Here is a 56797-nt window from a genome sequence, read left to right on the forward strand (position 1 = left end):
TCGGAGTGCTTGCTTCCCATGGCGACCTCCGTCAAGTCGTAGTGTCCGATCTCACACCCGTTGGCGGCGCAGGACAAGCCCGGAAACCCATCTGGTCGCCAACTGGCGTTCACGCCACTTCTGGGTGACGGGCGTCACGACCTGCGTTGATCGTGAAGTGGCATTCCGAAATGTGGCCCCAGTGGCTTGGGAGAGGGGGCCACAGCGGTCGTACCGTGAGTTCACCAGAACTTCCCCTCGCGAAAGGTTGCCCCGGTGAGCACTGATCAGGTCACGGGCACTGCCCGCGTCAAGCGCGGCATGGCCGAGATGCTCAAGGGCGGCGTGATCATGGACGTGGTCGACGCCACCCAGGCGAAGATCGCGGAGGACGCGGGCGCCGTCGCCGTCATGGCTCTCGAGCGCGTGCCCGCCGACATCCGCGCCCAGGGCGGCGTCGCCCGGATGAGCGACCCCGACCTGATCGACGGGATCATCAACGCCGTCTCGATCCCGGTGATGGCGAAGGCCCGCATCGGCCACTTCGTCGAGGCGCAGGTCCTCGCGTCGCTCGGCGTCGACTACATCGACGAGTCCGAGGTGCTCACCCCGGCCGACTACGCGAACCACATCGACAAGTGGGCCTTCACGGTCCCCTTCGTCTGCGGTGCGACGAACCTCGGCGAGGCCCTGCGCCGCATCACCGAGGGCGCGGCCATGATCCGCTCCAAGGGCGAGGCCGGCACCGGTGACGTCTCCAACGCCACCACGCACATGCGCAAGATCCGCCAGGAGATCCGCCGCCTGCAGAACCTCCCCGAGGACGAGCTCTACGTGGCCGCCAAGGAGCTCCAGGCGCCGTACGAGCTGGTCAAGGAGGTCGCGCAGAACGGCAAGCTCCCCGTGGTGCTGTTCACCGCGGGCGGCATCGCGACCCCGGCCGACGCCGCGATGATGATGCAGCTCGGCGCCGAGGGCGTGTTCGTCGGTTCCGGCATCTTCAAGTCCGGCAACCCGGCCCAGCGCGCCGAGGCCATCGTGAAGGCCACCACCTTCCACGACGACCCCGACGTCATCGCCAAGGTCTCGCGCGGCCTGGGTGAGGCCATGGTCGGCATCAACGTCGAGGACGTGCCGGAGCCGCACCGCCTGGCCGAGCGCGGCTGGTAGGTCAGCTCCCGCCGAGGGCGCACCGCTTCCGGCGGTGCGCCCTCAGGCGTTCTCAGCCCGTCCGGGTGAAGCAGTACGTCGTCTTGATGTCCGGGTACGCGAGCGCGGGGGACGATCCGCACGCCGTCTTGTCCGCGGTGTTCGTGAGCACCTTCACCCGCAGCACCTCGAGCCCGGCGCACGGGGGTGTCTCGACCTCGCCGCTGAGCGAGAACGTCGTGAACCGGTAGCACCGGCCGTCGGCGAAGGCCGGGATCAGGCAGATGTTCACGCTCTTGCGGCCCGAGTAAGCGTGGTACTTCATGTACGAGCCAGGGGCTTCGCCGCACTTCTCGCTCTGCGAGCCCAGCACCTTGCTCACGGTGTAGTCGTGGGTTCCCGTGCCGCACGGCACCTGCTCGTACTTCACGTTGAACGACGCGCCCCCGAGCTTCACGCAGTCACCGGCGGTCGCGGACGGCAGGACCGACGTCGTGATGACGGTCGGGCTGGTGTTCATGGTGCTGCCCGAAGCGGGACCACCGCCGTTCGGGAGCAGGTGGACGGCGGTCGGCACCGTCGCGATCAGCAGGAAGCCGAGCACGGACCCGATGACCAGGCCGGCACGGGACGACCGCTTCGGCGGCGTGCCGTGGGGCGGGAGAGCGGCCGCCGGGTGGGGTGGCCCGGTCCGGTGCCGCCCACACGTTCGGGCGCTCCCCGGCGGGGTCGCCGGACTCTTCCGGCGTGGCGGGCGGGATGGGCGGAGTCGTCATGGAAAGCCCCCTCGGCGCGGACGTGGATGTGATCGTCTGGCCGACGCGAGCAGTCCCCCCGGACCTCCGCCCACCCTGGGACCGGGCGCCTCCGCCCGGTCCCGCTCAACGGGTCAGGTGCGCACCGTCTCGGCCAGGCCGGACAGAGCCGCCGGCAGCGGCGAGTGGTGCAGCACGCCGAGCCGTTGCGTGGCGCGGGTCAGCGCCACGTACAGCTCCGCCGCGCCACGCGGTCCGTCCGCCAGGATCCGTTCCGGCTCCACGACGAGCACCGAGTCGTACTCGAGGCCCTTGGTCTCCGACGCGGGAACGGTGCCGGGCACGCCGGGCGGGCCGATCACGACGCTGGTGCCCTCGAGAGCGGCCTCGGCCGCGACGAACTCCTCGATGGCGCCGGGCAGCTCGTCGGCGGTGACCTGGCGCGCCCACGGCTGGATCCCGTTGGCGCGCACCGACTCCGGCGCCTGGACGTCCGGGGCGAACTCGGCCAGCACCCGCGCGGCGACGGCCATGATCTCCGCGGGCGTGCGGTAGTTGACCGTCAGCGAGCGGTACTCCCAGCGGCCCGGCACGTAGGGCTCCAGCATCTCGCCCCACGACGTGGCACCGGCCGGGGCCCGGCGCTGCGCCAGGTCGCCGACCACCGTGAAGGAACGGCCGGGGCAGCGGCGCATCAGCACTCTCCAGTCCATTTCGGACAGTTCCTGGGCCTCGTCGACCACGACGTGCCGGTAGGTCCAGCTCCGGTCCGCGAGGGCGCGTTCCGCCAGCGTGCGCTGGTCGTGCTGCTCGAAGCGCACGGCCAGGTCCTCGGCGTCCAGCATGTCCGAGGCGAAGAGGTGGTCCTCGTCGTCCATGTGGTCGACGCGGTTGACCATGCTCTCCAGCACCTCGGACGCGTACCGGGCCTCGGCCGCGCGTTCGGCCGCCGCGGCCTGGTCGGCTGCCTGCTCGGTGCCGTCCTTGCCCAGCAGGTCGTGCAGCTCGTCGAGCAACGGCACGTCCGAGACCGTCCACGCCTCGCCGTCCACGCGGTGCAGCGACGGGTCGGCGCCCGCCGCCGCGAGTGCCTCCGGCGAGGTGTACAGCGACGAGAGGAGCTCGAACGGCGTCATGATCGGCCACAGCAGGTCCAGCGCCGCGAGGAAGCCGTCGTCGTCGGCGAGGTCCTTGACCAGGCCCGAGCGCATGTCCTCCCAGGCCTCCTTGTCCGAGCGGGACATCCAGTTCTTGCCGATCCGGCCGATCGCGCGCTCGGTGAGGACGTACGTGATGATCTCGCGGAACACCGCGCGGGCCTCGTTGTGCGGCAGACCGCTGTCGCGCGCCTCCTGCCGCGCCCACTCGGCCACGTCCGGTCCGATGGGGACGACGACGTCCTTCATGCCGATCGGGATCGGCTCCTCCGGGATCCGCTGCCGCGCCGAGACCGCCGCCCTCAGCACGTCGACCATCTTGCGGGAACCCTTGAGCCGCGCCACCTCCGGCGTGTCCTCGGCCGTCGCGAGCAGGCCGGGCAGCAGGCTGCCGGCCGTCGAGAAGACCACGTCGGACTCGCCGAGCGAGGGCAGCACCCGGCTGATGTGGTTGAGGAACGCCGGGTTCGGGCCGACGACGAGAACGCCGTGCCGTTCCATGCGCTCTCGTTGCGTGTACATCAGATAGGCGACGCGGTGCAGCGCCACGACGGTCTTGCCGGTGCCGGGACCACCTTCGATCACCAGCACGCCGGGGTGGTCGAGCCGGATGATCGCGTCCTGCTCGGCCTGGATCGTCGCGACGATGTCGCGCATGCCCTCGCCGCGCGGTGCGTTCAGCGCCTCCAGCAGGGCGACGTCGTTCTGGTCCTCGCCGAGCCTGCCGAACACCTCGTCGGTGAACGCGGCCACCTCGCGGCGCCGGGTGAGGAACTGGCGGCGCCGGCGCATGCCCTCGGGGTTCGCGCCGGTCGCGGTGTAGAACGGCCGCGCCGCCGGTGCCCGCCAGTCGAGCAGCAGCGGCTCGAAGTCGTCGAACTCGTCGAACAGGCCGATCCTGCCGATGTAGGAAACGTCCCCGTCGACGCTGTCGAGCCGGCCGAAGCACAGCCCGTAGTCGGCCACGTTCAGGCGCTTCATCTCACGGTGCCGGGCACGCACCTCGTTGTCACGGTCCATCGCGGTCTCGCCGGTGCCACCCAGCGCGGACTGGTACGCCGCCTTCACGCGCGCACGCTCGTTGTCCAGCCGTGCGTAGAGCCCGGCCACGTAGTCGCGTTCGGACTGCAGTTCTTCTTCGTACCCCACGTGCTCCCCAGTGCGCCTGTGTTGTGGCATGAGGCGTCGAGTGTGAACGATGAACGGGGCCTTGTGGCAAGGCCCCCCTTCTGCTATACGGTTAAGTGGGAGAAATCGCACCACGGCGTGACGTGCGCGTGTGGGCCCCGCGTAGTTCTTCGCCTCCGGATGCCTCGCTCGTCGTCATGGCGGGTGATCGCGCCGTTCCGCCCGGCAGCGGGCCGGAAGGCGCGGACCACACCTCGCCCGGCCGCTGCTCTTCTTCTGGAACCGGGCGCATGGCAGTGGGCAAAACGTCATCAGCAGGCGTCGCCACAGCAGTGAAAGCCGTTGTGTCGACGACACACGATTCGACCGCATTGAGGGCGCAGCCCTCATGCCCGCTCGGTCATTTCGCCGGGAAACCGGGCGTCCCTCATCCCGCGGTATTGACAGCTGCTCCGGCGATGGGAGAGGTTCACGGCCGTAACCGACGACCATGCCAGTAGGAGCGGAAATCGATGCCTACCACCGAACGGGCGTTGACGGCCAGCGAGACGGCTTTCATCCTCGCTGGGTTCGGCCCAGTCGTGGTCCGCACGGCCTTCGCCGGAACGTTCGACCCAGTGCTGCTCGAAGACGCGTGGCAGCGGCTCGGTCACGAGTACCCGCTGTTGCGCTGCAGGATCATCGGGGGTCAGGACGGTTTCGAGTTCGCCTTGCAAGACAGCACGTCAAAGGTGACCGCCGGTGCAGAAAGCTTCGAGCAAGACATTTCCCGGCGGATCGAAGACGGCATGGTCAGTCAATTGTCGCTGCATCAGACGGCTGACACCGCGGCATTGACGCTCGCCGTCGACCACGCCGTTTCGGACGCTCGGCTGGTGCTGGTCCTGTCGCGGGCTCTGCTCCGCATCTACGCCACTCTTCTGCACGGCGAATTCCAGCCCTCGGCGCCTCGCCCGGTGTTCGAGGCCGGGCTGGAAGAACTCTTCTCCGGAAAATACGCGCCAGGCCGGCCGGAAACGCCCGAAGTGGTGGAAGAGCCCGCGGTCCTGTCAGGGGGCCCCGGCGTGCCACCGTCCGGCTTCGGCGTGCAGCACCTCGAACTCGACCAGGGGACGACGACCGAGGTCACCGAGTTCGCCCGCGCGAGCGGGATCTCGGTGACGAGCTTGCTGTGCGGAGCGGTTTCCGGCGCGGTACGAGCCCGGGCACCCGAAGCCGGCGGTCCGCTGCCGGTCACCCTGTGCATCCCGGTGGATTTTCGCGAACGACTCGCCCCACCGATCGATCCGGACGCCCAACTGTGCGGTGCTCTTCCGTGCCTGGTCACCGTCCCGGTCGCTGCCGACGACGAACCGGCCGAGGTCGGAGTGCGCGTCGCCGCGGGTCTGCGTGCGGCTCTGGAGCGGGCCGAACCGCAGCGGACCCTGCTGGCCCAGTGCCTCTCACCGGCGCCCCCGCCGACCATGACGTTCATGGTGTCGAACATCGGTGTCGTGGAGGATCCCGCGCTGCCCGATGGCCCGCGTGTCACCGGTAGCCGCTTCGCCGCGACGTTGCAGGGTCCGGTACCCGCGATGTTCGTGGGGACGGTGGGCGGACGGCTGACCCTCGACGTGGTCTACGACCGCGCGTTCCACAACGACGAGGAGATCGGTGAAGTCATGGCTTCGGTCGAGGCCGCACTGCACGTCTAGACGGTGTGCTCCATGACCATCACCGCGGTCGTCCCCGGCTCCAGCGCCTTGCAGATGTGCGGCAGGTCACCCGGGTAGACGATGTAGTCACCGGGCCCGAGCTCGATCGGGTCGTCCGCGAGCCCGGCGAGGCACCGCCCCGAGGCCACGATCATGTGCTCGACGCTGCCGGGAACGTGCGGGAGCGACTCGCGGGCGCCACCCGGTTCGAGGGCCAGCCAGTAGAGGTCGTGCTTGGTGCCCGGACGGCACGCGGCCAGCAGCGTTGCGGAGTAGTGCGCGCGCTCGGAGTGGATGACGGGGCCTTCGCCGGCGCGGATGACCTGCACGCGGGGGACGGCGGGTTCGACGAGCCGGCTGAACGGGACGCCGAGGGCCACGCCGAGTGCCCACAGGGTCTCGACGCTGGGGTTTCCGGCGCCGGACTCCAGCTGGGAGAGCGTCGACTTCGCGATGCCCGCCTTCTTGGCCACCTCCGAGAGCGACATGCCGGTGCGATCGCGCTCGCGCCGGAGGTTGGCCGCGATCAGGTCGAGTGGTGCGTTCGACACAGAAGTCCATCCGTTCGTCTTGACGAACACCTAGCCCAGGTGTTCATCTTAATGGGTGGTCCGTTCGATCTGGCGAACTCTTGATGCGGTGCTCCTGCGTGACGTCGCCGCGGTGGCACTCGGTGCCGCGGTGACCGGTGCCAGTTTCGGTGCCATCTCGGTGGGCTCCGGCCTGCCGTGGTGGATGCCGGTGCTGATGTCGCTGGTGATCTTCGCGGGTGGCTCGCAGTTCATGGCCGTGGGCATCGTGGCCTCGGGTGGCAGCCCTGCCGCGGCGGTGCTGGCCGGGCTCGTGCTCAACGCGCGGCACCTGCCGTTCGGCCTGGCGGTCGGCGACGTGCTGGGCAACGGCTGGCTCGCGAGGATCGTCGGCAGCCACCTGCTGATCGACGAGTCCACGGCGTTCGCGATGGCGCAGAGAGACCCCGCGAGAGCGCGGGCGGCCTACTGGGCGTGTGGCGTGTCGTTGTTCTTCACCTGGAACGCGGGCGTGCTCATCGGGGCGCTCGCGGGGCAGGCGATCGGCGATCCGGGCACGTTCGGGCTGGACGCGGCCTTCCCCGCGGCGATGCTCGCGCTCACGCTGCCCGCCCTGAAGGACGCCGCCACCCGCAACGCGGCGCTCACGGGTGCCGTCATCGCGCTCGCGACCACGCCGTTCCTGCCCGCCGGGGTGCCGGTGCTGCTCGCGCTCGCCGGGCTGGTCGCGTTCCGGAGCAAGAAGGAGGAGCCGTGCCCGTCACCGCAGTCCTGATCCTCGCCGCGGGGACGTTCGCGATCCGCTTCGCCGGCCCGCTGCTGCGCGACCGCGTCACGCTGCCCGACCGGGTCCGCGAGATCATCTCCGCGAGCGCGACCGTGCTGCTGCTGGCGCTGGTCGCGGTCTCGGCGCTGACGAACGGCAAGCAGTTCGGCGGCTGGGCGCTCGCGCTCGGCGTCGTCGCCGGCGGGCTCGCGGCGTGGCGGAAGCTGCCGTTCGTGGTCGTCATCGTGCTGGCGGCCGCCACGACGGCCGGGCTGAGGCTCCTCGGGGTGAGCTAGTGCTTGCGGACGTGGGAGAAGAGGAGGTTCGTGTGGACCTCCGTGACCTCCCGGCGGCTCGTGAACTTGTCGAGCACGAGCCGTTGCAGGTGGCCGACGTCCGCCACGGCGACGTGCACCAGGAAGTCCTCCGGGCCCGTCACGTGAGAGAGGGCGAGCGTCTCCGGCAGTGAGAGCACGTACGCCATGAACGGGTCGACGATCTCCTTGGTGTGCGGGCGGATCTTCACCGCGAGCATCGCCTGCACGTGCTGCCCGACGGCTTTCGGATCGATCTCCGCGTGGTAGCCGGTGATCACGCCGCGCTCCCGCAGCGCGCGGTGCCGGACGACTGCCGTGGACTGCGCGACGTTGACGCGTTCGGCCAGGTCCTTGTTCTGCAGCCGCGCGTCCTTCCGCAGCTCCCGCACGATGGCCTCGTCGATCGAATCCAGCACGGCTCTTCTCCGTTCCACCGAATCGGCTGCGGTTCGTTGTCCGTTCGTCCGAGGAAGTCTCCACCATTTGGGCCATGACGCGCATCGAGACCATCGCAGTGCACGGGGGCCGCGACGACCTCGCGGAGCTCGGCGTGCACGCACCTCCCATCGACCTGTCCACCACCTACCCCGTGCCCGACCAGGCGCTCGGCGGGGAAGCGCTGGGGGACTGGGCCACCGGGGCCGCGCGGGCCAGTTCGCCCGTCTACGCGCGGCTGCACAACCCGACGGTCGCCCGGTTCGAACAGGCGCTCGCGGCCCTCGAGCACACCGAGACCTCCGTGGCGTTCGGCAGCGGCATGGCGGCGGTCACCGCCGTGGTCCAGGCCGCCTGCGTGATGGCGGGCAAGCCGCACGTCGTCGCCGTGCGGCCGCTGTACGGCGGCACCGACCACCTGCTGTCGTCGGGTCTGCTGGGCGTCACGACCACGTACGTCGAAGCGGGCCTGGTGGCCTCCGCGATCCGGCCGGACACCGGGCTCGTCGTCGTCGAGACCCCGGCCAACCCGAACCTCGACCTCGTCGACATCGACCACGTCGTGCGCCAGGCGGGCGGTGTGCCGGTCATGGTCGACAACACCTTCGCGACGCCGGTCCTGCAGAACCCCGCGCTGCACGGCGCCTCGTACGTCCTGCACTCCGGCACCAAGTACCTCGGCGGGCACGGCGACGTGCTCGGCGGCGTCGTGGCCTGCTCCGAGGAACGGGCGGCGGCGCTGCGACAGGTCCGGATCATCACCGGCGCGGTGCTGCACCCGCTCGGCGGCTACCTGCTGCACCGCGGCCTCGCGACCCTGCCGCTGCGCGTCGAGGCGGCGTCCCGGTCGGCGGCGGTGCTGGCGGCACGTCTCGCCGAGCACGACGCCGTCGAGTTCGTGCGCTACCCGACGGCATCGCTGCAGATGCGGGGGACGGGCGCGATGATCGCGTTCGGCGTCCACGGCGACCCGGTCGAGGTGGTGCGCCGGCTGGAGCTGATCACGCCGGCCGTCTCGCTGGGATCGGTCGACACCCTGATCGAGCACCCCTCGGCTTTGACGCATCGGCTGGTTCCGGGTGAAGATCTGCGCGCTTCTGGCGTTCCGGACAATTTGCTGCGCATTTCCGTGGGACTCGAGCACGTCGAGGACATTTGGGCGGACTTGAACGCGGCGCTGTGTGACGTCGCTTACGTTAAGCCTTCCCCAACTGATTTCTTGGTGATGACTGCCACTCACTAGGGTTCCGACGCATCAGCGCGTCGGGGCGCGGGAGGTTCCGACGCGAGCGTTTTTCCGTTTTCGGAAGGAACCTCCTCGTGAGTTCTGTGGAAACTGATGCGGACGGCTACACCAAAGCGCTCAGCAAGCGCCAGGTGCAGATGATCGCCATCGGTGGCGCGATCGGCGTCGGCCTCTTCCTGGGCGCGGGCGGACGCCTCGCCACGGCGGGGCCGTCGCTGATCCTGTCTTACGCGTTGTGCGGTCTCGCGGCGTTCTTCGTCATGCGCGCGCTGGGCGAGCTCGTGCTCCACCGCCCGGTCGCCGGCAGCTTCGTCGAGTACGCCCGCGAGTTCATCGGCCCCTGGGCGGGCTTCACGTCCGGCTGGATGTACTGGGTCAACTGGGCGATGACGGGCATCGCCGAGATCACCGCCGTCGCGATCTACATGCACAAGTGGTTCCCGGACCTGCCGCAGTGGATCACCGCGCTGGTCGCCCTGTTCGTGCTGGTCGGCATCAACATGCTGTCCGTCAAGCTGTTCGGCGAGCTGGAGTTCTGGTTCAGCGTCATCAAGGTCACGGCCATCGTCGTGTTCCTCGTGACCGGCATCGGCCTGGTCATCGCGGCGGCGGACATCGGCGGCACGACGGCGTCGGTCTCCAACACGCTCGGCCACGGCGGCCTGTTCCCCGCGGGCTTCGGCGTCGCGCTGATGACGCTGCAGGCCGTGGTCTTCGCCTACTCGGCGATCGAGCTCGTGGGCATCGCGGCCGGCGAGACCAAGGACCCCGAGAAGATCATGCCGCGCGCCATCAACGGCGTCGTGTACCGCATCGCGATCTTCTACGTCGGCTCCGTCCTGCTGCTGACGATGCTGCTGCCCTGGGACCACTTCACGGGCACCGAATCGCCGTTCGTCACCGTCTTCTCCGCATTGGGCATCCCGGCGGTCGGCGACATCATGAACGCCGTGGTGCTGACGGCCGCATTGTCGTCGTGCAACTCGGGCCTTTACTCGACCGGTCGCATTCTGCGCTCGCTCGCGCAGAAGGGCGAGGCGCCCGCGTTCACGGGCAAGATGAACTCCCGTCACGTTCCTTACGGCGGCATTCTCTTCACGGGTGCGGCTTACCTGTTCGGCGTCGTCCTGAACTACACCGTGCCGAAGGAAGCTTTTGACATCGCGATCGCCGTGGCGTCCCTGGGCGTCGTGTCGACGTGGGCGACGCTGATCATCTGCCAGCTGCGGCTGCGCAAGAAGGCGATGGCCGGCGAGATCGAACGGCCCTCGTACCGCATGCCCGGCGCGCCGTACACGTCGTGGGGGACGCTCGCGTTCCTCGCGCTGGTGATCGGGCAGATGGCGTTCGCCGGGACCGCGGAGAAGATCGCGTTCTGGTCCATCCCCGTGCTCGCGCTCGTGCTGTTCGTCGGGTGGCGCTTCGTGAAGTCGCGTCAGCCGGTGGAGTCCGGGCGGCTGGTGTCCGCCGACTGATCTGGTCGGCGGGGTTCGCGCCGCGGGCCGTCTCCTCACGAGGGAGGCGGCCCGCGGTCGCGCACAGGGGTGGTCGGCAGGCCGGAGGACCTCGAATATGCTGGTGAACATGGTTGTCGCTGCCCCGCCCGTCATCGGTGTGCTCGCCCTGCAGGGCGACGTCCAGGAGCATCTCGTCTCCCTCGCGCAGTGCGACGTCACGGCGCGGCCGGTGCGCAGGGCCGAGGAGCTGGACGAGCTGGACGGGATCGTCATCCCCGGCGGCGAGTCGACGACCATCAGCAAGCTGCTCGACAACTTCGAGCTGCTGGAGCCGCTGCGGGCGAAGATCAAGGCGGGCTTCCCGGCGTACGGGTCGTGCGCGGGCATGATCCTGCTGGCCAACGACGTGCTCGACGGCCGTGACGACCAGCACCAGCTCGGCGGGCTGGACATCACGGTGCGGCGCAACGCGTTCGGGCGGCAGGTCGACTCGTTCGAGACCGACCTCGACCTGGCGGGGCAGAACGTGCACGCGGTGTTCATCCGGGCACCCTGGGTGGAGGCGGTGAGCGGGGAGGTCGAGGTTCTCGCTACGGTGCCCGTCACGGCTGAGGCGGGCGATGCCGCCGGTAGGATCGTCGCGGTCAGGCAGGGCAACGTGCTGGCCACGGCGTTCCACCCGGAGCTCACGGGGGATGAGCGCGTCCACCGCCTGTTCGTGGACATGGTTCGTGGTTCGACTGGTTCGGAGGAGAAATGAGCGGCCACTCCAAGTGGGCGACCACCAAGCACAAGAAGGCCGCCATCGACGCCAAGCGCGGCAAGCTCTTCGCGCGGCTGATCAAGAACATCGAGGTGGCGGCCCGCACCGGTGGTGGTGACCCGGACGGCAACCCGACGCTGTACGACGCGATCCAGAAGGCCCGGAAGAACTCGGTGCCGCTGGACAACATCGAGCGCGCCCGCAAGCGCGGTGGCGGCGAAGAGGCCGGCGGCGCCGACTGGCAGACGATCATGTACGAGGGCTACGGCCCCAACGGTGTCGCGGTGCTCATCGAGTGCCTCACGGACAACCGCAACCGCGCGGCGACCGAGGTCCGCACGGCGATGACGCGCAACGGCGGCTCGATGGCCGACCCCGGTTCGGTGTCGTACATGTTCAGCCGCAAGGGCGTCGTGATCGTGCCGAAGGCGGGCACGTCCGAGGACGACGTGATGCTGGCCGTGCTGGAGGCCGGTGCCGAGGAGGTCAACGACCTCGGTGAGTCGTTCGAGGTCGTGTCCGAGGCGGGCGACCTGATCCCGGTCCGCAAGGCGCTGCAGGACGCGGGCATCGACTACGAGTCGGCCGAGTCGAGCTTCCTGCCGTCGGTCTCGGTGCAGCTCGAGGCCGAGGGCGCGAAGAAGATCTTCAAGCTGATCGACGCGCTGGAGGACTGCGACGACGTGCAGAACGTCTTCGCGAACTTCGACGTGTCCGACGAGGTCATGGCCGAGGTCGGCTGAGTCCCGACGCGGACGGACGCCGGTCACGCAGCACGCGTGACCGGCGTTCTCGCTTTTTCAGCGGACGTCGACGCGACCGGTCTCGGACTCCGCGAGCTCGGCCTGGACCTGCTTGAACGCCACGTCGTCGAGGCCGAGGGCGTCGCGCAGGAACGCCCAGGACGCCCGGCGGATCACCGCGACCCGCTCCGGGCTCTCGTCGGTGGTGTCCGTGGCGTTGTAGCCGTGGATCCCGCCGAGCGAGTGCTCGCCGCCGAACAGCGTCAGCAGGCCGCGCGCGCCGGGCGCGTGGTGGTAGACGTCGGTGAACCAGTCGGGACCGCGGGTGCTGAGCATCGACTGGTCGGCGTCGCCCGCGACGGCGAGGAACGGCGTGCTCATCCGCTCGAAGTCCGGGGACATGAACGAGCCGAAGTTCTCCTGGGCGAACGGCGTCAGGTCCTCGCCGCCGAAGCCGGTCGACGCGAACAGCACCCCGGCCTTCACGCGGGAGTCGGTCAGATCGGGTCCGGGCTCGCCGTCGGCGTCGAGAACGCGCGCGCCGAGGAGCATGCCGACGGTCTGCGCGCCCCACGAGTGCCCGGCGACGGCGAGGCGGTCGCGGTCGACGCGGCCGAGAAGTCCCGGCACCGCACCGAGAACGACGTCGAGGTCGTCGATCACGCGCTGGACGTCCTCCACGCGGAACCGCGAGATCTCCGGGTACCGGGGGTCGGCGGGTGTGAGGCCGAGCGTCACCGAGTCGAGGAACGTCGGCTGGACGACCACGAAGCCGTTGCTCGCCCAGAAGTCCACCAACGGGTCGTAGGACGACATCGACTGGCTGAAGCCGTGGGCGAAGACGACGACGGGGAGATCGGTGCCGGACGCCGGTGCGGACACCCGCACCTGGAGGTCGTCACCGCGGTCGGGCGCGGGCAGCACGACCGGCTTGACGCTGATGATCGGCGTGGTGAACGTGGGCACGGCGGTGCTGGTCAAAGGCATGACAGGTGTCCTTCTGCGAGTGCGTGAGCGCGCTGTAGACTCTGAACCGGAGCGCAGTTCCGAATATACGGAGCAACGTTCCGCTTGGCAAGCGCGGACGTGGGAGAGGTGTGCCGGTGGCGGAGTCGACGGGGAAGAGGGCGGACGCCCGGCGCAACGAGAAGGCGCTGCTCGACGCCGCCGCGGCGGTGTTCGTGAGCGACGGCGTGGACGCGCCCGTGCGCAAGATCGCCGCCGAGGCGGGCGTGGGCATGGGGACGATCTACCGGCACTTCCCGACGCGCGCGGACCTCGTGGTCGCCGTCTACCGGCACCAGGTCGACGCGTGCGCCGAGGCCGGACCCGCGCTGCTCGCGTCGGCGGACTCGCCGTTCGCGGCGCTGCGGAGCTGGGTGGACCTGTTCGTGGACTTCCTCGTGACCAAGCGCGGCCTCGCCGCGGCGAGCCGCAGCGACCCCGAGGGGTTCGCCGCGCTGCACGGGCTGTTCCTGGAACGCCTGCTGCCGGTCCTGGACGACATCCTCGCGGCGGCGCGTGAGGCGGGGGAGATCAAGTCGGACCTCCCCGCGTACCAGCTGCTCCGCGCGATCGGGGACATCTGCGCTGGGGCCGAGCGCGTCGACCCCGACTACGACGCGCGGATCACCATCGGCCTACTGCTCGACGGGTGCCGGGGCTGAGGCCAGCGCCAGGAAGGCACGCCAGGCGGCGGCGCTGACGGGCAGGTGGGTGGCCGGAGCCTTGCTGTCCCGGATGCCGACTCCCTGACCGATCTCCACGCAGTTGTTGCCGTCGCCGGTGTAGCTGCTCTTGCGCCATGCGGTCATTGGAGACCCTCCAAGATGCTGTTGATCACCGCCCTCGATTGTTCCTCATCCAGGGCGACAGCCGCGAGGTCCTTCAGGATGTTCTCGTAGACCTCGACGGTTCCCTTGTCGTCGAAGAACAAGCCGCACTTGACGCTCTCGATGTAGACGACGGACGGGTATTTCGGGAACTTCATCAGGCGGAAGTCGCCTGCCGCGCCTGCGTGCATGCCAACCGACCTCGGCACGATCCGGATGCTGATGTACTTCCGCACCGACATCCGCAGCAGGTGAGCGAGCTGCTCACGCCACACCTCCTCGCCGCCGACCGGGAGCCACACCGCCTGTTCGTGCATGTAGAAGGTGAAGGTTCGGTCGTATTCGAGAATCTCTGCTCGGGTAACTCTGGCTGCGACCGTCGCCTGGATCTTCTCTGGCGGGACCGTCCGTGCTTTGGCGGTGACGGCCTCGATGTACTCGCGGATCTGAAGCAAGCCGGGTACGAGGACCATCGACCAGTCGATGATCTCGTCGGCCTCCTTTTCCTGGTTGATCAAAGTTCGAGCCTGATCCGGCAGGCCGTCCTCCGGAATCTGCAGGAAGACGTTGCCCGACTCGCGGAACAGCGTCAGCAGGCGTTCGCGCTCATCAAGTGGCGTACGGCAGTAGGCGAGCAGCGTGGCGACTTCCAACTCGTCAGCGCCGCCCTTGCCGGCGAGCAGGTCGGACATCTTGGCCTCCTGCCAGCCGAGCAGCTCGGCGAGCCTGCGCTGGTCAGGCCGGTGCGCTCGACGGCTGCTCGGACGCCGTTGCCGAACTCGCGGCCCACCACGCTGGACGATCTCTTGGGCATCCACGGAAAGTAGGGGCAGCGCGGACTGACGCCCTATCGTTTCCGATCGAATGTGCCTGAAGGTGGGAGCCTTGGAACAGCTCTAAGCAGGCCTAAGGCACCAAAAGCGTGCCGTAGGGTGGATGGCGTGCTTTCCGACGAAGACATCGAGCTGAGGGCCCGGCTGCTCTCCGCCGCCGACCGGCACGGCCACATGAACATCGTTGTGAACCCCGACTCCGAGGGTGCGGGGTACGTGTTCTCGGTGGGGGCGTGGCGCCGGTTCGGCGTGGCGGAGGCCGTCGTGATCGGGCTGCCGCAGGGCATGGGCGAGAACCTGATCAACGCCTACGTCGGGCGGGCGAGCCAGGGGGAGCGGTTCGTGCCCGGCAAGCTCTACGACGACTTCTTCGACGGCGTGCCGATCGTGTTCGAGCGGGTCTACAAGGGCTTCTACCCCGAGTTCTTCGGCAGCGCGTACCTGCTCTACGACGGGTCGGACTTCGCGGCCCTGCAGATCATCGTGCCCACGCCCGACGGCAGGTGGCCCTGGCAGCCGGACGCGCCGGAGGGGTTCGGCGACCACCAGCTCGTGCTCACCGAGAGCGGTGTCCCGGAGAGCTGGACGCCGGGGGTCACCGGCCCGTGAGCGTCCACATCGGACCGTTGACGGAGGGGCACGCCGGCGAGGTCATGACGGTCCAGCGCGCCGCGTACCTCCAGGAGGCCCGCCGGTACGGGGCCTGGGACCTGCCGCCGCTGGTCGAGACGCTCGACGAGATCCGCGAGCACCTCGCCGGCGGCACGCCCGCGCTCGGGGCGTTCGACGGCACGCGGCTCGTCGGGTCGGTGCGCAGCCGCGTCGACGGCGAGCGGATGGAGGTCGCCCGGCTGGCCGTCGCGCCCGACGTGCAGGGCGGTGGCGTCGGGCGGAGGCTGCTGCGGGCGATCGGCGAGCGCGCGCCGGAGGGCGTGAGCGTCGTCTGGCTGTTCACCGGCGCCGAGAGCGACGAGAACCTGCGGTTCTACGAGAGCGCCGGGTTCGTGCGGGTCAGCGAGCACCTCGACGCCGTGGGCATCCGGTGCGTCAGCCTGGAGCAGAAGCTCGTCTGACGTCCTCGCGACGTTGTCCGGAGCTCGTTGTCCGTTCGGATCGTCCCGACAGTGGACAACGACCAGCGGGTAGAACAGCGGTGCGGCGGCGGTCCGGGGGGATCCGCGGCCGTCACGGGGGAAGAGCGCCCCGCCCCGCAGGAGGCGAGGGGGATGCGGAGCGGGGCGCTTCGAACTCCGGTGACCGGCTACGGCTTTCGTCCCAGCAGGCCGATCAGCCGGGTTTGGTCGTCGGCGTCCGAGGAAACCGGAACAGGCGAGTCGAACATCGAGGAGCCGCTCCAGTCGTCGATGTTGCGTTCGACGTAGGACAGCACGGACGACGCGAGGTCAGGGTCTATGCGTTCATCGGCGCCGATGGAGCGTGCCAGGTCCCAGGCGTGCACCGCGAGGTCCGCCGTCATCTGCCAGCAGTACTCCTCGGCGTCGATCGTCCCCGACGACACGCTCACCGTCTTCTTCAGCGCGTCCGGCTCCAGCCACGCCTCGCGCGCCGCCGCGGCCGCCAAGACCCACGACACGAGGGGCTCCTCGCCCAGGTTGTCGTGGTCGAAGCGGTCGCCGACCTGCCGCACCGTGCAGCCGGCGAGCAGCTCCGGTGCCCAGAGTTGTTCGTGGACGAGGTGGCCGACCAGGTCTCTGACCGACCACTCCCGGCAGGGGGTGCCGAGCGTCCACTGGTCCGGTGCGATCTCCCGCACCCGCCGGTCGAACTCCGTCATCGCCACTCCGTGCGCCTGGATCAAGTCCATCCCAGCAGTGCATCAAATCCTGCCCAACCCCGCACCCCGGCGTGAGAGTTGGGCCACTCGGACGCAACCCCGTTTGCAAACCGTACGAACGTTCGGCGTAATCTCGTCCGGATCCGCCGTGACATCGTTGACACGAGAGGGCGATGACTGTGAGCGCACCCAGCGCCAGCATCTCCGCGCAGGACAAGGGATTCTTCGGGCATCCCCGAGGCCTGTCCACGCTGTTCTTCACCGAACTCTGGGAACGGTTCTCGTTCTACGGGATGAAGGCCATCCTCGGCCTCTACCTGTGGACGGCCGTGTCCGAGGGCGGTCTCGGCGTCGACAAGGCGCTGGCCCTGTCCGTCGTCGCCATCTACGGCACAGCGGTCTACATGTCCGGTGTCGCGGGCGGCTGGCTCGCCGACCGCGTCTGGGGCGGCCAGCGCGCGACGTTCTACGGCGGCGTGCTGATCATGTGCGGTCACATCGCCCTGGCGCTGCCCATCGGCATCACCGGCGTGTACCTCGGCCTGATCTTCATCGTCTTCGGCACCGGCCTGCTCAAGCCGAACATCTCGACCGTCGTCGGCGGCCTCTACGCCAAGGACGACTCGCGTCGTGACGCCGGCTTCACGGTGTTCTACATGGCGATCAACATCGGCGGCTTCATCTCTCCGTTGATCACCGGCGCTCTCGCGGACGGCATCGGCTTCCACGCCGGGTTCGCCGTCGCCGCGGTCGGCATGGCCCTCGGCCTGGTCCAGTACCGCATCGGCCGCAAGAACCTCCGCGGTTCCGCCGCCGTGCCGCCGAACCCGCTGCCCGTGCAGGAGAAGGGCCGCGTCTACGGCCTCATCGGCGGCATCGCCGTCGCCATCGCCGCGCTGGGCGTGCTCGCGTACGTCCTCGGTGGCGTCGAGGGCGTCATCCTGATGATCAGCATCATGTCGATCGTGCTGCCCATCGCGTACTTCACCGTGATGCTGCGCAGCCCGAAGACGCTGCCGGAGGAGAAGCCGCGCGTCATCGCGTACATCCCGCTGTTCATCGCCGCGGCGATGTTCTGGCTGATCTTCGAGCAGAGCGCCTCGGTCATCGCGGAGTTCGCCGACTCGAACGTCGACAACCACGTGTTCGGCTGGGAGTTCCCGGTCGCCTGGTTCCAGTCGATCAACCCGATCATGATCATCGCCCTGGCGCCGGTCTTCGCGTGGCTGTGGATCAAGCTCGGCACCCGCGCTCCCTCGACCCCGCGCAAGTTCGCCGGTGCCCTGGTGCTCGTCGGCCTGTCGTTCGTGCTGATGTTCTTCGCGAGCAACTCGGCCGCCGACGGCAAGGTGACGCCGCTGTGGCTCGTGCTGATGTTCCTGATCATGACCGCGGGTGAGCTCATGCTCTCGCCGGTCGGCCTGTCCGCGACGACCAAGCTGGCGCCCAAGGCGTTCGCGTCGCAGACGATGAGCCTGTGGTTCCTCGCGACCTCGGCCGGTACCGGTGTGGCCGCGCAGCTCGTGAAGTTCTACACGACGAGCCCGTCGGCGTACTTCCTCACGCTGGGCGGCGCGGCCGTGGTGCTCGGCGGCGCGCTCGCGGTGGCGGCCCCGTCGATCCGCAAGCTGATGGCGGGCGTGGAGTAGGGCTCCCGCGGATGAGGCGAGAGGGAGGCCCGTCGCGGCGGCGGTGCGGCGGGTCTCCCTCTCGTTTCTAAGGATGCACTACGGAGATGTGTCATTGGGGCACGAACATTGCTCCACGCGGGTGAAGTAGCGCACGTACCGCAACAAATCTCGCCCCAGGTCAGCTCGTATTCACTGTCAGTGACCGTTTGGTTTCGTTCGCGCGCACCGGAAGACGCAAGGCGCCGCGGATCAGCTTCGACCTCCTGCGCGCGACCGGGCCGTCCTGCGCGAGGTTCGGGAAGCGCTTGAAGAGCTCGTGCAACGCGATCGCGCCCTCGATGCGGCTCAGCCCGGCGCCGATGCAGTAGTGGATGCCCGCGCTGAACGCGAGGTGCTCGCGCGCGTTGGACCGGGTCGGGTCGAACTTCGCCGGGTCCTTGAAGACGCGCGGATCGCGGTTCGCCGCCGCCAGCACCAGCATGACCGGCGTGCCCTTCGGCAACGAGACGCCGGCGAGCTCCAGGCGTTCCTGCGGCCAGCGGATCGTGTACTGCACGGGCGGGTCGAGCCGCAGCACCTCTTCGACGAACCCCTCGGCGTACTCCGGGCTCTGCGCGAGCGGCAGCACCGTGTGCGGGTTCTCGAACGCCTTCAGCACGCCGTTGCCGATCAGGTTCACCGTCGTCTCGAACCCGGCGAAGAGCAGCAGGCCGGTCGTGGCGACCAGGTCCTCGCGGCTGAGGTCCTCGTGCCGCGTCACGAGGTGGCTGACGATGTCCTCCTTGGGGTTGCGGCGGCGTTCCGCGATGAGGACGTCGATGAAGTCGTTGTACTCGACGATCGTGGCGTACAGGTCCTTGAGCTGCTTGTGCGACCACACCCCGTCGAGCGTCTCGGCGAGCGAGCTGCCCCAGCGCGCGAAGATCGCCTTGTCCTCGTCCGGCACGCCCAGCAGGTCGGCGATCACCTGGATCGGCACCTGCGACGCGAACTCACCGACGACGTCGAACCGGTCGCCGAGGCGGTCGAGGTGGTCGCAGACAATCCTCTGGATGGACGCTGTGCGGTCCTTGAGCGCGCGTGGCGTGAAGAACGGCTGCACGAGCTTGCGCAGCCGCGTGTGGTCCGGCGGGTTCTTCATCAGGAACGAGTCCTGCACCGGGTTGACGATCTTCTCGCCGTTCCGCACGAGCGTGATGGGCACCATCGACGCCTCGTCGAAGGTGGCGGTGATGAACCTGTTGTCCCGCAACACCGAGTCGCAGATCGCGCGGCTCGGCGTGACGTACGCGCCCATGCGGCTGCGCACCATGTCGCCCTTCGCGCGCACCTTCTCGTACATCGCGTAGGGGTCGCGGTCCGGCGGCGAGGCCAGCACACCCGCGTAGGGGTCACCGAGCAGCGCGTAGCCGCGGACGAGCGTGCGCAGCGCGAAGAGCTGGGCGGTGGTCTTCAGCGTCGACATGGGACCACAGTGGTGTTCGCGTGGCGAACTCTCAAGAGCTGCGACGATGACGCCGCACGGTTTCCTCCACCAGGTCGAGCACCGGCTCCATGTCGTCCGCCGGCAGGCCCATCGCGAGGTGCGAGACGAGGCCTTCCAGGACCAGTTCGAGGAAGCTCGTCAGCACCGTCACGTCGACGTCGTCGCGCAGGTTGCCCGCCTCGCGCTGCCGGATGAGCCGCTGCCGCGTGGCCGCCGTGAGCTGTTCGCTCCGCTCGGCCCACCGCGCCCGGAAGTCCGGGTCCGTCCTGAGCCGGCGCGAGACCTCGAGGCGCGTGCCGAGCCAGTCGGCCGCGTGCTCCTCGGTGCGCTTCTCCGGCTCGTCGAGCAGGTCGCGCATGACCTGGACGAGGCCCTGCGCGGCCACCACGTCCGCCATCCGCAGGGCGTCGTCCTCGGCCAGTGCGAGGAAGAGCGACTCCTTGTCGCGGAAGTGGTGGAAGATCGCACCGCGGGACAGTCCCGTGGCCTCTTCGAGACGGCGTACCGTGGCACCCTCGTAGCCGTGTCGCGCGAAACAGGCACGCGCACCGTCGAGGATCTGACGGCGGCGGGCGTCGAGGTGGTCCTGGCTCACCCTGGGCACTGGAGAATGGTGGCAGGGGGAGGGCGGGAAATCCAATCCGTACGTACGGATTGGTGGGATCCGCCGGTGTGATCTTCCCGGCCGCGGGCACGGGTGGCGCGGTTCGCGCGGTGGTTGCCGCGACCCACCACACCGCCTCCACCCCTGTGCCGTCCTTTCGTGTGGATCTCCGGCCGCGCCTGTCCTCTCCGCCGCCCTCCCGGCAATATCCTCAGCCGCCATGGACACCCCGGAGGTCACCAAGCTGTCGACGCTCGCCGAGCGCCTGGGCTGGCAGCGGCGTGAGTCGACAGGTGTCCACGTCGTCGACCTGCTGCTCGCCCGCGGCGTCTCCGACCTCATCGCCGCGCTCGCCGAGAACCGGGAGCGGTGACGGGATGCCGGCAAACGCTTTCCAACATCGCCGGGACAGGGTTGACTGGGCTGCCGCGCACTGAGGCGCGCAACAGTTGGAAATTTTTCGGATAATCCGCCGCCGCTTCGTCGTGATCCCCCGTGGGAGGCACAACAGTGGCACCGAGAAGAAGCCGGGCGATGCGCACGCTCGGGGCGATGGCCGTCGTGTGCACGACAGCCGTCACAGTGATGTCGGCACCGGAGTCCGAAGCGGCGCCGGTGCGGTACGAGGCGGAGAACGCCGTGATCTCGCAGGGCGTGGTGGCGTCGGACCGCGCCGGGTTCTCCGGCGCCGGGTTCGTGGACGTCGGCGACGTCGCGGGCAGCTCCGTCGAGTTCACCGTCACCGCGGCGCGGGCGGGCAGGACGAAGCTGGTGATCCGCTACTCCAACGGCACCGCCGACCCCCGGCCGGTCGACGTCAGCGTCAACGGCGGCCTGGCGGTGGGCAATCGGGCCTTCGCGGGCACCGGCGCGTGGACGACGTGGGTGTCGGCCGAGAACACCGTCACCCTCGGCGCCGGCGCCAACAAGATCAAGCTCACGTCCGCGGGGGCCACCGGTGGTCCCCACGTCGACTACGTGCAGGTCGAGGAGGCCGTGGCGGAGCAGGAGGCCGAGGACGCCGTGATCAGCCGGGGCGTCGTCGAGTCGAACTGGGCGGGCTTCTCCGGGCGCGGCTTCGTCAACTACGCCAACGTCATCGGTTCGTCCGTCGAGTACGTGGTGAATGCCGAATCCGGTGGTGAACACGACCTCACCTTCCGGTACGCCAACGGCTCGACGACCGACCGGCCCCTCTCGGTGGCGGTGGACGGCGCCAACGCCCAGACGGTGTCGTTCCCCGGCACGGGGGCGTGGACGACGTGGCGGACGCGGACCGTCAAAGCCACCCTGCACGCCGGCGCCAACCGCATCAGGGCGACCGCGACGACGGCGAACGGCGGTCCGAACGCCGACAAGCTGACCGCCGTGCTCGTCGGCCCGCCGGACGACGAGGCGCCCACGCCGCCGCGCAACCTGCGGTTCGTCGGCTCCACCCACGACTCGGTCTCGCTGAGGTGGGAGGCGGCCACCGACAACGTGGGCGTCACCGGCTACGACATCTACCAGCACGGACAGCTCGTCACGAGCGTCGGCGACGTCCTGGAGGCCACCGCGACCGGCCTGCGCGCCGACACCGAGTACGACTGGACGGTGTTCGCGAAGGACCGGGCGGGCAACGTCTCGCAGGCCTCGAACAACGTCCCCGGCCGCACCGCGCCCGCGCCCGTGGACGGCCAGGCGCCCACGACCCCGGGCACGCTGCGGCCGACCGGCGCCACCTCGACCAGCGTCTCGATCGCGTGGGGCGCCTCGACCGACAACGTGGCGGTCACCGGCTACGAGATCCACTTCGACGGCGCGCTCAAGCAGACCGCGGACGGCTCGGCCACGAGCGCGACCGTCGCGGGGCTCACCACCGGCCGGACGTACGCGGTGAAGGTGCGGGCGAAGGACGCGGCGGGCAACCTCTCGGCGTTCTCGAACCAGATCTCCGTGAGCCCGGCGGCCGGTGGCGGCACGGGAGTGCCGAACCCCGGCACGGTCACGCAGATCGCGTCCGGTGTCGACGTGGCGTGGGGGCTCGCGTTCCTGCCCGACGGCTCGGCGCTCGTGACCGAGCGCGAGACCTTGAACGTCCTGCGCGTCACCGAGGCCGGTGCCAAGACCGTCATCGGGCAGGTGCCCGACGCGATGGGCACCAACGGCGAGGGCGGCGCGCTCGGCATCGAGGTGTCGAAGAACTTCGCCACCGACGGGTTCGTCTACCTCTACCACACCTACAGCGACGGGAACCGCGTGGTCAGGGCCCACTTCGACGGCTCGGGGCTGACCGGCTGGACGACGTTGCTCGACGGTGTGCCGAAGAACCGCTACCACAACGGCGGGCGTCTGCGGTTGAGCCCGGACGGCCGCTACCTGTTCATCTCGACCGGCGACGCGCAGAACGGCAACAACGCGCAGAACCTCAACACCTACGCCGGCAAGATCCTGCGCATCCACCCGGACGGCTCCATCCCGTCCGACAACCCGTTCCCCGGCAGTGCGATCTTCAGCTACGGCCACCGCAACGTGCAGGGCCTCGACTTCGACTCGCAGGGCAGGCTGTGGGCGTCGGAGTTCGGCAACTCGCGGCAGGACGAGGTCAACCTGATCACCAAGGGCGGCAACTACGGCTGGCAGCCCTGCGAGGGCACGATCGGCGACTGCGCCGGCACCGTGCCGCCGAAGAAGACCTGGCCGACCTCGCAGGCCTCGCCCTCGGGGCTGACGATCATCAACGACCACGTCTTCGTCGCCACGACCATGGGCCAGCGGATCTACCGGATGCGCATCGACGCCGACGGCAACCTGGTCGATCAGCAGACCTACTTCCAGGGCACCTACGGGCGCCTGCGCACCGTCGAGGTCGACCGGGAGGGCGACATCTGGCTCACGACGTCGGCGGACAGGGACGGGTCGGCGGGCAACGACCGGCTCCTGCACATCGACGTCGTGTACGAGGACGGCGGCACGTCAACCGCCGAGCCGGTGTCACCGGGGCGTTCGAATGTCAGGACGTAGCTCCACGTAGTGGGACAAGTGCCCGTGTGCATGCCTGCACACGGGCACTTCACTTGTTTCGCAAGGATTTGAGGGCTGCGAGTGTCAGACCCCGCGTGTAGCGTCGATTTGGCCAGACGATCACGGGGAGTGTGGCAACGGTGACTGCGTTGCGTGACCAGCCGGCGCCGGCGGTGTTCGCCGACCGCGTCGAGGCCGAGGCCTACGTCGCCTCGGTCTGCTTCAAGCACGGACCTCCGAAGCTCTTCGGCGTGGAGCTCGAGTGGACCGTCCACCACGCCGAAGATCCCACCAGGGTCCTCGATCCTCACAGGCTCGCCACAGCGCTCGGCGGGCACGCACCACCCACTCTCGTTCCGGACAGCCCCCAGAGGCCGCTTCCCAGCGGCACCCCGCTGACCGTCGAACCGGGCGGGCAGGTCGAGATCTCCACTCCTCCCTGCACCAGCCTCCCGGACCTCCTCCGCACGGTCACCCAGGACATCTCGCACCTCACCGCCCTGCTGGCGGACCACGGCCTCGTGCTCGGCGACAAGGGCGCCGACCAGCACCGACGTCCCACGCGCGTGCTGCGGGTGCCGCGGTACGCCGCGATGGAGCACGCGTTCGGCGAGCTCGGCCAGGACGGCATCTCGATGATGTGCAACACCGCGGGGCTGCAGGTGTGCCTCGACTTCGGTGAGCAGGAGCACCTGCGGGACCGCTGGGCGGCCGTGCACCGGCTCGGGCCGGTGATGATCGCGCTGTTCGCGAACTCGCCGGGCATCGGCGGGCTGCACGAGGGCTGGGCGTCCGCTCGCATGAGGACGCTCTACGGCTGTGATCCCGTGCGCACCAGGCCGAGTGCCGTGTGCGCCGATCCGGCCGGGGCCTACGCGCGCAGGGTCCTGGACACGCCGGTCATCGCGGTGCGCGGACCCGGCTCCAGCTGGATCCCGCCGCGCAGGTTCACGTTCGCCGAGTGGATCGGCGGGGCGCACGACCGCCGCCCCACGAGCGACGACCTGGACTACCACCTGTCGTTGATGTTCCCGCCGGTGCGGCCGCGCGGGTACATCGAGATCAGATACCTCGACACGCCCCCTCCGGGAGAGTGGATCGCGCCGAGTGCGCTGCTCGTCGCGCTGTTCAGCGATCCGTCCGTCGTGGACGGTGTGCTGGCGGCGACGGAACGGGCCGCCGGGCGGTGGCTCGTCGCCGCACGGCACGGGCTGGCGGACGACCGCGTCGCGCGGGCCGCCGGGGACGTCGTGGCCCTGGGCATCGAGGCGTTGCCCCGCACGGGCCTCTCTCCAGAACAGATCAGCACCATCAGCCGGGAGCTTGAGGGGAAGCTGTGACCGAACAACTCCGCGAGCAGGTGGCGGAGGAACTGTTGCGTTCGCGCGCGCGTTCCACCGCCCTGACCGACGCCGTCGACGAGCACGACCTCGTGCGGCAGCATTCGAAGCTGATGTCGCCCCTGGTCTGGGACCTGGCGCACATCGGCAACCAGGAGGAGCTCTGGCTCGTGCGCGACGTGGGTGGTCGCGAACCGGTCAGGAGCGACATCGACGAGTACTACGACGCGTTCAAGTACGGCCGCAGCGTGCGGCCCGAGTTGCCGCTGCTGAACCCTCGGGAAGCGCGCCAGTACGTCGCCGACGTGCGCGGCAAGGTGTTCGACGTGCTGGAGGAGGTGCCGCTGGAGGGCCGCCGGCTCGTCGAGAACGGCTTCGCGTTCGGCATGATCGTGCAGCACGAGCAGCAGCACGACGAGACGATGCTCGCCACGCACCAGCTGCGCAAGGGCGACCCGGTCCTGCACGCGCCCGCGCCACCGCCCGGCGCCCTCGTCCCGGCGACGGAGGTGTTCATCCCGGGCGGCCCGTTCGAGATGGGCACCTCGGACGAACCGTGGGCCCTGGACAACGAACGCCCGGCGCACGCCGTGCACGTCGACTCGTTCTTCATCGACACGACACCGGTCACGAACGGCGAGTACGCCGAGTTCGTCCTGGCCGGCGGCTACGACGACCGTCGCCTGTGGACGGACGAGGGCTGGGAGCACCGCACGACGGCGAAGCTCGTGGCGCCGAGGTTCTGGCAGCGCGAGGAGAACTCGTTCGTGCGCACGGCGTTCGGCGTGACGGAGCCGATCGTGCCGGACGAACCCGTTGTGCACGTGTGCTTCCACGAGGCCCAGGCGTACGCGAGGTGGGCGGGCAAGCGCCTGCCCACCGAGGCGGAGTGGGAGAAGGCCGCGCGCTTCGACACGGCGACCGGCCGCACGCGCCGCTACCCGTGGGGCGACGAGGAACCCACCGAGGAGCACGCGAACCTCGGCCAGCGCCACCTGCGCCCCGCGCCGGTCGGCGCCTACCCGGCGGGGGCGACGCCGAGCGGCGTGCACCAGCTGATCGGCGACGTGTGGGAGTGGACCTCCAGCGACTTCGGCCCGTACCCGGGCTTCGAGGTGTTCCCGTACAGGGAGTACTCCGAGGTCTTCTTCGGACCGGACTACAAGGTGCTGCGCGGCGGCTCGTTCGGCACGGACTCCTCCGCGATCCGCTCGACGTTCCGCAACTGGGACTACCCGATCAGGAGGCAGATCTTCGCCGGCTTCCGCTGCGCCAGGGACGCCTAGGCGGATGTGCCGCCACCTGGCTTACCTGGGCGCCGCCGTGCCCGTCTCCTGGCCGCTGTACGACGCACCGCACTCGCTGGAGCACCAGTCGTACGCGCCCGGCGACATGCGGGCCGGGGGAACGGTCAACGTCGACGGCTACGGCGTCGGCTGGTTCCCCGGCCCGGTGCGGTACCGGCGCGCCGGCACGTTGTGGAGCGACCCGAACCTGCGCCAGCTCGCCGCCACCGAGTCGACGGCGTTCCTCGCGGCGGTGCGCTCGGCTACCACGGGCATGCCGGTGTCGGACGCGGCGTGCGCGCCGTTCACCGACGGCACGTGGCTCTTCAGCCACAACGGACGCGTGGACGGCTGGCCGCACACCGTGGCGGGCCTCGCGAAGGCGCTGGACGTGGCGGACCTGCTCACCATGGACGCGCCGACCGACTCCGCGCTGCTGTGGACGGTCCTGCGACGCCGCCTGGAGACCGGGAAGAACCCGGCGCAGGCGCTTGTTGAACTCGTGCACGAGGTTGCGGACGCGGCACCCAGGTCGCGCCTGAACTTCCTGCTGACCAACGGAGAAGTGCTCGTGGGGACGACGTGGACACACGCCCTGTGGGTGCTGCAGAAGGCACAGGGCGTGACTCTCGCGTCCGAACCGCTTGACGACGACCCGGGCTGGCGGGAGATCCCCGACCGGCACGTGGTCACCGCCGTTCCATCCACTGTGGAGGTTCGACCGATATGACCGAGCCGGTGCTGGACGTTCACCTCACGCCCGAGGACGCCGCCCACGCGCTCCGCGCCGACGTGCGGGCCGGGCTGACCTCGGACCCGAAGTGGGTCTCGCCGAAGTGGTTCTACGACGCCGCCGGCAGCGCGTTGTTCGAGGACATCACCCGGCTGCCCGAGTACTACCCGACCCGTGCCGAACGCGAGGTGCTCGCCGAGCGCGCGGGCGAGATCGCCGCGACGACCGGCGCCCACTCGCTGGTGGAGCTGGGGTCGGGCTCGTCGGAGAAGACGCGGCTGCTGCTCAGCGCGTTGCGGGAGCACGGGACGTTGCGGGAGTTCGTGCCGCAGGACGTGTCGGTGTCGGCGCTCACCGAGGCCGCGCACGCGATCATGGCCGACTACCCGGGCTTGCGCGTGCACGGCGTGGTCGGCGATTTCACGCAGCACCTCTCGCTGCTGCCCGGTGAGTCGCCGCGCGTGGTGGCGTTCCTCGGCGGCACGATCGGCAACCTGATCCCGGAGGAGCGCGAGAAGTTCCTCCGCACGGTCCGCGACGTGCTGGAGCCGGGGGAGTGGCTGCTGCTCGGCACGGACCTGGTGAAGGACCGCGACACGCTGGTGCGGGCGTACGACGACGCGCAGGGCGTGACGGCGGAGTTCAACCGCAACGTGCTGAACGTGCTCAACCGCGAGGTCGGCGGCGACTTCGACGTGGAGGCGTTCGAGCACGTGGCGCTGTGGAACGCCGAGCAGGAGTGGATCGAGATGCGCCTGCGCGCCCAGCGGGCCATGCGGGTGACGCTCGCCGAGCTGGACCTGACCGTGGAGTTCCGCGAGGGCGAGGAGCTGCGCACCGAGGTGTCGGCCAAGTTCCGCGAGGAGGGCGTGAAGCAGGAGCTGGAGGACGCCGGGTTCGCGCTGCACCGGTGGTGGACCGACGCGCGGGACCGGTTCGCGGTCTCGCTCGCCCAAGCCCTGTAATCGAGGCCACAACCATCCGATAGGCGGGTACACGCGGTGCTCGCTCGGTGATGGGCTGCATCGATGACATCTGCATCAACGCGGGCCGTGCGCGTTGCGCTCGTCAGCGCAGTCGCGCTCGGCACCGTCATCACCGGCCTGGGCTCCGCGTCGGCCCAGCCCGGGACCACCTCGACCGCGAGACCCGCCGCCTGGGGGCCGTGCGCGGCGGACGTGCTCGCCGAGATCCCCGCCGCGGAACGCACCAGGGTCAGCTGTGCCGTCCAGGAGGTGCCCGTCGACCACTCGCGTCCGCGCGGGGACTCGACGGGCATCGTCATGATGAAGCGCCCCGCGGGCGACCCGGCGAAGAAGATCGGCTCGCTGTTCATCAACCCCGGCGGCCCCGGTGGCGCCGGCCTGATCTACAGCGCCTACGGCGGGAGCTTCTTCACGCCGGAGGTCTTGGAGAAGTTCGACCTCATCGGCTTCGACCCGCGCGGTGTGGGCCGCAGCGCGCCGCTGCGCTGCTTCCGCACCCAGGAGGAGGCCGACGCCGTCAACGTCGGCTGGTACGCGCTCCCGACCACCTCGGAGGAGATCGCGAGCTCGATCCGGCAGTCCAAGGTCTACACGGACTACTGCAAGATCAACGCCGGCCCGCTGCTCGACCACATGTCGACCGAAGCGGTGGCCCGCGACCTCGACATCATGCGCGAGGCGGTCGGGGACAGGCAGCTCACGTACGTCGGCTTCTCGTACGGCACGCTGCTCGGCGCCACCTACGCCAACATCTTCCCGCAGCGGTCGCGCGCGCTCGTCCTCGACGGCAACGTCGACCCGAAGCTGCGCCTGACCAACGGCGCGCAGTACGACCGCGAGCGCGCCCGCGGTTTCGAGATCGCGCTCGACGCGATGCTCGAGCGCTGCGACAGCGTGGGGGTCGAGCGGTGCGCGTTCGCCGGTGACGCCCGCAAGAAGTTCGACGCCATCCGCGAGTCGCTGCGCAAGGGCCCGACGACGCTGCCGAACGGCACGCAGGTGACGCTGACCGACGTCGTCGGCCGCACGGCGAGCAACCTCTACAGCCCGGCCACGTTCAAGGCGCTGACCACGTGGCTGCAGTCGATCCACGTGGCGCAGAACCCGTCGGCCGCCGCTCCGGGCATCCAGTCCGTTGTGGACGTTCCGCTGCTCGGCAACCTGGGCGGCAAGGCGGACGTGCGCGCGCTGCCGGAGACGCCGTACACGAGCGACGACTCGTACTACGCCGTCAACTGCATCGACAAGCCGTTCTCCCGCAGCAACCGCAACTGGGCCTCCACCGCGGCGAAGTGGGAGCAGGAGTCGCCCACGTTCGGCCGCTACCAGGCCGCGTCCGACCTGCTGACGTGCCCGACGTGGCCGGCGCGCCACCCGGACCGCTGGATCGGCCCGTGGAACCGCCACACCGAGAACCCGATCGTCGTGGTGGGCAACTACTACGACCCGGCGACGCAGTACCTGTTCTCGCAGCGGATGGCCAAGCAGCTCGGCAACGCCCGCCTGATCAGCGTGGACGCCTTCGGCCACTGCATCCTCGGTGACTCGGCCGGCGCCGACGCGGCGGTGACGAGGTACCTCGTCGACCTCACCGCACCCGTGGACGGCTCGATCTTCCAGCCGAACGCGCAACCGTTCTGATCCGTCCCGGACCGCCCGCCTGTCGTCGGACAACCCGACGATAGGCGGGTACAAACGGTGCACCCCGGGTGATGGGGTGCATCCGTGACGTCATCCTCTGTTCCTGCGCGTGTCGCGCTCGCGGGTGCGCTCGTGCTCGGCACCATCGTTTCCGGCCCGGGCACGGCCTCCGCCCAGGCCGACGCCTCCTCCGTCAGACCCGCTGCCTGGGGGCAGTGCGCGGCCGACGTTCTCGCCGGCCTGCCCGCCTCGGTGACGCCCGAGGAGCGGGCCCGGCTCACGTGCGCCGTCCAGGAGGTGCCCGTCGACCACTCGCGCCCGCGCGGGGAGAAGACCGGCATCGCCATGATGAAGCGCCCGGCGAACGACCCGTCGCGCAAGATCGGCTCGATCTTCCTCAACCCCGGCGGTCCCGGCGGCTCCGGCCTGCTCCGCGGTGCCGTGGCGAAGAACTACTTCCAGCCCTCGGTGCTCGACCGGTTCGACGTGATCGGCTTCGACCCGCGCGGTGTCGCCCGCTCCGCCCCGCTGCGCTGCTTCCGCACCCAGGAGGAAGCCGACTCCGTCAACGAGGGCTGGTACTCGCTGCCGATCACCAAGGCGGAGATCGGGAGCTCGATCCGGCAGTCCAAGGTCTACACGGACTACTGCAAGATCAACGCGGGTCCGCTGCTCGACCACATGTCGACCGAGGCCGTGGCCCGCGACCTCGACATCATGCGCGAGGCGGTGGGCGACAGGCAGCTCAACTTCGTGGGCTTCTCGTACGGCACGCTGATCGGCTCGACGTACGCGAACATCTTCCCGCAGCGCACCCGCGCGATGGTGATCGACGGCAACGTCGACCCGAAGCTGCGCCTCACCAACGGCGCCGAGTACGACCGCCAGCGCGCCGACGGGTTCGAGATCGCCCTCGACGCGATGCTGAAGCGCTGCGACAGCGTGGGCGCGGAGAAGTGCGCGTTCGCGGGCGACGCGCGGGGGAAGTTCGAGAACATCAAGAAGGCCCTCGGCCAGGGGCCGGTCACGTTGCCGAACGGCACGCAGGTGACGCTGTCCGACGTCGTCGGCCGGGTCGCGGGTGACCTGTACTCGATCGCCCGGATCGCCCCGCTCGCCGCGTGGCTGCAGAGCATCCACCTGGCGCTGAACCCGTCCACCGCGTCCCTCGGCGTCCAGTCCGCCGTGGAGCTCCCGGCACCGCTGAACAACAACGCCGGTCGCATGGACGTCGACCCGCTGCCGGACACCCCGTACACCTCGGACGACTCCTACTACGCCGTCAACTGCTCCGACAAGCCGTTCTCCCGCACCAACCGCAACTGGGAGCGCACCGCGGCGAAGTGGGAGCAGGAGTCGCCGACGTTCGGCCGCTACCAGGCCGCGTCCGACCTGCTGACGTGCCCGACGTGGCCGGCGCGCCACCCGGACCGCTGGATCGGCCCGTGGAACCGCAAGACGCCCAACCCGGTCGTGGTGGTGGGCAACTACTACGACCCGGCGACGCAGTACCTGTTCGCGCAGCGCATGGCCAAGCAGCTCGGCAACGCGCGCCTGGTGAGCGTCGACGCGTTCGGCCACTGCATCCTCGGGCGCTCGGCGGGCACGGACGCCGTCGTGGCGAAGTACCTCGTCGACCTGGTCGCTCCGGCGGACGGGCAGGTGTTCCAGCCGAACGTTCAGCCGTTCGCCTGATCTCCTCGCTTGAAGCGGTGGCGGTGCTCGTGCAGCACCGCCACCGCGGCGGCGACGGCCAGCACGGCGGCGACGGTCAGCCACAGCGGGTCGTAGACCTGGACGACCTCGATCTCCGTGAACCTCCGGCTCATCTCCACACCGCGCAGCGTCTGGTAGCTCTCGGGTTCCGAGCCCCACAGCGGCCCGTGCACGGCCCGTGTCAGCGCCGCGAGCGCCCCGATCCCCAGCAACACCCACAACTTCACGACAGCACGCTCCGCATGATCAGCACCACCGCGCTCGTCCCCGCCACGACCAGCGTGGGCGTCCGGACGCCTCCGGCGTCCACCCTCCCGCGCAACGGACCGGACAACAGGAAACCGGCCACCAGGAACGGGATCAGCAGCACCCCGCTCCACAGCGCGTGCGCCGTGACGTTGCCGGTGGCGCCCAGTCCGGTGAGCGAGACGCCGGACCCGAGCACGAAGAACGCCGCCAGCGTCGCCCGCACCTGTGGCCCCGCCTGGTCCTGGTAGAGCAGCGCGACCATCGGGCCGCCGATCGACGTGGCCGTGCCGAACGATCCGCTCGCCACGCCCGCGGTCACCAGCGACGGCGGGGTCGGGCGCGGGCGCCACGACGTGACCGACAGCAGCACGCACGCCAGCACCGCGCCGCCGACGACCACGCCGAAGCTCCTGCGGTCGAGCGAGTCGACGATCCAGATGCCGACGGCCGTGCCGGGCAGGCGGCCGAGCATCGCCCAGCCGACGCCGCGCCAGTCGACGTGGCCGAACTCCCTCGCGAGCGACATCACCGCGTGCGCGCAGGCGATCACCAGCACGGGCACGGGAACGAGCGCCGGGTCCAGCAGCGCGAGCAGCGGCACGGCGACCAGTGCCAGCCCGAAGCCGATCAGACCCTGCAGCAACCCTCCGCACGCGACGACCACCCCGGCCACCGCCAGCAACCCCCAGGACATGCTTAGCGATGCTACAGATCGGTGTCCGAGGCTTTCCTCGCCGTTCGCCGGGCGTTGGCCGGGCGCACCTACGCTCCGCGCCATGACCGCGTCCCGCCGCTCCTTCCTGCTCGGCACCGGTGCGACCGCCGCCGCTGCCGCCCTGGTCACGCCCGGCTCCGCAGCCGCTGACAACGTTGTCGGCGGTCGTCCCGACCCCGAGTCGCGGCGGTTCACGCTCGCCGTGATCCCGGACACGCAGTACATGTTCGACCTCGACCGCGGTGACTCGGCGCCGCTGAAGGCGACGCTGCAGTACCTCGTCGACCACCAGCGGTCCGAGAACATCGTCTTCGTCAGCCACCTCGGCGACCTCGTCGAGAACGCGCGCCAGAGCGAGATCGACGACATCAGCGCGCGGTTCGAGGTGCTCGACCGCCGGCGCGTCGGCTACAGCGTGCTCGCGGGCAACCACGACGTGCCGGACTCGCGCCTCGACGACCAGCGCGGCCGCACGCCCTACCTCGACCGGTTCGGGCCGCAGCGGTTCCGCAGGTCGCCGACGTTCCGCGGGGCGAGCGCCGACGGCTACAACACCTTCCACGTCTTCCGCGCCGGCGGCCGGGAGTGGCTCGTCCTCGCCCTGGACTGGCGCATGTCCGCCCGGGGGTTCGCGTGGGCGCGCTCGGTCCTGGAGCAGCACCCCGCGCTCCCCGTCATCCTCACCACGCACGAGCTCGCGTACGACGGCGGTGACGGCGCCGCGGCGATGTCCGACTACGGGCGCAGGTTGTGGAACGAGCTGATCAAGGACAACGACCAGGTCTTCCTGACGCTGAACGGCCACTTCTGGCCGCCCGCGCGGGCGACGCTGCGCAACACGGCGGGCAACGACGTCCACGTGCACATCACGAACTACCAGGACCGCTACTACGGCGGTGGCGCGATGATCCGGCTCTACCACTTCGACCTGGACCGCGGTGTGGTCGACGTCCGCACGCTGTCGCCGTGGCTGCTCGGCAAGAAGGCGCTCAACCCGCTGGAGCGCAAGGAGGTCGAGCTGACCGGACCGGCCGACCGGTTCAGCGTGCCGATCGACTTCGAGCGGCGGTTCGCCCGGTTCTCGCCGCCGGTGCTGCCGCCCCCGCAACCCGCCAGGGACGTGCTGGTGCGCGGCACGGTCGCGTACTGGCGGCTCGGCGAGAGCCTGGAAGACCTGTCCGGCAACGGCAACGACCTGCGGCAGAACGGGACGGTGACCGCCTCCGACGACCACCACCGGTTCGCGCCGTCGCACCGCTCGCTGTACTTCGGCAAGCAGGGCCACCTGTCCACCGTGGACTCGGCGCCGCTGAACCGCGAGACGTTCGAGCGCGGGTACACGATCGAGGCGTTCCTGAAGCTGCCCGCCGGGTTCGACCACCCGTGGTGCGGCCTGTTCACGAAGCTCGCGCCCGGCTCGGCGGCCGGCAAGACGGGTGACGACCCGAGCGAGCCGATCGCCACGCTGAACGTCGCCGGCGGCGGCCAGCTGCAGTGGGCCGCGTTCCCGCGCAACCAGGCGGGCATCTCCACGAACTGGGGCCACGAGATGGACTACGAGACGTGGTGGCACATCGCCGTGGTCAACGACGGCACGCACACGACGTTGTACGTCGAGGGTTCTCCCTTGCTGCGCAACCCCTCCACGCCCGCGCGCGGCATCTCGACGGCCGGCGACCCGTGGCTCGTCGGCGCCTACGCGTACAACAGGGTCGTCGAGAAGTCGTTGCACGGCTGGATCGGCGACCTGCGCGTCGTCAACCGCGCGCTGGACCGCTCCGAGTTCATGCGGTCGAAGGCAGCCCGAACCGCGGGAACAGACTGAGGTCGAAGAACGACGAGACGCGCGTGATCCGGTCGTCGCGCACCTCCAGCACCTGGAGGTTGAACGGCCGGAACACGCCGTCCCCTGCTCGGAGGTAGAGGCCGTGGGCGGGCTGGCCGTTCGCCTCGGCGGCGATCATCCTGGCGCCGTGCGGAACCGCCGGGCACTGGTGCTCGAGGTGCCACGCGACCATCTCCGGGCCGCGGTACCACTGCGGGAACGGCGGCATCTCCCAGACGACGTCCTCGGCGAACATCCCGATGATCGCCGGGATGTCCTTGGCCTCGAACGCCTTCACCCACCGGTCGAGCAGCGGCTTGGCGTCCGCGGGCTCGACGACCTCGTCCTCGGTGAGGTCCCGCAGCTGCGCGTGCGCCCGTTGCAGAGCGCTGTTCACCGCCGCGACCGTCATGTCGAGCTCGTCGGCGGTCTCGGCGGCGCTGAGCCTCAGGACGTCGCGCAGGAGCAGCACCGCTCGTTGCCTCGGCGGCAGGTGTTGCAGCGCCGCGACGAACGCGAGCCTGGTGGACTCCCGTTCGGCGACGATCGCGGCCGGGTCGGTCGGGAACGGCTCCAGCCACGGGACCTCGTGGTCCTGGCTCAGCGGGTCGTCCTCGGTGGCGCTGCGGGTGCCGAGCCCGAACGGCAGCGGGCGCTTCGCGCGGCCGTCGAGCGCGGTCAGGCAGGCGTTCGTCGCGATCCGGTACAGCCACGTGCGCACCGAGGAGCGGCCCTCGAAGCCGCCGTACGCCTTCCACGCGCGCAGGTACGTCTCCTGCACCAGGTCCTCGGCGTCGTGCAGCGACCCGAGCATCCGGTAGCAGTGCGCCAGCAGCTCCCGCCGGAACGGATCGGCCGCGGTCTCGAAGTCCACCGTCATGCCCGCGCTCCGATCGAGTTCTGCAGCCTGCCCGTGAGGGTGCGGATGTAGTCCTTCAGCTCCGCCGGCTCGTGGACGTCGAACTCGAAGCCGAGGAACAGCAGGTGCCACAGGATCCGTTCGAGCGCGTCCGCACCCGTGCGCATCAGGCACTTCCCGTCGTCGACCGGTTCCAGCGACGCGGACATCGGCGACGTGCGGTCCGCGACCTCCCGCAGCGGCGCGTGGATCGTCAGCACCGCCTGGTAGGTGTAGACGTTGGAGGAGATCTGCCGCGAGACGAACTCGCCGAGGCTCCGCGCCGGTGGCTCGCGCGGGGTGAACCGCGCGGCGAGCGCCGGTTCTCCCTCGACGCGGTCGACGCGGAACGTCCGCCAGTCCTCTTTGGACACCTCCCACGCCACCAGGTACCAGCGGCGGCCGGTGTGCACGAGGCCCTGCGGCTCGACCAGCCGCTTCGAGGGCTCGCCGTGCGTGGAGGCGTAGGTGAACCGCAGCTGCTGGTGGTCGCGGCAGGCGGCGGCGATGATCGTGAGCGTCTCCGCGTCGACCGTCGGCCCCGCGGTGGTCAGGGCGGTGGTGTGCGCCTGCAGCGCCTGCACCCGCCGGCGCAGCCTCGACGGCAGGACCTGCTCCAGCTTCGTGAGAGCGCGGACCGACGTCTCCTCGATGCCCGCGATCGAGCCGTTCGCCGCCGTCCGCAGCCCGACCGCCACGGCGACCGCCTCGTCGTCGTCCAGCAGCAGCGGCGGCAGCTGCGCGCCCGCGCCGAGCTGGTACCCGCCCGTGGCGCCGGGCAGCGACGTGACGGGGTAGCCCAGGCTGCGCAGCTTGTCCACGTCCCGGCGGATCGTGCGCACGTCGACGCCGAGTCGGCCCGCGAGCTCCGGGCCCGTCCAGTCCCGCCGCACCTGCAACAGGGACAGCAGCTTCAGCAGCCGTGCGGACGTCTCCAGCATGGGACGGATTCTAGATTCCATTGCGGACAACGGCCGTCGATGGCTAGGGTTTGTCCCATGACTGCCGGGTCGGCCTCGTGCCGTGAGCGGAACGGTTGCCCGGCCCTGACTTGATCAGGGCCCCTCCGCCCCGCGCGTTCGTTCCGCCGGAACAACGCGCACGGGAGAGGAGGTGATGCGCAATGCTTCCCGACGTTGGTGATGTTTTCTCGGGGAAGGTCGTCTCGACCGTTCCCTTCGGTTCCTTCGTCGAGCACCCCGCCGGTGCACACGGGCTCCTGCACGGCCGGCAGGCCGAGGTCGGTGCCTCGGTGCGGGTGAAGGTGCTCGCGGTGGACGCGGAGCAGCAGCGGTTCAGCCTGGAGCTGGCCTGATGCCGACGACCTGAGTGCTCGGGCAGAGGCGCCCTGCCCGAGTCCGCTCACGGTCTGCGGTGCTCCGCGCATTCTTTCGTCAGGCGGTCGTGCAGGTCCTTGCGGTGCCCCTCGTCCTGGGGCGCCGGACCCAGCGCGTCCGCCGGACTCGTGATGCCGTGCAGCAGCCGGTACAGCACGACATCCGTTGCGGTGTAAAGCCACATGTCCGCTTTGCCGGGCGGGGCGGCCGGCCCGAGCGCGTTCTCGAACCAGGCGGGGAACAGCAGGTCGTGCGCGACCGCGTCCTCGATGCGGGCGCGGATCTGCCGGCGTGCCCGCGCGACGGCCTCGTTGCCGACGGACTTGGCGGCGCTGTCCCTGGCGTGCGTGTCGTCGTCCGGTGCCTCCGGCCGTTGTCGCGTGGTGATCGCCCGCCATTGCCTGTAGTGCTTGCGCCACAGGGACTCCGCGTTCGGCGGGAGGTGGGTGAGGGCTTCCGCGGCCTCGATCGCCTCGGCGGCCCTGCGGTCGTACTCGGCGATGGCCCTGCGGATGTCCTCGGCCTGCTGCGGGGTTTGCGGCCTGCGGGCGTAGGCGTCCTGACCGTGGAGGATCTTGGCGATCAGGTCCTCGTCGAGGTCCGGCCAGTGGTCGAAGTCGGCCCTGCGGGTCTCGCCCGCCCTGACTTTGCGGTTGAGCGCCACCAGCAGGCGTTCGAGCCGGTGGACGCTCTCGGCCAGTTCGGTGACCCGGTCGTCGGTCTTCGTCAGCTTGCGGGCGTTGTCCCTCAGCTGGTTGGTCTGGCTCAGCTGGTTCTGGGCGGTGTCGGACTGGACGTCGTCGACGCGGGTCTCCAGGGACTTGAGCTCTTTCTTGAGGAGTTCGACCTTGCTCTCGAGCGCCTTGAGCGGATCTATGTTCACCTGTGCGTCCTCCAGGCCCACCAGGCGATTCCCGCCGCGGTCAGGAGCGCCGCCCAGCCGTTGGCCAAGGGGGTCAGGAGGGTTGCCGCCAGTGCCGCCGTGATCGCCGCCGTCCTGGCCCGGGGTTCCCACTGCTTTCTGCCCGCGGGGTCCACCAGGACCGCGGCGGCTGTGGCGGTGGCGAGGAGGAGGGAGAGCAGGGACCAGGCGTCGAACCAGCCCACGGCGACGACGAGGGCCGCTGCCGTGGTGGCGGTGGCCACGGCTCGGTTCGGGATGGTCAGGCGGTCCGCTTCCAGCTCCCTGCGGGCCTGCATCACCGCTTCCACCTGGTCGTTCGTGGTGGTGACCAGGTGGTGGAAGCCGGGGCTGCCGGGAGGTGTGCTCTGCAGGGCTCGCAGGGTTGTTCGCAGGGACTGCTGGCGGTCGGCCAGGCGGGCGAGCGGATCGGCTGCCATGCCCCGAAATCGTGATCATCGGCAGTGGGTGGGGCTAGGGGCGGAAGTCCTAGTTGGTCCGGTTGCCGTCGAACTTCCCTCACTCGGACTAGTGGGGCGGCCGGTTCCTGTTCGGCGGTTCCCCTGGGGGCTCTGCCCCCAGACCCCCGGCGATCTGATCAGGGGCCAGCGCCGTTGGTGGGTTGATGGCACGCCTGTTTCGTTGGGCGGCTGCCGGTCGCGTTGGTGGTGGGGTCCCATCACCAGTCGCACGAGGAGCGGGCCGCAAAGAGGTAGGGGCTGCGGCGCGACTCGTGATGGGACCCCACCGCCGGGAGCGCTTGCTCGGGAAGGCGTTCGGACGGCTCGCCTTCGGCGTCGCGGTGGAGCGGGGCTACGACTTGCGGCGTGCCTCTTTCGGCCACACGACCTCGATCGGGACGCCTGAGGCGCGTGCCTGTTCCACCACGTCCGCCGTGCCGCCCTTGCCCTGGGCCGGGACGCCGTCCCACACCGCCACGAGGACCTCGACGGACGCGAGCATGCGTTCGTTCGCCGCCACGTAGGCCTGGCGTCCGCTCGACATGTGCGGGAGGACGCTGACCACCGTGGCGGCGGCTCGCAGTTCGTCGTACTCGGCCACCTGGTGGGGTTTCAGGCGGTCGCGGTAGTCCAGGGCCGGGAGGACCACCTCGACCTGGCCGCCGAGCGCGAGGACGGCTCTGGCGAAGACCTGGTCGGCGCCCGGCGCCAGGCAGGTGACGCCGACCAGGCTGCCGCCCAGGCGTTCCAGCGTTTCGGTGATGGCGGCCTGGACGGCCGGGACGCACTCCGGGACCAGGTTGCTGTGGCCGGTGATGCCGACTCGCATCATGCGGTCCGTATCGCTCTGATCGCGTCCCTCGTGTCCTGCACGGCGGGGATGTGGCGGTGCCGCGCCGCCTCCTTGGCGAAGTCCTCCAGTTTGCGCAGGACCCTGCCCGAGGAGAGCTTCGCCGCTGTCGGCAGGACCTCGTTGATCAACCCGCACGCTGCCTCCGGGTCTCCCGCGACCATCTTGGTGCGCGCCAGTCCGATGACGTCGAACGCGCGGTTGCGCACTTTCGACGGGTCTCGCAGTTCCAGGGCTCGCCGGATGTGTTGTTCGGCGTGGACGGCCTGGGAGGGGTCGTGCATGGCGAGGTCGCGGCAGCGGGCGCCGATGACGCCCTCCAGCTCGGCCTCGTCGAAGCTGTGCAGGTAGCGGGGTTCGTTGCCGGCGTCGCGCTGGGCGAAGCTGTCCTGGGCCATGCCCACCGCCTGGTGGAACTCGCGGGTCCTGCCCATCTGGGCGTACGCCCAGGCCTCGCGGGTGAGGAGCAGGGCCTTGAGCGTGGGGGTGCCGGTGCGGCGGGTGCCGTACTGGCCCAGCTGGACGAGCTCCAGGCCGTCCTCCGGGCGGCCCAGGTCGAACATCTGCCTGGCCATGGCGGCGAGGCAGAGTGCCGCGAAGCCGTCGTTGTGGCCGGCCTTGGCCATGCGGACGGCCAGCACGTAGTAGCGCTGGGCCGCGTTGTGCAGTCCCGCGTCGAACGACATGCTCGCCGCCACCTTCGACAGTTCCGCGCCGATGAAGAACGCGCGTTCCGTCGTCGGGCCCGAGGGGGCCCTGCCGAGGCGTTCGGCCAGTTCGTCGAGCTGGCCGAGGACGGCCTTGCGAGCGAGGCCGTAGCCGCCCCGGCCTCCCCAGCCGCGCAGGCCGTCGGCCACGCGCTGCAACGCGAAGAGCTCCTCCTCGCTGATCGCCGAGTGCGACGACCACTTCGACAGGTTCTGCAGGGGGTGCAACCACCGCTGCAGCGGCTCGACCAGTGCGGACCCCACCGTCACCGCGGCGGCTCCCGCGAGCGCCGCTCGTCTGCTGATCGCCAAGTCGCTCCTCGCCGTCTCCTCGACCGAACGGGCAATGCTCGTCGCCTCCCAGGGGGCGGCGAGCACATCTGGCGGGCCCGTGTCGGGGGAGCCCACCTGAGCTGGGATGACGACTCGGTCGAACCACAGTCGTTCGCCCGGCACGCCGAGCACCTGCGCGAAGTGGCGCAGCCGGTCGAGGCGGTCGATCTGGTTCTCACCCGACTCGTAACGCGACAGCTGCGCCTGGCTGATGCCGAGCCACGCCGCCATGCGGTCCTGCGTGACCCGGCTGAGGTGCTGGGGGTGGTGCCGGTAGGCGGAGATCAACGCACCCATGTCGCGGTCGGTGCACGCCGCCACGATCGTGGGGTGGTCCCAGAACTCGTTCGGGACCTCGGGTGGGCCGTGCACGGCCGAACGGGCGTTGCGGCGGCACCGGTGACACAGCCGATCGGTGTTGTCGGCGGCGATGAACGCTCCACACGGGCAAGCGCGCCTGGATCTGGGTCTCGCTGCATCCATCGGCCTCGCCCCCGTCACTGAGCGTTTTCCAAGTGTACGGACGTGTGATCGTCAGTCCATCCATCTCATGCATAAGACGTAATGGGTTCGCGTGTCGCAGTTCCGGTGCCTCCGCCCGGCGGATGAGCTTCATACGTCCGCTGCATGAGCCGCATGCAGGGCGCGAGTGGTGTCGGGGGGAAGTGAGACGCACCCTGCACATCGACGGGCCCGCGGGTCGACCCCCGTGGCTCGTCCAGCGCCACCCACCAACGGGGAGGACAACCGCCGATGAGCCTCACGACCGCGGAGACCGGTACGGGGAGTACCGGGATCCCTCAGCACAGGGGACGCGCACGGGCGATCGGGGAGGCCGTGGCCGGCTACCGGTTGCTCGGCTGGCAGGTGACCGTCACCGAGCAGGGAGTGTTCCTGCCCCTGGGCCCCGCCACGACAGCCCTGGCGATGCCGGCGAGGATCGGGTCGCGAGTGCTGGCCGACCTGAAGTCGCGCATGCTCGCCGGTCCCGTCACCGTCATCCCCGGACCCCGCGAACACTGGATCTTCCTCGCCGAGCTCGTGGCACTGCTGCCCACGCACCTCAAGGCGCCGCCGGAGGTCCAGTTCGTGCGCTCACCCCACCGGATCGCCCTCCCGCCCACGATGACCAGGTACGGATCGCTGCGCTGGGCGAACCCGCCGTCGCACTCGCGGCACTGGTTCCCGCCCTTCACCGCCGTGCTCGCCCTGGCCCGGACGGCCGCCGCGGAGGACCAGCGCCGATAATCGGTGCCCGTGGACCGTCGTTCAGTGTTGTTGTGCGGGCTCGCCGCTGCCCTGGCCGCGTGTGGCGAGCCCGCTGCCCGCAAGACGGGCGGTGTCGGCACCGCCCGCGCCGGTGACCGCGTGACACCCGTGTCCGCGGTGCCCGTGGGCGGCGGGGTGCTGGTGGACATGCCCGGCAACGCCCAGCTGCTGGTCGTGCAGCCTCAATCGGGTGAATTCCGCGCGTTCAACCCTTCATGCCCGCACGTGGGTTCCTTGGTGAACCCGCCCACCGGTGGCGTCATCACGTGCCCTCTGCACGGGAGCACCTTCGACCCGGCCACGGGTGCTGTCCGCAAAGGACCTGCGACTTCGGGCCTCGTGGAGGTGGCGGTCACCCGTTCCGGAGACGATCTGGTGCTCTCCTGAGAGCTGTGCGTTTGCTGTGCATCCGGCCTCTCGCTGAACTTCTGCGAACCGATCCGCGTAATGCTGTGGTGTGAGCCCGAACACCCACCACCACGGAGGACCGGTCGTGAACAACGAAAGCCTGGTCAGCAGGCGGGCGGCACTGTGCGGAATCGCGGTCGCCCTCGCCGTGCCCAGTGGGCTCGTGACCGCGTGCAGCTCCCCGGCACCCTCCAGCGGGTCCTCGCCCACCCGAGGCGGCTCCACGCCCACCTCGGGCTCCGCCGGCTCGGCCGGCACCGCGCTCGTGGCCCTGGCCGACGTGCCCGAGGGCGGCGGAGCGGTCGTGGACGGTCCCAACGGCACCAAGATCGTGGTCGCGCGCGTGTCCGCGACCGAGGTGAAGGCGTTCGACGCGTCCTGCCCGCACCAGGGGGCTCTCGTCGCCGAGCCGTCCGGTGGCACGATCACGTGCCCCTCGCACGGCAGCCAGTTCGGCGCGTCCGACGGCGCCGTGAAGAAGGGGCCGGCGACGACCGGCCTGCGCGCCGTCCCGGTCAGGGTCGACGGCGACCAGGTGGTCCTGACCTGACCTTTTCTGTTTTTGTCAGACCACGTCGATAGTCTTGACGGCGTGGCAGATCCCTCGACGTACCGCCCCGCCGTGGGCACGATCCCCGAGGCTCCCGGCGTCTACAAGTTCCGCGACGCCGGTGGCCGGGTCGTCTACGTCGGCAAGGCGAAGAGCTTGCGCAGCAGGCTGAACTCCTACTTCGCCGACATCTCCGGTCTGCACCCGCGCACGCGCCAGATGGTGACGACGGCGGCCTCCGTCGAGTGGACCGTCGTCACCACCGAGGTCGAGGCGCTGCAGCTCGAGTACAACTGGATCAAGGAGTTCGACCCGCGGTTCAACGTCCGGTACCGCGACGACAAGTCGTACCCGGTGCTGGCCGTGACGCTGCACGAGGACTACCCGCGGCTGCACGTGTACCGGGGCCCGCGCAAGAAGGGCGTGCGGTACTTCGGCCCGTTCGCGCACGCCTGGGCGATCCGCGAGACGCTGGACCTGCTGCTGCGCGTGTTCCCGGCGCGCACGTGCTCGGCCGGTGTTTTCAAGCGGCACAACCAGATCGGCCGCCCGTGCCTGCTCGGGTACATCGACAAGTGCTCGGCGCCGTGCGTCGGCAAGGTGTCGGCGGACGAGCACCGCGACATCGTGCTCGACTTCTGCGACTTCCTGGCGGGCAAGACGGACAACATGGTCCGCCGCCTGGAGCGCGAGATGCTGGAGGCGTCGCAGGAGCTGGAGTTCGAACGGGCCGCGCGCCTGCGCGACGACCTGGGCGCCCTGCGCCGCGCGATGGAGAAGCAGGCCGTCGTGCTCGGCGACGGCACGGACGCGGACGTGATGGCGTTCGCGCAGGACGAGCTCGAGGTCTCGGTCCAGGTCTTCCACGTGCGCGGCGGCCGGGTGCGCGGCCAGCGCGGCTGGGTGCTCGACAAGGTCGAGGCGGTCGACGACGCGGCGATCGTCGACCAGTTCATCATGCAGTTCTACGGCGACAACACCGAGAACACCCCGCGCGAGGTGCTCGTCCCGGTCCTGCCGGACGACGCTCCCGCGCTGGAGGACCTGCTCTCCGAGCAGCGGGGCTCCCGCGTGGCGTTGCGCGTCCCGCAACGGGGCGACAAGCGCGCCCTGATGGAGACCGTGGCGCGCAACGCCTCCGAAGCGTTCGCCCAGCACAAGCTCCGCCGCGCCGGCGACCTGACGGCCCGTTCCGCCGCCCTGCAGGAGATCCAGGACGCGCTGGCCCTCGACACGGCGCCGTTGCGCATCGAGTGCGTCGACATCAGCCACGTCCAGGGCACCGACGTGGTGGCGTCGCTGGTCGTCTTCGAGGACGGCCTGGCCCGCAAGTCCGAGTACCGCCGCTTCGCCCTCCGGGAAGCGGCCACCGAGGGCGACGTGGCGTCCATCGCCGAGGTGGTCCGCCGCCGCTTCCAGGCGATGCTGCGCGAGACCGCCTCGGGCGGCCCCAACCCGGGCATCGACCCGGACACCGGCAAACCCCGCAAGTTCGCCTACCCGCCCAACCTCCTGGTGGTCGACGGCGCCGGCCCCCAAGCCGCCGCCGCGGCCGACGTCCTCGCCGAGCTGGGCATCACCGACGTGGCCGTCGTCGGCCTCGCCAAGCGCCTGGAGGAGGTCTGGGTCCCCGGCGAACCCGACCCGGTGATCCTCCCGCGCACCAGCGACGCCCTCTACCTGCTGCAGCGAGTCCGCGACGAGGCCCACCGCTTCGCCATCGCCTACCACCGCCAGAAGCGCTCGAAGCGCATGATCGCCTCCGAGCTCGACGACGTCCCGGGCCTCGGCGAGACCCGCAAAGCCGCCCTGCTCAAGCACTTCGGCTCGGTGAAGAAGCTGCGCCAGGCCACAGTGGACGAGATCAGCGGCGTGCCGGGCGTGGGCCGCCGCACCGCCGAGGCCGTGGTGGCGAGCCTGGCGGCGGGCGGGAAGTCCTGATGGTGGCCGGCCACCCGCACCCGGCCGCGCCGGGCTCGGGTGCGGGGAGCGCCCCGGCGGCGAAGCCGGACGTGCTCCCGCCCGCCGCCCGGCTCACCCGCCGCGCCCTGACCGAAGCCGTCGGCCTGCGCCGACTCCCACCCTCCGCCGAGGCGCTCCTGTCCGAACTGGACGCGCCGCCCCGCCTGGCCGCCCACCTGCGAGCCGTCCACGACGTGGCGTGCGAACTGGTGTCCTGGGTGGAGCGCCACCACCCCGAAGCGGCGGTCGACGGCGACGCGGTGGAGTTCGGCGCGGCCACGCACGACATTGGAAAGGTGTTGCACCCCAACGAGTTGTCCGGCCCGGGCTCCGCACACGAACCCGCCGGCCACGAGTTGCTCCTGGCCCGCGGGACCGACGAACGGCTGGCCCGCTTCGCACGGACGCACGCGTCCTGGACGGAAGACGGCATCGAGCTCGAAGACCTGCTGGTCAGCCTCGCCGACAAGGTGTGGAAGGCGAAGCGCGTCCCGGACCTCGAACAGCTCGTCACCGAGCGCCTCGCCGCCGTCGCCGGACAGGAGCCGTGGGAGGTCTTCCTGTCGCTGGACGACGAGCTGGACCGCATCGCGTCAGGCGCCGACGCACGACTGGCGTTCCAGGCGAGCTACCCGGTTTCGCCGTGACCGCGACGCAGGCGCCCACCGCCACTCGCACCTCGGCGCCGCCGAAGGACTCGGCCACGCCGACGATTCCCATTGCACCGGCCCACGCGCCACACCGGTTCGCACGCCGTGCCACAGCGGACCACCCGCCTGCCACGGACCACCCGCTCCGCCGGACCATCCGGCCTGGCGCCAGCCACCCTTCCGCCGCATCGAACGGCGCGCCGCGCGCCTGCGGGTTTTTCGCGGCACGGAACCACCCACCGTGCCGGACTGCTCGCCGTGCCGGTCCACGCCGTGCCAGGCCCACGCCTCAGCGCGCTTCCACGCGCTTCGAGCCCGCCGCCTCGGCGCGAACTCGCCGACCCTCTCGGCACGCCCAGCGCGTCCAGCACCATCCGCCGTGCCGCTCCAAGCGGCCCGTCCCGCGCCTCCGCGCGCTTCCACGCGCTTCCCGCCTCCTCGGCGCGAACTCGCCGACCTTCTCGGCACCACTCATCGCGTCCAGCACGACCCGCCGTGCCGGTCCACGCCGTGCCAGGCCGCACGCCTCAGCGCGCTTCCACGCGCTTCGAGCCCGCCCCTCAGCACCACCCACCGCGACCAGCACCACCCGCCACACCGGCCCCACAAGCCCCACCCGCCCTGCGAACGCACCGAAATCCGGGCGAGGATCGTGACCACGGCCACGGCACGCCCGTGTCAACGGCCGAACCTGCCGCGCGCGAGGGTCGTTCCGGTGGAGACTCGGCACCGGGAGCGCCCGCGTGGCCCCCAGCACCCAGCAGCTCGCCCAAACGAGAGCGTGCAAGCAGCGCTCATGAACAGGTAACGGAGTCGTAGTCGTGAACGCGGAGAAGTCCGGCATCGAAGTCGCCGTGGTGACCGGGCTGTCCGGTGCGGGCCGCAGCACCGCGGCCAAGTGCCTGGAGGACCTCGGCTGGTTCGTCGTCGACAACCTGCCCCCAGAACTCATCGCCACCATGGTCGAGCTCGGCGCGCAGGCGCGCGGGGCGATCACCAGGGTCGCCGTCGTCATGGACGTGCGCAGCCGCGCGTTCACCGAGGACCTGGCCGCCATCATCAAGGACCTCGACGCGCGCGGGTACAAGCCGCGCGTGCTGTTCCTCGAGGCCACGGACGCCGTGCTGATCCGGCGGTTCGAGGCGGTGCGGCGCGGTCACCCGATGCAGGGGGACGGGCGGCTGCAGGACGGCATCGAGGCCGAGCGGATCCTGCTCACGCCGCTCAAGCAGGAAGCGGACCTGGTGCTCGACACGAGTGCGCTGAGCGTCCACCAGCTGCGGGCCAAGATCGAGGACACGTTCGGCACCGAGGCCGCGACGCGCACCAGGGTCACCGTGCTGAGCTTCGGCTACAAGTACGGGCTGCCGATGGACGCCGACCTCGTCATGGACGTGCGCTTCCTGCCGAACCCGTTCTGGATCCCGGAGCTGCGGGAGCAGACGGGTCTCGATGGTGAGGTGCGCAACTACGTGCTGTCCCAGGAGGGCGCTGACGAGTTCCTTGACCGGTACCACGAGCTGCTGAGGCTCATCGGTGCCGGTTACCGGCGTGAGGGCAAGCGCTACCTGACGCTCGCGATCGGCTGCACGGGTGGCAAGCACCGCAGTGTGGCCCTGAGCGAAGAGCTGGCCGCGCGGCTGGCGAGCGAGGACGGCATGGCCGTGAAGGTCGTGCACAGGGATCTGGGACGCGAGTGACGAAGTTGAAAGCTGTTGCTTTGGGCGGCGGGCACGGGCTGCACGCGACGCTGAGCGCGTTGAGGCGGGTCACCGACGACGTGACGGCCGTGGTGACCGTCGCGGACGACGGGGGCTCGTCGGGACGTCTGCGGCGCGAGCTGTCCCACCTGCTGCCTCCGGGCGACCTGCGCAAGGCCATGGCGGCGCTGGCGGGGGAGGACGAGTCCAGCAAGGTGTGGACGTCCCTGTTCACGCACCGCTTCGGCGGCACGGGGGCGCTCGCCGGCCACGCCGTCGGCAACCTGGTGATCGCCGGGCTGCTGGAGCAGCTCGGCGACCCGGTCGCGGTGCTCGAGGTCGCGTCGAGGCTGCTCGGGGTCAAGGGGCGGGTGCTGCCCATGTCCAACGAGCCGCTCGACATCGAGGCCGACGTCATGGGCCTCGACGAGGACGTGAGGGACGTGCGGCGCATCCGGGGGCAGGTCGCGATCGCGACCACTCCGGGGCTCGTGCAGCGCATCCGCCTCACGGCCCCGAACGGGCGACCTGTGGGCTGCCCGGAAGCAGTACAGGCTGTACTTGACGCCGATCTTGTGTTACTCGGGCCGGGATCGTGGTTCACCAGCGTCTTGCCGCATCTGCTGGTGCCCGAACTCCACGACGCGCTCGTGCGCACGCGTGCCAAGAAGGCCCTCGTGCTCAACCTCGTCCCCCAACCGGGTGAAACCGCCGGTTTCTCTCCGGAGCGGCATTTGGACGTAGTCTGCGAGCACGCACCCGAGCTGAAGGTGGACGCGGTGATCGCCGACGTCGACTCGGTCCCGACCCCGGACCGGCTGACGCGAGCCGCCTCGGCACTGGGCGCGCGTACGCATCTGGCGAAGATCGCCGCACCGGACGCCGCGGAACGGCATGATCCGGAGGCGCTTGCCGGTTGCCTGAGGCAGGTGGTCGAGGAGACCGGAGTGGGAGGGACTGGCCAGTGGCGATGACGTCGGCGGTCAAGGACGAGCTCAGCAGGCTCGCGGTATCCAAGACCTGTTGCCGCCGCGCGGAGGTGTCCTCCCTGCTCAGGTTCGCGGGCGGCCTGCACATCGTGTCCGGCCGGGTCGTCGTGGAGGCCGAGCTCGACCTCGGGTCCGCGGCCCGCAGGCTGCTCAAGGAGATCCAGGCGCTCTACGGCCACCACGCCGAGGTCTTCACGATCCAGTCGAACGGCCTGCGCAAGGGCACCCGCTACGTCGTCCGCGTGGTGAAGGACGGCGAGGGTCTCGCTCGCCAGACCGGCCTGCTCGACCCGCGCGGCCGCCCGGTCCGGGGCCTGCCCGCGCCGGTCGTGTCGGGCGGTGTCTGCGACGCCGAGGCGGCGTGGCGCGGCGCGTTCCTCGCGCACGGCTCGCTGACCGAACCGGGCCGCAGCTCGTCGCTCGAGATCACCTGCCCCGGTCCCGAGGCCGCGCTGGCACTGGTCGGCGCCGCCCGCCGCATGGGCATCGCCTCCAAGTCGCGCGAGGTCCGCGGAGCCGAGCGCGTGGTGATAAGGGACGGCGACGCCATCGGCGCGATGCTGACCAAGCTCGGCGCGCACGACAGCGTGCTGGCGTGGGAGGAGCGCCGGATGCGGCGCGAGGTCCGCGCCACCGCGAACAGGCTCGCGAACTTCGACGACGCGAACCTGCGCCGCTCGGCCCGCGCGGCCGTCGCGGCCGCCGCACGGGTGGCGCGCGCGTTGGAGATCCTCGGCCCGGAGGCACCCGACCACCTGGCCGCCGCGGGGCAGCTCCGCCTCGCGCACCGCCAGGCGTCGCTCGAGGAGCTGGGCCAGCTCTCCGACCCGCAGATGACCAAGGACGCGGTGGCGGGCCGGATAAGGCGTCTGCTGGCCATGGCGGACAAGCGGGCCAAGGACCTGGGACTGCCGGACACGGAGTCGGCCGTCACCGCGGAGATGCTCGAAGCCGAGGTGTGAGCGAGCTCGGCCGGCTCGGGGTCAGATCATCCCGAGCTGGCTGAGCAACGGCGTGGCGAGCGTGCGCGAGTACAGGTTCGTCACGTGGTTGTTGCGGTACACCACGACGTTGCCGACGACGGCCGGGCAGACGCCGTCACGGCAGTACCAAGGCGTGAGGTCGACGATCGTCGTGCGCGGGAAGCCCGTCGCCGCCTCCACCAGCGGATCGCCCTCGCCCGCGAACGCCGCGGCATGCGAGGTGCCGCAGGCGGCGACGTCGCGGCGGTGGCGTTCGAGGCAGCGCGGCACCTGGCCGTCCGGCCGGGGCAGGTCCTTGACCACCGCGACGGGGATGCCCGCGACCGAGAACGCGGTGAGCATCTCGCGGTAGCCGCGCAGCATGTCCTCGCGGGTGTTCCAGGTCCACTTCAGGTCGCTCTCGTAGGCCTCGCGGCTCATGCCCGACAGCACCACGAGGTCGGGCTTGAGGGCCTTCACCCGCTCCAGCACCCCGAGGTTCTGCTCCGAGCACACGGTGAACGGCCAGCCCGCCTCCGACGGCGGCACCGTCGTGAACGGGCAGCCGTTGCGCGTCATGGCCTTCACCTTCCACCGGCCGCGCCCCGGGCCTTCGGCGAAGTCGACCAGCGGGGTGCTGTACTGCGCCGCGTGCGAGTCGCCGAGCAGCACGAGCGTCTTCTGCGCCGTGGGCTCGCCCCACGAACAGGCGTCCTCCGGCAGCGTGAGGAGGTAGACGTGGCAGTCGGCGTCGCCGCTGCCGCCGTAGGGGCCGTCCTCGTTCGCCACGGCCGGATCCGGTACCAGCGGCACGCGGGCCGGGGCCGGCAGCGGGGCGCGCGGGTCGAACGCCATCGCGCCGGGGTGGTCGGCGTCGAGGACCATGCTGTTCGCGAGCCGGTCCAGCGTCCGGGCGGCGGCGTACCAGGGCACCGAGGCCGCGACCACCGAGACGACCACGAGCACCGCGCCGAACGCGTAGGTGCCGCGGCGGCGGCGGAACCGGTCCTCGACGTACCGCTTGGACAGCGCGGCGAGCGCGAAGCTGAGCACGGCGGCTGCGAGCATCTCCTTCTTGGACAGCCGCTCGTTGTCGCTCAGTTCGAGCATCACGACGATGACCGGCCAGTGCCACAGGTAGAGGCTGTAGGAGATGTCGCCGGTGTAGCGGACCGGCGCGACGCCGAGCAGGCGCCCGAGCAGCGTCCCGGTGGCGACGAGCATCGCCGCCGTGCCGAGCACCGGCACCGCGGCCACCCAACCGGGGAACTGCAGGTCGGTCGTGTAGTGCACGGCGCTGAACGCCACCGCGGCGAACCCCAGCCAGCCGAGCAGCTCCCGGGCCGCGCGGGGCAGCGAGACGCGGTGCAGCACCATCGCGGCCAGGCCGCCGACGCCGAGCTCCCACATGCGCGTCGGCGTCACGAAGTACGCGGCGCCGTGGTCGACGCGGGTGTAGACCACGGAGAAGACGAACGACGCCACCGTGACGAGTGCGACGGCGACCACGGCGTACCGCGCCGTGCGGCCGCCGAGGCGGCGGGCGAGCGCGGCGGTCGCGATCAGCAGCAGCGGGATGACGAGGTAGAACTGCTCCTCGACCGCGAGCGACCAGTAGTGCTGGACCGGGGAGGCGTCGGCGGTGGCGTGCCCGTAGTCGTTGGACAGCACCGCGAGCAGCCAGTTCTGGGCGTTCAGGGCGGAGCCGACGACCTCGCGCATGATCTTCGGCCACTGCGACCGCGGGAGCAGCAGCACGACGGCGGCGACGACGGCCAGCAGCGTCGCGGTGGCGGCGGGCAGCAGGCGGCGGATGCGGCGGGCGTAGAAGTCGCGCAGGCTCACGGTGCCGGTGCGGCGCAGTTCCGCGGTGAGCGTGCCGATGATGAGGAAGCCCGAGATGACGAAGAAGACGTCGACGCCGACGAAACCGCCCGGCAGCCACGACGGGCGCAGGTGGTAGAGCAGCACAATGCCGACGGCCAGTGCGCGCAGGCCCTGGATGTCGCCTCTCAGCGCGTGCTGAGGGCGCGGTGCCGGGTCGAGCGCCGGGGACGGGCGCTCGGCGGACAAGGTCGCCACAGGTGACTCCTGGTTGCGGAGGTCTGCGGACCGGGTCCGCGTTCGAGGCGCGGAGATTAACCCGAATGTGCAACCAGGGCTCAAGTTGATGTACGGATTGTGACCGAGTCGATCTGACCTGCGGCTTCAGTCGATCATGTGACCTGGCGTCCCGCCCACACGGCCAGCTGGGCCCGCGACCGCAGCCCCAGCTTCGACCTCGCGTGGGTCACGTGACGGGCGACGGTGTGCGGCGAGATCCCCAGCCGCTGCCCGATCTGCCGGTTCGTCAGCCCCTCCGCCACCAGCGTCGCCACGTGCCGCTCGCGGGCGGAGATCGCGCCGTCGGCGTCCTCGGTGACCGGCTGGGTGGTCAGGCCGTAGGAGATGGCCTGCGCCAGCGACATCCGCTCGCCGGTCGACTCCGCGGCGCGCAGCCGGGCGGCGGGGATCCGGGCGCGGCACACGGCGCGGGCCTCGTCGAGCAGGTCCTGCCAGTAGGGCTCGGCGCGGAAGTCGTAGCGGGTGCGGACGGCGGAGGCGGCGGTCAGCAGGGAGAGCGCGCGTTCGTCGTCGGAGCCCGTGCCGACCAGGGCCAGCGCGAGCCCTTCGAGGTCGTAGTACTGGTCCGCGGGGTGTTCGGAGCCGACGACGAGGCCTTCGCGGAACACCTCGACGGCCTCGTCGCAGTTCCCCCTGGCCAGGGCGATGGCGCCCGCGGTGTGCAGCACCGGGTGCAGCATGTGCGGCAGGCCGAGCAGACGCACGAGCGCCAGCGCCTCGGTGACGAGCGGCGCGGCCGGCTCGGGCTCGCCGTGCTGCACCAGCGTCCAGCCGTAGGAGTTCAGGACGATGGCGAGGGCGAGCTTGTCGCCGGAGTCGCGCAGGAGCGCGGCCGCCTCGTCGAACAGCCGCCGGGCCAGCGCCGTGTCGCCGATGTGGGCCTCGGCGGAGGCGAGCACCTCCAGGGCCCGGGCCGTCGTGCCGGGGCGGCCTGCGCCCGCGCCTTCGATCGCCAGGGACTCGGTCGCGAACCGGCGGGTCACGTGCCAGCCGCCGCGCAGGCGGTGGTGCATCGCGGCCAGCACCGCGAGGACGCTGCGGTACGCCGGTGGCAACGGCCGGGACAGCGCCCGGTGCAGCAGTTCGGTCGGGGCGCCGCGCGGTCCGCGGGGCGTGGAGGTCCAGGCGGTCGCGACGATCGTGAGGGCGTGCCGCGACCAGTCGCCGGTCTCGGCGGTGCGGGCCGCGGCCAGCTCGACCAGGCCGACGTGGCGGTCCAGGCGCAGCACGAGCGACGGCGCCGGGAAGAACGACGAGATCTCCGGCTCCACGACCGAACACACCCACTCGACCACACGGTCGGCCACAAGAGAGACGTCGTCGCTCTCGACCGCGCGTTCGTGGCAGTAGAGGCGAACGGATTCGAGCTGGCGGAACGTCGTGTGCCCACCGGTCCGGTCCGCGACCAGCAGCGACTTCTGCTCCAGGCCGGTCAGCAGGTCCAGCGCGTCGGGAACGCCGCACACCGCGCTCGCCACCCCGAGGTCGAACGGCGCGCCCAGCACGGCGAGGCGGCGCGACGCGGCCTGTTCCCTCGGCGGGAGCAGGTCGTAGCTCCAGCCGATCGCCGCGCGCAGCGTGCGGTGCCGGTCGTCCACCGAGCGCGGGCCGCCGGCCAGCACCGCCAGGCCGGTGCTCAGGCGGGCGGCGATCTCGGCGGGGGACAGCACCGGGACGCGGCGCGCGGCGAGCTCGATCGCCAGCGGCATGCCGTCGAGCGACCGGCACACGGCCACGACGTCGGCGACGTTCGACGCGTCCACCTCGAACGAGCGGTCCACCGAGACGGCGCGGTCGCGGAAGAGCACCACCGCGTCGTGGCGCACCGCCTCCGCCACGTCGGCGTCGGCGGGCGGCAGCTCCAGTTCGCCGACCGCGAAGACCTGCTCGCCGGCCAGGCGCAGCGGCTCCCGCGACGTCACCAGGACGCGCAGCCGCGGGCAGCCCGCCAGCAGGTCCTGCACGGCGTCGGCGGCGGAGGCCAGCAGGTGCTCGCAGTTGTCCAGCACGAGCAACGGGCGCCTGTGCCGCTCGACCTCGGCGATCACGGCCTCCCGCACCGACCGGCCGGGCAGCGGGTGCGCGCCGACGACGTGGTGGATCGCCTGGTCGACGTCCGAGGCGGGAGCCAGCGCCGTCCACCACACCCGGTCGGTGCGCCTGCCGGCGTGCTGGGCGGCGAGCCTGGTCTTGCCCGCGCCCGCCGGGCCGACCAGCGAGACGAGGCGTTCCCCGGCGAGCCGGGAGAGTGCCGCGAGCTCTTCGCGGCGTCCGACGAACGTGTCGAGCGGCGTGGGCACCGCCGAGGAGGAAGGGGAGTCGCCGCGAGCGGAGTTGCGTTCGCGGTAGGCGCGCTGACGACAGGCGTTCGAGCAGTAACGCCGGCCCTCGGCGATCGGGTTCCCACATGTCACGCAGGCGGCGTCGGCCGTCATGGCACTCAACCGTACCCGGCGCGTAACGGTCCGTAACACCCGCTGTTTCAGGGTATTGAGGCCTGCCCGCGCCGTCGGGACGATCCGGTGATGACAGCAGGGACCAGACCTCCGAACCCTTCTCTCGTCCCGCCGCAGGACCGCCTCGTGGTCGACGAGTGGCTCGCGCGCATCACCGCCGTCGTCGGCGGGGAGCCGGCGGACACCGGCCCGGAGGCGTGCCGCTCCGCCGCCGAGGCCGCGGAGGAGCTGAGCGCCTACCTCTGGATGCTCCGCTCGCTCCGCCGCCGAACGGCCTAATCAGGGCACGTTTCTCTGGCTCGATCAAGAGATCCGCACTATCCCTGTGACCAGGGACGCAGTTCGGCAGATAGGGTGGGCTTGTTCCTGCCCAAGCTGAACGCAAGGAGTCAGTCGTGACGGTTCGTGTAGGTGTCAACGGTTTCGGTCGGATCGGGCGCAACTTCTTCCGCGCCGTGAGGGCCGGCGGCCACGACATCGAGATCGTCGCGTTCAACGACCTCGGTGACGTCGCCACCATGGCCCACCTGCTGAAGTACGACAGCATCCTCGGTCGTCTGGACGCCGACGTGCAGGTCACCGACGAGGGCATCTCCGTCGACGGCAAGGTCATCAAGGCCCTCGCCGAGCGCAACCCGGGCGCTCTGCCCTGGAAGGACCTCGGCGTCGACGTCGTGGTCGAGTCGACCGGCTTCTTCACCGACGCCACCGCGGCCCGCGCGCACGTGGACGAGGGCGGCGCCAAGAAGGTCATCATCTCCGCGCCGGCCAAGAACGAGGACCTGACGGTCGTCATCGGCGCCAACGAGGAGAAGCTCGACGGCTCGCAGACGATCGTCTCGAACGCGTCCTGCACCACCAACTGCCTCGCGCCGCTGGCCAAGGTCCTCAACGACAGCTTCGGCATCGAGCAGGGCCTCATGACCACGATCCACGCGTACACGCAGGACCAGAACCTGCAGGACGCGCCGCACAAGGACCTGCGCCGCGCCCGCGCCGCCGCGCTGAACATCGTCCCGACCTCCACGGGTGCCGCCAAGGCCATCGGCCTGGTGCTGCCGGAGCTCAAGGGCAAGCTCGACGGCTACGCGCTGCGCGTGCCGATCCCCACCGGCTCGGCCACCGACCTGACCGTCACGCTCAAGCGCGAGGTCACCGTCGACGAGATCAACGCCGCGTACAAGGCCGCCGCCGAGGGCCCGCTGGCCGGCATCCTCAAGTACTCGACCGACCCGATCGTGTCGGCCGACATCGTCACCGACCCGCACTCGTGCATCTACGACGCGCCGCTGACCAAGGTGATCGGCAACCAGGTCAAGGTCGTCGGCTGGTACGACAACGAGTGGGGCTACTCCAACCGCCTCGCGGACCTGGTCAAGCTCGTCGCCTCGAAGATCTGAGTCCGGGAGCGAGTGCGTTGAAGACTCTCAGCGACCTGCTCGCCGAGGGTGTCGCGGGTCGGCGCGTGCTGGTGCGCGCCGACCTGAACGTCCCCCTCGACGGAGACAAGATCACCGACGACGGCCGCGTCCGCGCGTCGGTCCCGACGATCAAGGCCCTCGCCGACGCGGGTGCCCGCGTGGTCGTCACCGCTCACCTCGGCCGCCCCAAGGGCGAGCCGGACCCGAAGTTCTCGCTCGCCCCGGCCGCCGCCCGCCTCGGTGAGCTGCTCGGCACCGAGGTCCCGCTGGCGTCGGACCTCGTCGGCCCGTCCGCCACGTCCGTGGTCGGCGCGCTGACCGACGGCGGCGTCGTGATGCTGGAGAACGTCCGCTTCGACGCCCGGGAGACCTCGAAGGTCGACGCGGAGCGCGAGGAGCTGGCCGAGGAGCTCGCGTCGTTCGCGGACGCGTTCGTGTCCGACGGCTTCGGCGTCGTGCACCGCAAGCAGGCTTCGGTCTACGACGTCGCGAAGAAGCTGCCCGCGTACGTCGGCGGTCTCGTCGAGGCCGAGCTCGGCGTGCTGCGCAAGCTCACCGACGACCTGGAGCGCCCGTACGTCGTCGCGCTCGGCGGTTCGAAGGTGTCCGACAAGCTCGGTGTCATCGCGAACCTGCTGACCAAGGTCGACAAGCTCCTCATCGGCGGCGGCATGGCGTACACGTTCCTCAAGGCCCAGGGCCACGAGGTCGGCACGTCGCTGCTGCAGGAAGACCAGCTCGACCAGGTCAAGGGCTTCCTCGCGGAGGCCGAGAAGCGCGGCGTCGAGCTCGTGCTGCCGGTCGACGTGCTGGTCACGGCCGAGTTCGGCAGCCCGGAGCACGACGTCGTCGGCACCGACGCGATCCCCGCCGACAGGATGGGGCTCGACATCGGCCCGAAGTCGCGCGAGCTGTTCGCCTCGAAGCTGGCCGACGCCAAGACCGTGTTCTGGAACGGCCCGATGGGCGTCTTCGAGATCGAGACCTACGCCGGCGGCACCCGTGCCGTCGCGGAGGCCCTGGTCGCGTCCGAGGCGTTCACCGTCGTCGGCGGTGGCGACTCCGCCGCGGCCGTGCGCGCGCTCGGTCTGCCCGAGGACGGTTTCTCGCACATCTCCACCGGTGGTGGCGCGTCCCTCGAGTTCCTGGAGGGCAAGGAACTCCCCGGCATCAGCGTTTTGGAGTCCTGATGGCAGCCCGGCTCCCGCTCATCGCGGGCAACTGGAAGATGAACCTCAACCACCTCGAGGCGATCGGCCTCGTGCAGAAGATCGCCTTCTCCCTGCCGGAGAAGTACTTCGCCAAGGTCGAGGTCGCCGTTCTTCCCCCGTTCGTCGACATCCGCAGCATCCAGACGCTGGTCGACGGCGACAAGCTGCTGATCAAGTACGGCGCGCAGGACATCTCGCGGCACGACTCCGGCGCCTACACCGGTGAGGTGTCCGGCCCGATGCTCGCGAAGCTCGGCTGCCACTACGTGGTCGTCGGGCACTCCGAGCGCCGCGAGTACCACGGCGAGACGGACGCGATCGTCAACGCCAAGGTCAAGGCGGCGCTGAAGGTCGGCGTCACCCCGATCTTCTGCTTCGGCGAGAAGCTGGACGTCCGCGAGGCCAAGGGTCACCTGGAGCTCGTGCGCCAGCAGCTGGAGGACGGCCTCAAGGGCTTCACCGCCGAACAGGTCGCCAAGATCGTGTTCGCGTACGAGCCGGTCTGGGCCATCGGCACCGGCAAGACCGCCTCCTCGGCCGACGCGCAGGAGGTGTGCTCGCTGGTCCGCTCGTTCGTGGCGGAGAAGTACGGCGAGGAGACCGCTGCCGTCGTCCGCGTGCTCTACGGCGGTTCGGTGAAGTCGTCCAACATCAGTGAGCTCATCGGGCAGAAGGACATCGACGGCGCTCTCGTCGGCGGCGCCAGCCTGCAGGCCGACGAGTTCACCAAGCTGTGCGCTCTGGCCGCCGGCGGGCCTCTGCCCTAGGTTGATCAGAGGTGCCGACCGCTCACCCTGGTCCGCCTCCTCCGGTGTCCCGCTGACCACCGCAGGAGACGGCTAAGGTGAGCGGTCAGCGCGTCTGAACCCTTAATCCCACTGGTTGCACACGTTCGGCAGTCGAACAGGTACTCTATGGCGTCGGCTGCCTGACAGCGAGGAAGAAATGATCCTGTTCCTGCAGATCCTGTTGATCGTCTCCAGCGTGCTGCTGGTGCTGCTCGTGCTGCTGCACCGCGGCCGGGGCGGTGGCCTTTCCTCGCTGTTCGGCGGCGGTATGCAGTCGAGTCTGTCCGGTTCCTCCGTTGTCGAGAAGAACCTCGACCGCCTGACGCTGTTCGTCGGCGCGATCTGGGTCATCGCCATCGTGGGCATCGGGCTGCTGATCAAGCTCCCCGGAGCCTGATCTTCCGTTCAGCGGCAGAAGCCCTCAGGGGCTTGGGGTAACCACTTGGTGGGGGTGTAACGGTCGATGTCTGGTGGTAACGCGATTCGCGGTACCCGCGTCGGCGCAGGCCCGATGGGTGAATCGGAGCGCGGCGAGTCCGCGCCCCGTCGTCGGGTGTCGTACTGGTGCGCGAACGGTCACGAGTCTCGGCCTTCCTTCGCGGTCGACGCGGAGATCCCGGAGAACTGGGACTGCCCGCGTTGCGGCCTGCCGGCAGGTCGTGACGAGCAGACGCCACCCGCGCCTCCGCGCAACGAGCCGTACAAGACGCACCTTGCGTACGTGAAGGAGCGGCGCTCCGACGCGGACGGCGAGGCGATCCTCGAAGAGGCTCTCGCCAAGCTCCGCCGTCAGCGCGAAGAGCCGTAAGCCTGGCTCGCGGAGCAACTCGGATCCACGTGCAGGGCCCCCTCTACTGCGGAGAGGGGGCCCTGCACGTGGATCCGGGGGAGACGGACGCGCTGCCGGTCCGGCTAGCGGCGCAGCCCGCTGAACTGGCGGCGCAGCATCGCCGCACCCACGAGCAGGAAGAACAGCAGCACCACGAGAGTGCTGGTCGTGCCACCCGACGAGCTCGACAGCGTCAC

58 protein-coding genes (2 of these 58 cut by a window edge) are annotated in these 56797 nt (G+C 70.4%); 36 read left to right on the forward strand and 22 right to left on the reverse strand.

Annotated features, from left to right (window positions below):
* Positions 1–20, reverse strand: partial view of an elongation factor G-like protein EF-G2 gene (locus V1227_RS39895; RefSeq protein ID WP_329790237.1) — the start only. Its footprint begins 2038 nt before the window's first position; only the first 20 of its 2058 coding nucleotides appear in the window; the start codon lies at positions 18–20; the stop codon falls past the left edge of the window.
* Positions 21–255: 235 nt separating this feature from the next.
* Between V1227_RS39895 and pdxS the strand changes: the two genes are divergently transcribed.
* Positions 256–1149 carry a pyridoxal 5'-phosphate synthase lyase subunit PdxS gene (gene pdxS / locus V1227_RS39900; protein ID WP_179953702.1) on the forward strand — a complete coding sequence of 298 codons (894 nt, stop codon included), beginning with the start codon at positions 256–258 and terminating at the stop codon, positions 1147–1149.
* Positions 1150–1201: 52 nt separating this feature from the next.
* On the opposite strand, the gene V1227_RS39905 is transcribed toward pdxS, so the two are convergent.
* A complete protein-coding gene (locus V1227_RS39905) occupies positions 1202–1732 on the reverse strand; it encodes an LppU/SCO3897 family protein (protein ID WP_329790238.1) in 531 nt (176 codons plus the stop codon).
* Between the two features lie 285 nt (positions 1733–2017).
* Entirely contained in the window at positions 2018–4189 is a 2172-nt protein-coding gene (gene helR, locus V1227_RS39910) for an RNA polymerase recycling motor ATPase HelR (protein WP_442916426.1), read from the reverse strand.
* Positions 4190–4680: 491 nt separating this feature from the next.
* On the opposite strand from helR, the gene V1227_RS39915 reads away from it, so the two are divergent.
* On the forward strand, positions 4681–5862 hold the full coding sequence (locus V1227_RS39915) for a phthiocerol/phthiodiolone dimycocerosyl transferase family protein (RefSeq protein ID WP_329790240.1): 1182 nt from the start codon (positions 4681–4683) through the stop codon (positions 5860–5862).
* On the opposite strand, the gene V1227_RS39920 is transcribed toward V1227_RS39915, so the two are convergent.
* Entirely contained in the window at positions 5859–6413 is a 555-nt protein-coding gene (locus tag V1227_RS39920; RefSeq protein WP_236219058.1) for a helix-turn-helix domain-containing protein, read from the reverse strand. The two genes, V1227_RS39915 and V1227_RS39920, sit on opposite strands and share 4 nt — an antisense overlap.
* A gap of 88 nt (positions 6414–6501) precedes the next feature.
* Here V1227_RS39920 and V1227_RS39925 point away from each other — a divergent pair, with 88 nt between their 5' ends.
* Entirely contained in the window at positions 6502–7167 is a 666-nt protein-coding gene (locus V1227_RS39925; protein WP_245733984.1) for an AzlC family ABC transporter permease, read from the forward strand.
* Positions 7146–7454, forward strand: a complete 309-nt coding sequence (locus V1227_RS39930) for an AzlD domain-containing protein (protein ID WP_329790241.1) — start codon at positions 7146–7148, stop codon at positions 7452–7454. The genes V1227_RS39925 and V1227_RS39930 overlap by 22 nt, the downstream gene beginning before the upstream one ends.
* Here V1227_RS39930 and V1227_RS39935 read toward each other — a convergent pair.
* The gene (locus V1227_RS39935) at positions 7451–7891 is read right to left on the reverse strand and encodes an Lrp/AsnC family transcriptional regulator (protein WP_090103141.1); all 441 of its coding nucleotides are present in this window, start codon (positions 7889–7891) and stop codon (positions 7451–7453) included. The two genes, V1227_RS39930 and V1227_RS39935, sit on opposite strands and share 4 nt — an antisense overlap.
* A gap of 74 nt (positions 7892–7965) precedes the next feature.
* On the opposite strand from V1227_RS39935, the gene V1227_RS39940 reads away from it, so the two are divergent.
* The 4 genes from V1227_RS39940 to V1227_RS39955 all read left to right on the forward strand — a co-directional run bounded on the left by V1227_RS39940 (position 7966) and on the right by V1227_RS39955 (position 12119).
* Positions 7966–9153, forward strand: coding sequence for a trans-sulfuration enzyme family protein (locus V1227_RS39940; RefSeq protein ID WP_329790242.1), 1188 nt, complete (start codon positions 7966–7968; stop codon positions 9151–9153).
* A gap of 140 nt (positions 9154–9293) precedes the next feature.
* Positions 9294–10631, forward strand: coding sequence for an amino acid permease (locus V1227_RS39945; RefSeq protein WP_329794220.1), 1338 nt, complete (start codon positions 9294–9296; stop codon positions 10629–10631).
* 109 nt (positions 10632–10740) lie between these two features.
* Positions 10741–11373, forward strand: coding sequence for a pyridoxal 5'-phosphate synthase glutaminase subunit PdxT (gene pdxT, locus V1227_RS39950; protein WP_329790243.1), 633 nt, complete (start codon positions 10741–10743; stop codon positions 11371–11373).
* Positions 11370–12119 carry a YebC/PmpR family DNA-binding transcriptional regulator gene (locus V1227_RS39955; RefSeq protein WP_090103135.1) on the forward strand — a complete coding sequence of 250 codons (750 nt, stop codon included), beginning with the start codon at positions 11370–11372 and terminating at the stop codon, positions 12117–12119. Before pdxT ends, V1227_RS39955 begins: the two co-directional genes overlap by 4 nt.
* Before the next feature lie 57 nt (positions 12120–12176).
* On the opposite strand, the gene V1227_RS39960 is transcribed toward V1227_RS39955, so the two are convergent.
* On the reverse strand, positions 12177–13106 hold the full coding sequence (locus tag V1227_RS39960; protein WP_329790244.1) for an alpha/beta hydrolase family protein: 930 nt from the start codon (positions 13104–13106) through the stop codon (positions 12177–12179).
* A gap of 116 nt (positions 13107–13222) precedes the next feature.
* Here V1227_RS39960 and V1227_RS39965 point away from each other — a divergent pair, with 116 nt between their 5' ends.
* A complete protein-coding gene (locus V1227_RS39965) occupies positions 13223–13786 on the forward strand; it encodes a TetR/AcrR family transcriptional regulator (protein ID WP_329790245.1) in 564 nt (187 codons plus the stop codon).
* Here the strand turns inward: V1227_RS39965 and V1227_RS39970 are convergent.
* The gene (locus V1227_RS39970) at positions 13760–13933 is read right to left on the reverse strand and encodes a DUF397 domain-containing protein (protein ID WP_236219072.1); all 174 of its coding nucleotides are present in this window, start codon (positions 13931–13933) and stop codon (positions 13760–13762) included. The two genes, V1227_RS39965 and V1227_RS39970, sit on opposite strands and share 27 nt — an antisense overlap.
* Positions 13930–14643 (reverse strand): DUF5753 domain-containing protein, encoded by a 714-nt coding sequence (locus V1227_RS39975; RefSeq protein ID WP_329790246.1) that lies wholly within the window; start codon positions 14641–14643, stop codon positions 13930–13932. The genes V1227_RS39970 and V1227_RS39975 overlap by 4 nt, the downstream gene beginning before the upstream one ends.
* Before the next feature lie 249 nt (positions 14644–14892).
* Here V1227_RS39975 and V1227_RS39980 point away from each other — a divergent pair, with 249 nt between their 5' ends.
* Both V1227_RS39980 and V1227_RS39985 read left to right on the forward strand, forming a co-directional pair.
* On the forward strand, positions 14893–15393 hold the full coding sequence (locus V1227_RS39980; protein ID WP_236219076.1) for a DUF4262 domain-containing protein: 501 nt from the start codon (positions 14893–14895) through the stop codon (positions 15391–15393).
* On the forward strand, positions 15390–15857 hold the full coding sequence (locus tag V1227_RS39985; protein ID WP_329790247.1) for a GNAT family N-acetyltransferase: 468 nt from the start codon (positions 15390–15392) through the stop codon (positions 15855–15857). Before V1227_RS39980 ends, V1227_RS39985 begins: the two co-directional genes overlap by 4 nt.
* A gap of 188 nt (positions 15858–16045) precedes the next feature.
* Here the strand turns inward: V1227_RS39985 and V1227_RS39990 are convergent, their stop codons facing one another.
* Entirely contained in the window at positions 16046–16579 is a 534-nt protein-coding gene (locus V1227_RS39990; protein WP_329790248.1) for a TIGR03086 family metal-binding protein, read from the reverse strand.
* A gap of 173 nt (positions 16580–16752) precedes the next feature.
* Between V1227_RS39990 and V1227_RS39995 the strand changes: the two genes are divergently transcribed.
* The gene (locus V1227_RS39995) at positions 16753–18228 is read left to right on the forward strand and encodes a peptide MFS transporter (protein WP_329790249.1); all 1476 of its coding nucleotides are present in this window, start codon (positions 16753–16755) and stop codon (positions 18226–18228) included.
* A 160-nt stretch (positions 18229–18388) separates the two neighbouring features.
* On the opposite strand, the gene V1227_RS40000 is transcribed toward V1227_RS39995, so the two are convergent.
* A complete protein-coding gene (locus tag V1227_RS40000) occupies positions 18389–19675 on the reverse strand; it encodes a cytochrome P450 (RefSeq protein ID WP_329790250.1) in 1287 nt (428 codons plus the stop codon).
* Positions 19676–19706: 31 nt separating this feature from the next.
* Positions 19707–20300: a TetR/AcrR family transcriptional regulator gene (locus tag V1227_RS40005; protein WP_329790251.1), complete on the reverse strand. Its 594-nt coding sequence runs from the start codon at positions 20298–20300 to the stop codon at positions 19707–19709.
* Between the two features lie 220 nt (positions 20301–20520).
* On the opposite strand from V1227_RS40005, the gene V1227_RS40010 reads away from it, so the two are divergent.
* The 8 genes from V1227_RS40010 to V1227_RS40045 all read left to right on the forward strand — a co-directional run bounded on the left by V1227_RS40010 (position 20521) and on the right by V1227_RS40045 (position 30984).
* Positions 20521–20673, forward strand: coding sequence for a hypothetical protein (locus V1227_RS40010; protein ID WP_329790252.1), 153 nt, complete (start codon positions 20521–20523; stop codon positions 20671–20673).
* Positions 20674–20834: 161 nt separating this feature from the next.
* Positions 20835–23303 carry a PQQ-dependent sugar dehydrogenase gene (locus V1227_RS40015; protein WP_329790253.1) on the forward strand — a complete coding sequence of 823 codons (2469 nt, stop codon included), beginning with the start codon at positions 20835–20837 and terminating at the stop codon, positions 23301–23303.
* Positions 23304–23443: 140 nt separating this feature from the next.
* Complete coding sequence (locus tag V1227_RS40020; protein ID WP_442916427.1) at positions 23444–24643, forward strand: glutamate-cysteine ligase family protein; 1200 nt, start codon at positions 23444–23446, stop codon at positions 24641–24643.
* Positions 24640–25929, forward strand: a complete 1290-nt coding sequence (gene egtB / locus V1227_RS40025) for an ergothioneine biosynthesis protein EgtB (RefSeq protein WP_329790255.1) — start codon at positions 24640–24642, stop codon at positions 25927–25929. The genes V1227_RS40020 and egtB overlap by 4 nt, the downstream gene beginning before the upstream one ends.
* Before the next feature lie 4 nt (positions 25930–25933).
* A complete protein-coding gene (gene egtC / locus V1227_RS40030) occupies positions 25934–26659 on the forward strand; it encodes an ergothioneine biosynthesis protein EgtC (protein WP_329790256.1) in 726 nt (241 codons plus the stop codon).
* Complete coding sequence (gene egtD / locus V1227_RS40035) at positions 26656–27627, forward strand: L-histidine N(alpha)-methyltransferase (RefSeq protein WP_329790257.1); 972 nt, start codon at positions 26656–26658, stop codon at positions 27625–27627. The genes egtC and egtD overlap by 4 nt, the downstream gene beginning before the upstream one ends.
* Before the next feature lie 63 nt (positions 27628–27690).
* Positions 27691–29289, forward strand: a complete 1599-nt coding sequence (locus V1227_RS40040; protein WP_329790258.1) for an alpha/beta hydrolase — start codon at positions 27691–27693, stop codon at positions 29287–29289.
* A gap of 84 nt (positions 29290–29373) precedes the next feature.
* Entirely contained in the window at positions 29374–30984 is a 1611-nt protein-coding gene (locus V1227_RS40045; protein ID WP_329790259.1) for an alpha/beta hydrolase, read from the forward strand.
* On the opposite strand, the gene V1227_RS40050 is transcribed toward V1227_RS40045, so the two are convergent.
* Both V1227_RS40050 and V1227_RS40055 read right to left on the reverse strand, forming a co-directional pair.
* Complete coding sequence (locus V1227_RS40050) at positions 30969–31232, reverse strand: hypothetical protein (RefSeq protein WP_329790260.1); 264 nt, start codon at positions 31230–31232, stop codon at positions 30969–30971. The two genes, V1227_RS40045 and V1227_RS40050, sit on opposite strands and share 16 nt — an antisense overlap.
* Positions 31229–31948, reverse strand: coding sequence for a sulfite exporter TauE/SafE family protein (locus V1227_RS40055; protein WP_329790261.1), 720 nt, complete (start codon positions 31946–31948; stop codon positions 31229–31231). Before V1227_RS40055 ends, V1227_RS40050 begins: the two co-directional genes overlap by 4 nt.
* Positions 31949–32030: 82 nt before the next feature.
* On the opposite strand from V1227_RS40055, the gene V1227_RS40060 reads away from it, so the two are divergent.
* On the forward strand, positions 32031–33794 hold the full coding sequence (locus V1227_RS40060) for a LamG-like jellyroll fold domain-containing protein (RefSeq protein WP_329790262.1): 1764 nt from the start codon (positions 32031–32033) through the stop codon (positions 33792–33794).
* Here the strand turns inward: V1227_RS40060 and V1227_RS40065 are convergent.
* Both V1227_RS40065 and V1227_RS40070 read right to left on the reverse strand, forming a co-directional pair.
* Positions 33754–34674: a sigma-70 family RNA polymerase sigma factor gene (locus tag V1227_RS40065; protein WP_329790263.1), complete on the reverse strand. Its 921-nt coding sequence runs from the start codon at positions 34672–34674 to the stop codon at positions 33754–33756. The genes V1227_RS40060 and V1227_RS40065 overlap by 41 nt on opposite strands.
* Positions 34671–35633, reverse strand: a complete 963-nt coding sequence (locus V1227_RS40070) for a helix-turn-helix transcriptional regulator (RefSeq protein WP_329790264.1) — start codon at positions 35631–35633, stop codon at positions 34671–34673. Before V1227_RS40070 ends, V1227_RS40065 begins: the two co-directional genes overlap by 4 nt.
* A 182-nt stretch (positions 35634–35815) precedes the next feature.
* Between V1227_RS40070 and V1227_RS40075 the strand changes: the two genes are divergently transcribed.
* A complete protein-coding gene (locus V1227_RS40075) occupies positions 35816–36007 on the forward strand; it encodes a S1 RNA-binding domain-containing protein (RefSeq protein WP_329790265.1) in 192 nt (63 codons plus the stop codon).
* 47 nt (positions 36008–36054) lie between these two features.
* Here the strand turns inward: V1227_RS40075 and V1227_RS40080 are convergent, their stop codons facing one another.
* The 4 genes from V1227_RS40080 to V1227_RS40095 form a co-directional block, all read right to left on the reverse strand.
* Positions 36055–36912 carry a hypothetical protein gene (locus V1227_RS40080; RefSeq protein WP_329790266.1) on the reverse strand — a complete coding sequence of 286 codons (858 nt, stop codon included), beginning with the start codon at positions 36910–36912 and terminating at the stop codon, positions 36055–36057.
* Positions 36909–37370, reverse strand: a complete 462-nt coding sequence (locus tag V1227_RS40085; protein WP_329790267.1) for a hypothetical protein — start codon at positions 37368–37370, stop codon at positions 36909–36911. The genes V1227_RS40080 and V1227_RS40085 overlap by 4 nt, the downstream gene beginning before the upstream one ends.
* Positions 37371–37743: 373 nt before the next feature.
* Entirely contained in the window at positions 37744–38220 is a 477-nt protein-coding gene (locus tag V1227_RS40090; RefSeq protein ID WP_329790268.1) for a hypothetical protein, read from the reverse strand.
* Positions 38220–39653 (reverse strand): helix-turn-helix domain-containing protein, encoded by a 1434-nt coding sequence (locus tag V1227_RS40095; RefSeq protein ID WP_329790269.1) that lies wholly within the window; start codon positions 39651–39653, stop codon positions 38220–38222. The genes V1227_RS40090 and V1227_RS40095 overlap by 1 nt, the downstream gene beginning before the upstream one ends.
* A gap of 381 nt (positions 39654–40034) precedes the next feature.
* On the opposite strand from V1227_RS40095, the gene V1227_RS40100 reads away from it, so the two are divergent.
* The 8 genes from V1227_RS40100 (at position 40035) to whiA (ending at position 47771) form a co-directional block, all read left to right on the forward strand.
* Complete coding sequence (locus V1227_RS40100; protein WP_329790270.1) at positions 40035–40529, forward strand: hypothetical protein; 495 nt, start codon at positions 40035–40037, stop codon at positions 40527–40529.
* 9 nt (positions 40530–40538) lie between these two features.
* Entirely contained in the window at positions 40539–40937 is a 399-nt protein-coding gene (locus tag V1227_RS40105; RefSeq protein WP_329790271.1) for a Rieske (2Fe-2S) protein, read from the forward strand.
* 106 nt (positions 40938–41043) lie between these two features.
* Complete coding sequence (locus tag V1227_RS40110; protein WP_329790272.1) at positions 41044–41508, forward strand: Rieske (2Fe-2S) protein; 465 nt, start codon at positions 41044–41046, stop codon at positions 41506–41508.
* 42 nt (positions 41509–41550) lie between these two features.
* Complete coding sequence (uvrC, locus tag V1227_RS40115; protein WP_329790273.1) at positions 41551–43449, forward strand: excinuclease ABC subunit UvrC; 1899 nt, start codon at positions 41551–41553, stop codon at positions 43447–43449.
* Positions 43449–44117 (forward strand): HD domain-containing protein, encoded by a 669-nt coding sequence (locus tag V1227_RS40120; RefSeq protein WP_329790274.1) that lies wholly within the window; start codon positions 43449–43451, stop codon positions 44115–44117. Before uvrC ends, V1227_RS40120 begins: the two co-directional genes overlap by 1 nt.
* Positions 44118–44962: 845 nt before the next feature.
* Positions 44963–45820: an RNase adapter RapZ gene (rapZ, locus tag V1227_RS40125; protein ID WP_051784155.1), complete on the forward strand. Its 858-nt coding sequence runs from the start codon at positions 44963–44965 to the stop codon at positions 45818–45820.
* 5 nt (positions 45821–45825) lie between these two features.
* Positions 45826–46794, forward strand: a complete 969-nt coding sequence (locus tag V1227_RS40130; protein ID WP_329794221.1) for a gluconeogenesis factor YvcK family protein — start codon at positions 45826–45828, stop codon at positions 46792–46794.
* Positions 46785–47771, forward strand: coding sequence for a DNA-binding protein WhiA (whiA, locus tag V1227_RS40135; RefSeq protein ID WP_089958262.1), 987 nt, complete (start codon positions 46785–46787; stop codon positions 47769–47771). Before V1227_RS40130 ends, whiA begins: the two co-directional genes overlap by 10 nt.
* A gap of 21 nt (positions 47772–47792) precedes the next feature.
* On the opposite strand, the gene V1227_RS40140 is transcribed toward whiA, so the two are convergent.
* The gene (locus V1227_RS40140; protein WP_329790275.1) at positions 47793–49853 is read right to left on the reverse strand and encodes an acyltransferase family protein; all 2061 of its coding nucleotides are present in this window, start codon (positions 49851–49853) and stop codon (positions 47793–47795) included.
* Between the two features lie 134 nt (positions 49854–49987).
* A complete protein-coding gene (locus V1227_RS40145) occupies positions 49988–52330 on the reverse strand; it encodes a LuxR C-terminal-related transcriptional regulator (protein ID WP_329790276.1) in 2343 nt (780 codons plus the stop codon).
* A gap of 90 nt (positions 52331–52420) precedes the next feature.
* Between V1227_RS40145 and V1227_RS40150 the strand changes: the two genes are divergently transcribed.
* The 6 genes from V1227_RS40150 (at position 52421) to V1227_RS40175 (ending at position 56579) form a co-directional block, all read left to right on the forward strand.
* Entirely contained in the window at positions 52421–52630 is a 210-nt protein-coding gene (locus V1227_RS40150; protein ID WP_329790277.1) for a hypothetical protein, read from the forward strand.
* Between the two features lie 116 nt (positions 52631–52746).
* Positions 52747–53751 (forward strand): type I glyceraldehyde-3-phosphate dehydrogenase, encoded by a 1005-nt coding sequence (gene gap / locus V1227_RS40155; protein WP_329790278.1) that lies wholly within the window; start codon positions 52747–52749, stop codon positions 53749–53751.
* Positions 53752–53768: 17 nt separating this feature from the next.
* Positions 53769–54962, forward strand: a complete 1194-nt coding sequence (locus V1227_RS40160) for a phosphoglycerate kinase (RefSeq protein WP_329790279.1) — start codon at positions 53769–53771, stop codon at positions 54960–54962.
* Entirely contained in the window at positions 54962–55750 is a 789-nt protein-coding gene (tpiA, locus tag V1227_RS40165) for a triose-phosphate isomerase (protein ID WP_329790280.1), read from the forward strand. Before V1227_RS40160 ends, tpiA begins: the two co-directional genes overlap by 1 nt.
* A gap of 178 nt (positions 55751–55928) precedes the next feature.
* Positions 55929–56168, forward strand: a complete 240-nt coding sequence (gene secG, locus V1227_RS40170; protein ID WP_030478109.1) for a preprotein translocase subunit SecG — start codon at positions 55929–55931, stop codon at positions 56166–56168.
* A gap of 66 nt (positions 56169–56234) precedes the next feature.
* On the forward strand, positions 56235–56579 hold the full coding sequence (locus tag V1227_RS40175) for an RNA polymerase-binding protein RbpA (RefSeq protein ID WP_053738343.1): 345 nt from the start codon (positions 56235–56237) through the stop codon (positions 56577–56579).
* Between the two features lie 104 nt (positions 56580–56683).
* Here V1227_RS40175 and V1227_RS40180 read toward each other — a convergent pair whose 3' ends face one another.
* Positions 56684–56797, reverse strand: partial view of a hypothetical protein gene (locus V1227_RS40180; protein ID WP_329790281.1) — the end only. The gene runs 729 nt beyond the window's last position; the window shows 114 of its 843 coding nt (coding positions 730–843); the start codon falls outside the window, past its right edge; it ends in the stop codon at positions 56684–56686.

The sequence above is a fragment of the Lentzea sp. DG1S-22 genome (assembly GCF_036321065.1).
GTDB lineage: Bacteria > Actinomycetota > Actinomycetes > Mycobacteriales > Pseudonocardiaceae > Lentzea > Lentzea jiangxiensis.

Bases quoted from the DNA above. Each gene is read 5' to 3' on its own strand.
- V1227_RS39915 (WP_329790240.1), top strand. From the start codon at position 4,681: ATGCCTACCACCGAACGGGCGTTGACGGCCAGCGAGACGGCTTTCATC.
- V1227_RS39940 (WP_329790242.1), top strand. From the start codon at position 7,966: ATGACGCGCATCGAGACCATCGCAGTGCACGGGGGCCGCGACGACCTC.
- V1227_RS39945 (WP_329794220.1), top strand. From the start codon at position 9,294: ATGATCGCCATCGGTGGCGCGATCGGCGTCGGCCTCTTCCTGGGCGCG.
- pdxT (WP_329790243.1), top strand. From the start codon at position 10,741: ATGGTTGTCGCTGCCCCGCCCGTCATCGGTGTGCTCGCCCTGCAGGGC.
- V1227_RS39955 (WP_090103135.1), top strand. From the start codon at position 11,370: ATGAGCGGCCACTCCAAGTGGGCGACCACCAAGCACAAGAAGGCCGCC.
- V1227_RS39960 (WP_329790244.1), bottom strand. From the start codon at position 13,106: ATGCCTTTGACCAGCACCGCCGTGCCCACGTTCACCACGCCGATCATC.
- V1227_RS39970 (WP_236219072.1), bottom strand. From the start codon at position 13,933: ATGACCGCATGGCGCAAGAGCAGCTACACCGGCGACGGCAACAACTGC.
- V1227_RS39975 (WP_329790246.1), bottom strand. From the start codon at position 14,643: ATGTCCGACCTGCTCGCCGGCAAGGGCGGCGCTGACGAGTTGGAAGTC.
- V1227_RS39990 (WP_329790248.1), bottom strand. From the start codon at position 16,579: ATGACGGAGTTCGACCGGCGGGTGCGGGAGATCGCACCGGACCAGTGG.
- V1227_RS39995 (WP_329790249.1), top strand. From the start codon at position 16,753: ATGACTGTGAGCGCACCCAGCGCCAGCATCTCCGCGCAGGACAAGGGA.
- V1227_RS40000 (WP_329790250.1), bottom strand. From the start codon at position 19,675: ATGTCGACGCTGAAGACCACCGCCCAGCTCTTCGCGCTGCGCACGCTC.
- V1227_RS40010 (WP_329790252.1), top strand. From the start codon at position 20,521: ATGGACACCCCGGAGGTCACCAAGCTGTCGACGCTCGCCGAGCGCCTG.
- V1227_RS40015 (WP_329790253.1), top strand. From the start codon at position 20,835: ATGCGCACGCTCGGGGCGATGGCCGTCGTGTGCACGACAGCCGTCACA.
- egtC (WP_329790256.1), top strand. From the start codon at position 25,934: ATGTGCCGCCACCTGGCTTACCTGGGCGCCGCCGTGCCCGTCTCCTGG.
- egtD (WP_329790257.1), top strand. From the start codon at position 26,656: ATGACCGAGCCGGTGCTGGACGTTCACCTCACGCCCGAGGACGCCGCC.
- V1227_RS40040 (WP_329790258.1), top strand. From the start codon at position 27,691: ATGACATCTGCATCAACGCGGGCCGTGCGCGTTGCGCTCGTCAGCGCA.
- V1227_RS40055 (WP_329790261.1), bottom strand. From the start codon at position 31,948: ATGTCCTGGGGGTTGCTGGCGGTGGCCGGGGTGGTCGTCGCGTGCGGA.
- V1227_RS40060 (WP_329790262.1), top strand. From the start codon at position 32,031: ATGACCGCGTCCCGCCGCTCCTTCCTGCTCGGCACCGGTGCGACCGCC.
- V1227_RS40065 (WP_329790263.1), bottom strand. From the start codon at position 34,674: ATGACGGTGGACTTCGAGACCGCGGCCGATCCGTTCCGGCGGGAGCTG.
- V1227_RS40070 (WP_329790264.1), bottom strand. From the start codon at position 35,633: ATGCTGGAGACGTCCGCACGGCTGCTGAAGCTGCTGTCCCTGTTGCAG.
- V1227_RS40075 (WP_329790265.1), top strand. From the start codon at position 35,816: ATGCTTCCCGACGTTGGTGATGTTTTCTCGGGGAAGGTCGTCTCGACC.
- V1227_RS40085 (WP_329790267.1), bottom strand. From the start codon at position 37,370: ATGGCAGCCGATCCGCTCGCCCGCCTGGCCGACCGCCAGCAGTCCCTG.
- V1227_RS40090 (WP_329790268.1), bottom strand. From the start codon at position 38,220: ATGCGAGTCGGCATCACCGGCCACAGCAACCTGGTCCCGGAGTGCGTC.
- V1227_RS40100 (WP_329790270.1), top strand. From the start codon at position 40,035: ATGAGCCTCACGACCGCGGAGACCGGTACGGGGAGTACCGGGATCCCT.
- V1227_RS40120 (WP_329790274.1), top strand. From the start codon at position 43,449: ATGGTGGCCGGCCACCCGCACCCGGCCGCGCCGGGCTCGGGTGCGGGG.
- V1227_RS40145 (WP_329790276.1), bottom strand. From the start codon at position 52,330: ATGACGGCCGACGCCGCCTGCGTGACATGTGGGAACCCGATCGCCGAG.
- V1227_RS40150 (WP_329790277.1), top strand. From the start codon at position 52,421: ATGACAGCAGGGACCAGACCTCCGAACCCTTCTCTCGTCCCGCCGCAG.
- tpiA (WP_329790280.1), top strand. From the start codon at position 54,962: ATGGCAGCCCGGCTCCCGCTCATCGCGGGCAACTGGAAGATGAACCTC.
- secG (WP_030478109.1), top strand. From the start codon at position 55,929: ATGATCCTGTTCCTGCAGATCCTGTTGATCGTCTCCAGCGTGCTGCTG.
- V1227_RS40175 (WP_053738343.1), top strand. From the start codon at position 56,235: ATGTCTGGTGGTAACGCGATTCGCGGTACCCGCGTCGGCGCAGGCCCG.